Raw genomic sequence first — 57,671 nt, forward strand, 5'->3', positions numbered from 1 at the left:
TTCGCCCCGACGCTCGCCGACCTGGCCACGAACTTCGGACCCGCGGAGTACTTCGCCCTGGCGGTGTTCGCCTTCATCGCGACGTCCGCAGTGGTGTCCGACTCCGTCCTCAAGGGTCTGAGCGCACTGCTGATCGGCCTGACACTCGCCGTCATCGGTATCGACGGACCCTCCGGCGCATCACGGTTCACGTTCGAGGTACCCGCACTGTTCGACGGCATCTCCGTGGTGGTCATCACCGTCGCGATGCTCGCCCTCGGCGAGGTCATCTTCATCGCCTCGAAGATCGGCAAGCCCGACGACAACACGCTGATCCCGTCGAAGGGTCGACCCTTCCTGAGCAAGGCAGAGTTCCGCGAAGCGATGCCTGCATGGTTGCGCGGCACCGCATTCGGTGTCCCATTCGGCGTCATCCCCGCCGGCGGCGCCGAGGTGCCGAGCTTCCTGGCCTACGGCACCGAGCGCCGCTTGGACCGACGCAGCAAGAACCCGATGTTCGGCAAGGGCGCGATCCGCGGCGTCGCCGGACCGGAAGCCGCCGGCAACTCCACCGCCGGTACCGCGATGGGTGCACTTCTCGCCCTCGGGCTCCCCACGTCGGCGACGGCAGCGATCCTGCTCGCAGCGTTCCAGCAGTACGGGATCCAACCGGGACCGTTGCTGTTCGAGCGGAACGGTGAGGTCGTCTGGGCACTGCTCGCCAGCCTCTTCGTCGGCATGGTGGTCCTGCTGATCCTGAACCTGCCGTTCGCCCCACTGTGGGCGCAGCTGCTCAAGATCCCCAAGAACTACCTGTACGCCGGCATCACCGTGTTCGCCTCGCTCGGCGTCTACGCGGTGAGCGCCTCGATAGTGGACCTCATCGCCATGCTCGGACTCGGCATCATCGGATTCATGCTGCGCCGTTTCGGAATCCCGTTGGCGCCGGTGCTCATCGCCGTCATCCTGGGACCGCTCGCCGAGGATTCGCTGCGACGAGCCCTGGCCGTCAGTGAAGGGGACGTCTCCGTCCTCGTCGGCAGTGGCATCACTGTCGTCCTGTACACGCTGATGGTCATCGCGGTGGTCTTCTCCGTCGTGACGAAGGTGCGGTCGCGGGCGAAGGTGGACTTCTAGAGCACCCTGCTTCATCCCTCACCCCTCGCGAGTACGTCGACAGTGTCGTGATCCAGCTGCTGATCACGACAGTCAGGACGTACTCGCGGGGGGTTCGTGGGTGTTCACCCCCGTGTCACCCCACCGTGGCTGAATGACAGCATGGGATACGACGAGACCTTCCTGTCCACCACCCCGCTGCCGCTCCCCGCCCGGCCGGACCTGACCGTCCTGACCTACACGCACTTCTCCGTGTCGATGGACACCGAACGGCGCCTCGCCGCCGTGACCGCGGTGAACATCGACGGCGGCGCGTTGCAGGAGGTGGACCGCGGCGACGACTGGCGCCTCGATCCGCGACTGCCGGCGACCGCGCAGGCGGGCCCGGAGCTGTACGCGAACAACGACGTCGACCGTGGGCACCTCGTACGACGACGCGACCCGGTGTGGGGTTCGCGTGACGTCGCCGAGCAGGCCAACGAGGACACGTTCCACTACACGGTGTGCGGACCGCAGACGGCCACGCTGAACCAGTCCAAGACTCTCTGGCTCGGCCTCGAGGACTACGTACTCGAGCACGCGCGGACGTACGGGCAGACGATCTCCGTCTTCAGCGGTTGCGTGTTCGCCGAGGACGACCCCGTCTACCGCGGTGTCGCGATCCCGCGGCGCTTCTTCAAGATCGCGGCCTGGTGGCAGAACGACGTGCTCGCCGCGACCGGCTACGTGCTCGACCAGTCGGAGTCGCTGGCACCCATTCTCGAACGCGGCGTCCTGGCGAGCGACATCCCCCCGCTCGGGGCGTACCGCACGTATCAGGTGCCGATCACCGACATCGCCGCTGCGACCAGCCTGGCGATGGCCGAGCTGACGGCGGCCGATCGCCTCGCCCTGGTTCCCGGCGTCCGGCCCGTCGAATGGCGTGAGATCGAGGGAGCCGACGACCTGGTGTGGTGAGGTCGGTCGAGCTAGAGAACGATGTTCACCATTCTGCCCGGTACGACGATGACCTTCTTCGGATCCTTGCCGTCGAGAAGCGCGACGATCTTCTCGTCGGCCAGGGCCACCGCCTGCACGTCCTCACGGGACGCGTCGGCCGCCACCGTGATGCGACTGCGCACCTTGCCGTTGACCTGGATCGGGTAGTCCACCGTGTCGTCCACGAGCCACTTCTCGTCGACCGTGGGGAAGGGACCGTGAGCCAGTGACTCGCTGTGTCCCAACGTGTTCCACAGTTCCTCGGCGATGTGTGGTGCGAGAGGAGCCAGCATCAGCACCAACGGCTCGACGGCGTCCCGAGGTGCGCCCTGCGGGTACTCCTTCGTGAGGTGGTTGGTGTACTCGATGAGCTTCGCGCCGGCCGTGTTGTCGCGCAGCGCAGCGTAATCCGCGTCGACACCCTCGACGGTCCGGTTGAGAGCCTTCAGCGTGGCGTCGCTCGGCGTCGCGTCGGTGGTCCGGACGGCGCCGGTCTCCTCGTCGACCACCAGACGCCAGACGCGCTGCAGGAAACGGTGCGCGCCGACGACGTCCTTGGTCGCCCACGGCCGGGACGTGTCCAACGGACCCATCGACATCTCGTACATGCGCAGGGTGTCCGCGCCGTACTCGGTGAAGATCTCGTCGGGGGAGACGGAGTTCTTCAGGGACTTGCCCATCTTCCCGTACTCACGAGTGACGGGCTGCCCGTCGTGGAAGTACCCGCCGTCGCGCTCCTCCACCTCGTCGGCCGCGACGTAGACGCCGCGCGCGTCGGTGAACGCGTACGCCTGGATGTACCCCTGGTTGTACAGGCGGCGGTACGGCTCCTTCGAGCTGACGTGCCCCAGGTCAAACAGCACCTTGTGCCAGAACCGCGCGTACAGCAGGTGCAGCACAGCGTGTTCCACGCCGCCGACGTAGAGGTCGAGGCCGCCGGGGTCGTTCTCGCCGTGAACGTCGGGGCGCGGTCCCATCCAGTACGCCTCGTTCTCCGGAGCGCACATCTGCTCGGAGTTGGTCGGATCGATGTAGCGCAGCTGGTACCACGAGCTACCGGCCCACTGCGGCATTACATTGGTGTCGCGCGTGTACGTCTGCAGCCCGTCGCCCAGGTCGAGCTCGACGTTCACCCAGTCGGTCGCCTTCGCCAACGGGGGAGACGGCTCACTGTTCGCGTCGTCCGGGTCGAACGACACGGGTGCGTAGTCCTCCACCTCCGGAAGTTCCACCGGCAGAGCAGAATCCGGCAACGGGTGCGCCTTGCCCTCCGCGTCGTACACCACCGGGAAGGGCTCGCCCCAGTACCGCTGACGGGCGAACAGCCAGTCGCGCAGCTTGTACTGGATGGTGCCCCTGCCGCGGCCCTCGGACTCGAGGTGCTCGATGACACGCGCCTTGGCCGCGTCGACGGTGAGGCCGTCCAGGAAATCGGAGTTGATCAGCTCGCCGTCGCCGGTCCACGCGGACTCGTCGACCGCGCCACCCGAGATGACCTGCACCACAGGCAGTCCGAACTTCGTGGCGAACTCCCAGTCACGCTGGTCGTGACCCGGGACGGCCATGATGGCACCGGTGCCGTAGCCGGTCAGGACGTAGTCGGCGATGAAGACCGGCACCGACGCGCCGTTGACGGGGTTGACGGCGAAGGCGCCGGTGAACACACCGGTCTTCTCCTTGTTCTCCTGGCGCTCGAGGTCCGACTTGGCTGCGATCGCACGACGGTACGCACCGACCGCGAGCACGGGAGTTCCCTCACCGTGCGTCCAGCGCTCGTCGGTGTCCGTCGGCCATGCCGCCGCCGTGATGTCGTCCACCAGCGGGTGTTCGGGTGCCAGCACCACGTAGGTGGCGCCGAAGAGCGTGTCGGGGCGGGTGGTGAACACGTCGATGTCGGCGGTGCCGGACCCGTGCGGCAGACCGGCGACGAACGTCACCTCGGCGCCGCGGGAGCGCCCGATCCAGTTGCGCTGCATCGTCTTGACCTTGTCCGGCCAATCAAGCAGATCCAGGTCGTCGATCAACCGGTCGGAGTATGCGGTGATCCGCATCATCCACTGGCGCAGGTTCTTCCGGAACACCGGGAAGTTGCCGCGGTCGCTGCGACCGTCGGCGGTGACCTCCTCGTTGGCCAGCACGGTGCCCAGACCGGGGCACCAGTTGACCAGCGAGTTGGACTGGTAGACCAGACGATGACCGTCGATGACGTCGCGACGCTCGGAGACCGAGAGATCGGCCCATGCACGCCCGTCGTCCAGAGTCCGAGCACCGGAGGTGAACTCCTCCTCGAGCTCGACGATCCGTCGTGCTTTACCGGCCTCGGTGTCGTACCAGGAATCGAAGATCTGCAGGAAGATCCACTGCGTCCAGTGATAGAAGTCGACGTCCGTCGTGGCGAGCGAGCGGCGGGTGTCGTGACCGAGTCCCAGCCGCCCCAGCTGCCGGCGCATGTTGGCGATGTTCGCCTCGGTGGTGGTGCGCGGGTGCGTTCCCGTCTGCACCGCGTACTGCTCGGCGGGCAGGCCGAAGGCGTCGTAACCCAGCGTGTGCAGCACGTTGCGGCCCTGCATGCGGTGGTAGCGGGCGAACACGTCCGTCGCGATGTAACCGAGCGGGTGGCCGACGTGCAGACCGCTGCCGGACGGGTATGGGAACATGTCCTGCACGAACAACTTGTCGGTCGGAACCGGATCGCCGGTGCTGAGCTCGCCCACCGGATTGGGTGCGTCGAACGTCCCCTCGGCGGCCCACCGCTCCTGCCAGCGCGACTCGAGGGAACCCGCCAGATCCGCCGTGTAGCGGTGGCCGGGGGTCGTGTCGGGGGAGATGTCGCCGTGTTCACTCACCCGACCAGCGTAAAGCGTGACGATCCGCACGCGGACGCCCGGCCACGACGCCGTAAAGTGGCGCTCGTGATTGTCGTGTCCGTGATCCTTCTGCTCGTACTCCTCGTCGGCGCCGTGGCGCTGGGCGCGGTGGCGTTCCTCGGTCTGACCGGCCGCTTGAAGCGCAACTCCGTCGCCGGAGTCCGAACGGAAGCGAGCATGCGCTCGGACGAGACGTTCACCGTCGCCAACCGAGTCGCCGGCCCGACGACGGCCGCCGCCGCGGTCTTCCTGCTGGTCGGCGCAGTGGCGACCCTCGCGCCGGGCGGCATCTTCGGCGTGGTCGCCGCCGTGCTGACCACCGTCGCCGCGCTCGTCACCGCTGCGTACGGCGGTGCCATGGGCACCCGCGCCGCGGCCGCAGTGCCGGTCGAGGAGACCGGTGGATGCGGCCACAGCTGCATCTCGTGCAGCCTCAAGGACGCGTGCCAGCCGTCCTGACGTGGCGTTCTCCCTGACAGGTACCATCAGAGCGCTCGACGGCTTCGTCCTCGCGATCTTCGCTGCTGCCATCGCGGCCACCGTGTTCCCGGTCTCCGGCACCGCAGCGGACGTCCTGTCGTGGGTCACCACGATCGGCATCGCCCTGCTGTTCTTCCTGTACGGAATCAGACTGTCTCCGCGTGACGCCATGGACGGCGTCCGGCACTGGCGGCTGCACGGACTGGTTCTCGCCTGCACGTACCTGCTGTTCCCGCTCCTCGGGCTCGGCGTACGGGTGCTCGCGCCGGGACTGCTGACCGCCGATCTGTACACCGGGATGCTCTACCTCTGCCTCGTTCCGTCCACGATCCAGTCGTCGATCGCCTTCACCTCGATCGCCCGCGGCAACGTCGCCGGCGCCGTCGTCAGCGCGTCGCTGTCCAACATCATCGGAGTGTTCGCGACGCCGCTGCTGGTGGTCCTGCTGATGAGCACGACGGGCGGAGCGAGCATCGACGCCGGGTCGATCGTCGACATCATGCTGCAGCTCCTGCTGCCCTTCGTGGCCGGACAGTTCGCCAGGCGATGGCTCGCAGGACGGGTGGAGCGGCATCGGTCCACCACGCTGCTCGTCGACCGCGGATCGATCCTCCTGATCGTCTACGCCGCGTTCAGCGCGTCGCGCGTCGACGGAGTCTGGGCTGCCACCACGCCGTGGCAGATCGTGGCGGTGGTACTCCTGTGCAGCGCCCTGCTCGTTATCGTCCTCGCCGCGACTGCCGGGATCGCGCGCGCGCTCCGCATGACGCGTGACGACCGCATCGTCGTGGTGTTCTGTGGCTCGAAGAAGAGCCTGGCCAGCGGCATCGCGATCGCCTCCGTGCTCTTCGTCGGGCAACCCGTGGGAGTGATCGTGCTTCCCCTGCTGATCTTCCACCAGATCCAACTCGTGGTGTGCGCAGTCCTGGCGGGCCGCTACGAGCGCGAGGCGATCAGGGACGCTGCATCGACTTCCTGATCTCGTCGAGGCGCGCCTTGCCGGCCCGCTCCCGCTCGGCGAACTTCTCCGCCTCGGTACGTCCGACCGCGCTCTCGGCGTCCAGCTCGGTGGAACCCACCGCGCGCCCCGAACGCCCGTCGATGCGTTCACGCACCGAGTCGAAGGTGGGCACTCCGGCGTCGGTGAAACCCGGGTCCGTCGCAACCCCTCCAACGGGAATCTGAGGAATGTCCGTCACCGACGGGGTGCGCGGCACGACGTCGGGATCGACGGACGCTTCCGGGGTGAGGCCCAGCGCGGCGTCGTACACCGCCCGCAGCGCCGGGCGGGCACTCGTGAGCGCGACGACGAGATCGAGTACCTCCGCATCGGGCAACGACGCGGCCTGGTCGGACGAGAAGTCGGTCATGTCACCAGGGTAGGCCTGAGAGCTCCGGTGATCGTGGACTCCCGACCCCGGAATGCGGGGCCGGAAGTCCACGATCGGGCGACTACGGCGTCGGCATGCCGCCGTTGACGTTCAGCGTGTCGCCGGTGACGTACCCGGACTCGGCCGACGAGAGGTACACGTAGGCACCGGCCAACTCGGCGGGCTGACCCGCACGACCGAGCGGCGTCTCCTGGCCGAACTCGGGCAGCGCCGACGTGGGCTGTCCACCGGACGCCTGCAGGGGCGTCCAGAACGGGCCGGGAGCAACGACGTTGACGCGGATCCCACGAGGAGCGAGTTGCTGCGCCAGCGCCTTGCTCATCGTGTTGATCGCCATCTTGGTCGTCGCGTAGTCCACGAGCCCCGGTGACGGCGTGTAGGCCTGGATCGAGCTCGTGTTGACGATGGTCGAGCCTGCCGGCATGTGCGGAACCGCTTCCTGGATGATCCAGAACAGCGCGTACACGTTGGTCTTGAACGTCGCGTCGAACTGCTCCGGGCTCAGGTCCTCGAGCTTCTCGACGTACTGCTGCTTGCCGGCGACGTTCACGAGAAGGTCTATGCCACCGAGCTTCTCGACGGTGGTGCGCACGATGCCGCGAGCCGCGGACTCGTCCGTGAGGTCGGCGGGGGCGAGTACCGCCGTCCGCCCGGCGGTGCGCACCAGGTCGGCCACCTCCTGCGCGTCCTTCTCCTCCGACGGCAGGTAGTTGAGAACGACGTCGGCGCCCTCGCGGGCCAGCGCGATGGCGACGGCGCGGCCGATGCCGCTGTCCGCACCGGTGACCAATGCCTTGCGCCCGGTCAGCCGGCCGGTGCCGCGGTAGCTGCCCTCACCGTGGTCGGCCTTGGGCTCGAGTTCCGCGGCGAGGCCCGGCGGATCCTGGTGCTGCTCGGGGTACCCGTCCTGTCGGTACTGGGTGACGGGATCGGTGAACGTGTACTGGTCGGTCATCGCCGTGGCATGCCCCGGCCGTGGGGGGTGCCAAACAGGTGTCACCGGGTCCGTGGCGGGTACCACCGAAGACATGGCCCCGAAGTTTCCCGGCGCAGGCACCTTCGTGCCCGAGTCCGACGATCTCCGCGTTCTCGCCGACGCCGCCCGCAGTTGCCGGGGATGCGACCTGTGGGAGCCCGCGGAGAACACGGTGTTCGGGGCCGGCACCCCGTCCGCTCGCATGATGCTCATCGGCGAGCAACCGGGGGATCAGGAGGATCGACGGGCACAGCCCTTCGTCGGCCCGGCGGGTGCGCTCCTGAATCGTGCTCTGGCGCAGGCGGACATCGACCGGGAGCTGACCTTCGTCACCAACGCGGTCAAGCACTTCAAATTCACGCGTGCCGACCGCGGCCCGCGGCGCATCCACAAGAAGCCGCTGCGCTCGGAGGTCGTCGCGTGTCAACCATGGCTCGAGGCGGAGATCCGCGCCGTCGACCCGTCCGTCGTGGTCCTCCTCGGCGCGACGGCGGCGCAGGCGATGCTGGGGACCTCGTTCCGGATCGGTGTCGACCGGGGGCGCGTACTCGAGGTGGGCGAGGCGAGAGCTGTTGCCACCGCGCACCCGTCGGCCGTCCTCCGAGCGCCGGACGACGAACGCGATGCCGCGTTCGACGCACTCGTCGCCGATCTGCGAGTGGCCGCATCACTTCTGGAATGACACCGGAAGTTCACAGGCACCGCCCCGGTCACCGCAGTAGCGTGGCGTCGTGACGAGAATCCCGCGCGACGGAACGATCTCTCCTGCCTACACCGGGCGCTTGGCCAACGATCCCGTTCCGGCGCTGCGACTGCCGGACGACCGCATGGATCCCGACGTCACCTACCGCTTCATCCACGACGAGCTGATGCTCGACGGCAGTTCCCGCCTCAACCTCGCCACGTTCGTCACCACGTGGATGGAGCCCGAGGCCGAGAAGCTGATGGCCGAGACGTTCGACAAGAACATGATCGACAAGGACGAGTACCCGGCCACCGCGGCGATCGAGGAGCGGTGCGTCAACATGGTGGCGGATCTCTGGAACGCGCCCGGGCTCGACCCGACCGATCCGTCCAGCGCGACGGGCGTCTCGACGATCGGTTCGTCCGAGGCCGTCATGCTCGCCGGTCTGGCACTGAAATGGCGGTGGCGCGCACGTCGGACCGCGGCCGGTGCGGACACCGGTCGGCCCAACCTCGTGTTGGGGACGAACGTCCAGGTGGTCTGGGAGAAGTTCTGTCGCTACTTCGACGTCGAGCCGAAGTACCTCGACATGGAGCCGGGCCGCTACGTCGTCACGGCCGACCAGGTGCGCGACGCCGTCGACGAGAACACCATCGGCGTGCTCGCGATTCTCGGGACCACGTTCACCGGCGAACTCGAACCGGTCGAGGAGATCTCGGCCGTGCTCGACGAGATCGCCGCGGCCGGCGGGCCGGACGTCCCCATTCACGTGGACGGTGCCAGCGGCGGTTTCGTGGTCCCGTTCCTGAACCCGGATCTGGTGTGGGACTTCCGGTTGCCGCGCGTGAAGTCCGTCAACGCCAGTGGTCACAAGTACGGACTGACCTACCCCGGCCTGGGATTCGTCGTGTGGCGCGAGAAGGAGGACCTCCCCGAGGACCTCGTGTTCCGCGTCAACTACCTCGGCGGTGACATGCCGACGTTCACCCTGAACTTCTCACGCCCGGGCAATCAGGTGATCGGTCAGTACTACAACTTCCTCCGCCTCGGCCGCGCCGGCTACACGGATGTCATGACCTCGCTGCGCTCGACCGCGACCCGCGTCGCCGACCACCTGCGCGAGCACGGCGACGTCGACGTCATCTCCGACGGGTCCGACATCCCGGTGGTGGCATTCGCGCTGCGGGAGAACTGCGGCTTCACCGTCTTCGACGTCTCTCACGAACTCCGCGCCCGCGGATGGCAGGTTCCCGCGTACACCATGCCGGCCCGTGCCGAGTCGGTCTCGGTCCTGAGAATCGTTGTGCGAGAAGGATTCTCGGCAGACCTGGGTAGGATGCTGTGCGAAGCGATCGACGCCGTCCTGGCGTCGCTCTCCACCAACGGCGACGGGCACTCGCACGCTCGGCACTTCGCCCACTGACGAGAACTTCGGTCTCAGTTCCGGTCGACGTCGATCGGGTGGGTCGCCAGCATCGCCAGCGGCAGCGGCTGACGGCGCAACACCTGCGCCCACAGATCGACGCGCGGCGGGCCCACGACGTCGGACGGCAGCGCGGAGACCACCATCCAGTCGTCCCGCTCGAGTTCTCCCTCGAGCTGTCCGAGCGTCCATCCCGAGTAGCCGGCGAAGATGCGCATGCCCTCCACCAGCGGGGCGATCGCAGCCGGGTCGGAGTCCAGGTCGACCATCACGACACGGCCGTCCACTCGACGGATGCCCCGCACGTCGTCGACGTCCACGCCGGACCGCAGCGTGGCCAGACACAGTGCGGAGTCGCGTTTGACGGGTCCGCCCACGTAGAGCGCTTTCGGGGACGCCGCGAGATCCGACCACTGCGGGAGCACGTTGTGCACAGCGGTCTCGCTCGGCCGATTGATGACGACGCCCAGGCTGCCGGCGTCGTTGTGCTCGATGATGTAGACCACGGTGCGACGGAACGTCGGTTCGACGAGTTCCGTGGACGAGACCAGCAGCGATCCCGGCCGCACCACCTGATCGGCCGACGCGGTCCGGTCCTCCGGTTCTTCTGCGTGTGCCACCTCCTCATCATGGCACCGGCAGCCTCGACAGTGCGAGAGATGACGCGCCGAGGCGGCGGTTAGTGTCACCCGCGTGACCCGAACGGAGCGGACCGGCGCCGTCGACGCGCTGCGATCCGTCCGACACGAGCCCGGAGCACCTCGTCTGGTCGCGCTGCGTGTCGCCTCTCAGTTCGGCGACGGCATGTTCCAGGCCGCCCTCGGAGGCGCCATTCTCTTCGACCCACAGCGCGGCGGCGATCCCGCTGCGATCGCCGCCGGCTTCGCGGTGCTTTTGTTGCCGTACTCGCTGATCGGCCCGTTCGCCGCGCGGATCCTCGACCGCGTCGATCGAGCGACCGTGCTCGCCCGCGCAGGCATCGTGAAGTCGCTCCTCATCCTCTGCGCCACCGGGCAACTCGTCGCGGGCGCCTCGACGACGGCCGTCCTGATCACGGCCCTCGCCGTCGTCGGAGTGAGCCGGTTCGTCCTGGCGGGCCTGTCCGCGTCGCTACCGCACGTCGTTCCGGTGCGATCGCTCGTCGCGACCAACGCCGCCCTGGTCACCGTCGGCGCAGTCGTCTCCGCCGTCGGCGCGTCGGTGGCTGTCCTGGTGCTCGGACTCGTCGGGCCGTCGGATCGGGCCACGGCCCTCGCGACGGCCGTGTCCGCCGTCGGTGCCGTCGCGGCGACTCTCCTCGCGCGCGGCTTCGCTTCCGGACGGCTGGGTCCCGGCGCCGCCTCGGTGTCAGCCCCGACCCGCCGCGTTCTCGCCGACTGGGTGTCCGGCTTCGTCGCGGTGCGCCGTACCCCGTCCGTCGCCGCCGCGCTGGTGGGAGTGGGTGCCCACCGGGTTGCCTTCGGCATCGACACCCTCGTCATGGTGCTGGTGCTGCGCGAGGGCGCGCGCTCGTCCGTCCTGCCCGGCGGTGTGGCGGGCTTCGGGTTGACGGTGGGTGCCGCCGCGGCGGGCATGTTCCTCGCCGCACTCGGCACGCCCGTTCTCCTGCCGCGCCTCGGCCGCACGCGCACAGTGGTCGGTGCGCTGGTCCTGGCCACGCTCACCCAGGCCACCCTCGTCGTCGCACTGGTGCCGGACCTGCTGATCCTCGCGGCCTTCCTCCTGGGGTTCGCAGGTCAGACGGTCAAGCTGACCGCCGACGCGGCCATGCAGACGGACATCGACGACGACACTCGCGGACGCGTCTTCGGAGTGCAGGACACCGTGTTCAACGTGGCGTTCGTCGGCGCCGTGGCGGGCGCGGCCCTCGTGATCGGTCCGGGGTCGACCGCGGTCGACACGTCCGCAGCCATCGTCTGCGTGGTCGCCGGCGTCGTCGCCTACGCGGCGGCAGCGGCTATCGCGCTCCGGATCGGCGTCAGGACCTCGCGGCCCACCACGCCAGGAGCTCCTTCTCCGCATCCTCACGACTGAGCGGCCCGCGATCGAGGCGGAGCTCCTTCAGGAACTTCCACGCCTCTCCCACCTGCGGGCCGGCCGGAATGCCGAGCAGTTGCATGATGGCGTTGCCGTCCAGATCCGGACGCACCCTGGCCAGGTCCTCCTGCTCGGCGAGTGCCGCGATACGCCGCTCGAGATCGTCGTACGTCGCCTGCAGGGACGCTGCACGGCGCTTGTTACGGGTGGTGCAGTCGGCGCGGACCAGCTTGTGCAGCCGGGGCAGCAGATCGCCGGCGTCGGTGACGTAACGACGCACGGCCGAGTCGGTCCACTGCCCTTTGCCGTAGCCGTGGAAGCGCAGATGCAGGAAGACGAGCTGCGCGATGTCGTCGGTCAGCTTCTTCGGGAACTTCAGTGCGCGCAGGCGGCGACGCACCATCTTGGCGCCCACCACCTCGTGGTGGTGGAAGCTCACCCCGCCGCCGGGCTCGTTGCGTTTGGTGTCGGGCTTGCCGATGTCGTGGAGCAGCGCCGCCCATCGGAGCACCAGGTCCGGATCGCCGTCCTCGAGGTCGATCGCCTGCTGCAGAACCGTGAGGGAGTGCTGATAGACGTCCTTGTGCTGGTGATGCTCGTCGATCTCGAGCGTCATCGCCGGCACCTCCGGGAGGATGCGTGCCGCGATCCCCGTCTCGCACAGGGCGTCGATGCCGTCGACGGCGAACTCGCCGAGAATCAGCTTGTCCAGCTCGGCGGTGACGCGCTCGACCGTGATCCGGTCGATCTGCTCCGCCATGTTCTCGATCGCCGCGCGGACCCGCGGCAGCATCGTGAAGCCGAGCTGGGCGACGAACCGCGCAGCGCGCAGCATCCGGAGCGGATCGTCGTCGAAGGACGCCTCCGGGGTGGTCGGCGTGTCCAGGACTCCCTCGAGCAGCGCGTCCAGGCCACCCAGGGGATCGACGAACTCGCCGGCCCCGTCCGGCCCGATCCGCACCGCCATGGCGTTGAGCGTGAAATCGCGCCGGACCAGGTCGTCCTCGAGCGTCGAGCCGTACTGCACGATCGGATTCCGGGACACCCGGTCGTACCTGTCGCTCCGGAACGTCGTGATCTCGATCTGCCGACCGTGCTTGACCGCACTGACGGTGCCGAAGTCGATGCCGGTGTCCCACTGATGGTCGGCCCAGCCCGCCAGCAGCGCCTGCACGTGCTCGGGCAGAGCGTTCGTCGTGAAGTCGAGGTCACTGCTCAAGCGGCCCAGGAGAGCGTCCCGGACGCTCCCGCCGACGAGGTACAACTCGTGGCCCGCCGCAGCGAACAGCGACCCCAGTGGACCGAGGATGTCGTCGTGCGCGCGCAGGGCCACGGCACCCGACGCGAGGAGCCGTGCGCGGCGGTCCGGATCGGTGGCAGGCGGGGGAGGCACGACGTCACACCCTACCGAGGCGCGCACTTCGCGGTGCGTCCCACCGGGAGCAGGGCGGACGGAACTAGTATCGATCGGGTGTCCGGTGCCGAGCGAGCCAAGAGAACACGTCGCGGTGTGCGACGGCGTCCTCGTGCCGCCGCCGACCCCGGAACACGAGGGGCCGACAAACCCACACTGCGCACCGTTCGGGAGACCTCGGCCGGCGGCCTGGTCGTCGACGGACTCGACGGACCCCGCGACGGACTGTGCGCCGCCCTCATCGGTCGCACCGACCGACGCGGCCGCCTGCTGTGGTCGCTGCCCAAGGGTCACATCGAGCAGGGCGAGACGCCCGAGCAGACCGCCGAGCGGGAAGTGGAGGAGGAGACCGGCATCACCGGGTCCGTCCTCGCGCCCCTGGGAAGCATCGACTACTGGTTCGTGACCGAGGGACGACGCGTCCACAAGACCGTCCACCACTACCTGCTGCGATCCCTCGGCGGCGAACTGTCGGACGAGGACGTCGAGGTCACCGAGGTGGCTTGGGTGCCGCTCAGCGAACTGCACTCCCGGCTCGCGTACGCCGACGAGCGCAAGCTCGCCGAGCGAGCCGGCGAGATGATCGACTCGATGGCGCGCGAGAAGTCCGCCGACACGCAGAACCCCCGACCGGTCTCCGACCTTCCCGCACCATCCCGACCGGTCTCCGACCTTCCCGCCGCCGAATGACCCGGTCCGCACCGACGGCCCGGCGCCTCGCCGTGGTCATGGCGATCCTCGCCGTGCTCGCCTGGCTGACCGTCCCCGCGGGAGCGCAACCCTCCACCCCGCCCAGCGACACCACCACGACGCGGAGCACACCGTCGCCCTCGGCCACGCTGGCGCCACCGGACACCTCGATCGACGGCACGTTCCTGTCGATCTCCGTCGACGAGGTCACGCCGACCACCGTCTCCACCAGCAGTGCGCCGGTCGTCACCGTCACGGGAACGGTGACCAACGTCGGGGACCGCGCGGTCAGCGACATCTCGGTCCGGCTGCAGCGAGCACCCGCGGTACGCACGGCCGACGAACTCCGGACCTCGCTCACCGAGGATCAGGACCGCTTCGACACGGTCGGGCCCTTCGAGTCGCTCACCGGCGACGGATCGGACACCGCGCTGCAACGCGGCGACACGCTGCCGTTCGAGCTGACCCTGCCGCTGCGCTCGACCACCGGACCGTCGCTGCGTCTGGATCGGCCGGGTGTCTATCCGATGATGGTGAACGTCAACGGCAACCCCGAGTACGGGCAGGAGGCACGGCTCGACGACGCCGCGTTCCTACTTCCCGTCGCGGGTCTGCCGCGGGACACCACGGTGCTCGATCCGGCCGCTCCCGATGCCGTTCCGCTTCCACCGGACACGGGACGCCCCGTCGCCACGACGCTGCTCTGGCCGCTGGCCGACCGCCCACACCTGGCGGCGGGCCTGCCCGGCACCGTCGACGAGGAGGTGCGACTGAACGACGACGACCTCGCCGCCTCGCTCTCCGCCGGCGGTCGACTCGAAGGACTGGTGTCGGCACTGGAGTTCGCGACCGGACCGACCGTCGACACCGAGGGCGCACTCGCGTCCTCGACATGTCTCGCCGTCGATCCCGACCTGCTGGTCACCGTCTCGAGCATGGCGCGGGGCTACCTCGTGGTCGACGACCCGGCCGATCCCACCGGCCCTGCCTCCGAGGGCAGCGGCGCCGTCGCCGCCGCGTCGTGGCTCGATCGCGTCCGCACCCTCGCGTCCTCGATGTGTGTCACCGCGGTGCCGTTCGCCCAGACCGATCTCGCGGCCGTCGCCGCCGTGGCCGACCCGGTTCTGACCTCTGCCGCGATCACGACGCCGGCGGACGTCGCCGACTCGATCCTCGGAGTCACGTCCCGCCGCGACGTCCTGTGGCCGGACGCGGGTGCTCTCGACGATGCGGGGGCGGCCATGGTCGCGGCGTCGGGCCGGACGGTCGCACTGCTCGCACAGGACGCCGTGCAGACCGTCAGTACGCCCGACACGGTGACCCTCGCGACCGATGCGGGCACCCCTCCGCTGCGTGCCGCGCTCTACGACACCGAGGTCTCCACCGCGCTGTCCGCGGTGGGCGAGCACCCGACGACCCCGTCCGTGACACCGCGTGAGCAGGTGTACGACGTCGCCGAGGACTCGCGCACGGCCCGATTGCAGGACGCGCTCGGCGCGTTGCACTTCGACGCGCTGAACGCCGGCGCCCCGGACACGGTCGCTGCCACGGACGGCCCACGATCACTCACCGTCGCGCCGCCACAGACCTGGACTCCCGACCGCGACGAGGCCTCCGCGGTGCTCGGCACCATCGCGGGCCTGTTCCGTAGCGGACTCGCGACGCCGCGCTCCCTGTCCGACCTGCTGGCGGTCCCGCCTCCGCTGGAGGCGGCCGAGTCGGACTACCCGGACGCGGCCGTGGAGGACGGCGCACCGGCCGATGTCCGCGATGTCGTGGCTGCCCAGAACGCCCGCATCGGTGCGCTGGCGGCCGCGCTGATCGACGATTCGCGTGCCGCGATCTCGCCCGCGCTGTACGTCGCTCCGCTCCGGGAGGATCTCCTGCGGGCGATGACCACGTCGGACCGTCGAGGCGGGCAGCGCGGGGAGTCGGATCAGGCCGCGCGCCGCCGTGCCGCCGACGTCACCGCCGGCCTGGACCGGCTGTACGGATCCGTGACGATCCTCGCGCCCGGCGGTGTCTTCACCCTCGCCTCGGAGGCCAGCCCGCTGCTGTTGGTCGCGCGGAACGATCTGCCCATCGGCATCACCGTCGACCTGGCGGTCGACGCGCCCGACGCGATGCAGATCGAGAACATCGGCCCGCAGCAGCTGCCCCCACGGGGAAGTCGTTCTCTGCAGATCCCCGCTCGAGTGAGCGATTCGCGCAAGATGGTGGTGGAGTTCTCCCTGAGCACCACCGACGGGACGCGACTCGGGCAGGCTGCGACCGTCAATGTGCGGTCCAATGCGTACGGTCGTGCTTTGGCGATCATCACAGCAGGCGCCGGTGCGCTCCTGCTGCTGCTCGCGGGCCGACGGTTGTGGCACCGGTTCCGGGGCCAACCGGATCCCGCCGACGAACAGTAAGGATTCTCGATGACGGGGAGCATTCCTCACGGGCGACGGGACGCCGTACCGCGGGCGCCTCGCGCGCCCTGGGAGCGCAGCTCCGATGGGGCGCAGCAGCGCAGCTCCGACGCGGCTCAGGATCCGATGATGGTGCCCACGAGCGTCGCGCCCCCGGTCCGTCCTGCCGCCCCGACCCGCATCCCCCCGGCCGCGGCGTCACCGCAGCCGGCGTCCGGCTCCAGCTCCTCCCGCCTGCTCTCCGCGACGGGTGCGATCGCGTTCGCGACGTTGATCAGCCGCATCACCGGATTCGCCAAGCAACTGCTGCTGGTGACGGTGCTGGGCACCACCGTCGCCACGTCGTACACCGTCGCGAGTGTCATCCCCAACATGATCGCCGAGCTCGTCCTCGGTGCCGTGCTGACGGCCATCGTCGTGCCGGTGCTGGTGCGGGCGGAGAGCGAGGACGCCGACAACGGCCGTGCTTTCGTGCGCAGGCTCTTCACGGCTGCGCTGACCATGCTGATCCTCGCGGCGGTGCTGGCGACGGCCGCGGCGCCACTGCTCACGCGCTACGTCTTCCTGTCGGAGGACGGCCAGGTGAACACGGGCCTCACCACCGCACTCCTTCTCCTGCTGTTGCCCGCGATCCTGTTCTACGGCCTCTCCGCTCTGTTCACGGCGATCCTGAACACTCGGCAGAACTTCAAGCCCGGTGCCTGGGCACCCGTGCTCAACAACCTGGTGGTGCTCGCCGTCCTGGTGATCTACCTACTCGTACCGGGCGAGATCTCCCTCGATCCGGTGCGCATCAGCGACCCGAAGCTGCTGGTGCTGGGCGTCGGCATCACGCTCGGCGTCGTGGTCCAGGCCCTGAGCCTGGTGCCCGCGCTGCGGCGCAACAAGATCGATCTGCGCCCGCTGTGGGGGCTCGACGACAGGCTGCGTCAGTTCGGCGGCATGGCCGTCGCGATCGTGCTCTACGTCGTCATCAGTCAGGCCGGCATGGTGTTCGCGACGCGCATCTCCTCGCACGTCGACCCCGCCGGCCCGCTCATCTACAACCAGGCCTGGATCCTGCTGCAGCTGCCGTACGGCGTGCTCGGCGTGACGGTGCTGACGGCGATCATGCCCCGGCTCAGCCGCAACGCCGCCGCCAAGGACACCCCGGCCGTCGTCGACGACCTGTCGGTGGCCACCCGGATGACCATGCTCGCGCTCATCCCGGTCATCGGCTTCCTCACCGTGGCCGGCCCGCAGGTCGGCGAGGCTCTGTACGGCTACGGCAACTTCGGCGCAGCCGACGCCGAGCGACTCGGTGAAGCCGTCAGCTGGTCGGCCTTCACCCTCGTTCCCTACTCGCTCGTCCTGATCCACCTGCGGGTCTTCTACGCCCGCGAGCAGGCGTGGACGCCCACGTGGATCGTTCTCGGCATCACCGGCGTCAAGATCGCGCTGTCCGCCCTGACGCCGTTCCTGGCGACGTCGGATCGATCCGTGGTCCTGTTGCTCGGCGCGGCCAACGGTCTCGGTTACATCACCGGGGCGATCATCGGATGGATGCTGCTGCGTCGCAGCCTCGGCGAACTACGACTCGCGGGAGTCCGGCGCACGGTCGCGGCGACGCTGATCTCCACCGCGATCGGCATGCTCGCGGTGTTCGCGGCCGACACGGCCCTCGGGCTCGACCGTCTGACCGGACCGGGCGCGCTGCTCCGCGTCGCTTTCGACGGCGCAGTCATGCTGCTGATCACCGGTCTGTGCCTGTACCGGGCACGGATCCCGGAAATCGAATCCATCACCGTCGCGGTGGCGCGTCGCCTCGGCCGCGCCCCGGCCGTGACGTCCGGACCTGTGACGACAGCGCATGTCGGGACCGATCCGATGTACGCGGAGACCGAGTTGATCCCCGCGATCGGCGGCCCCGACATGCCCCCGGTGGGTCGGCCGACCGAGGGGTTCGGTCGGGCCACCGGCGCGGGTCGGCTCCCGTACCCTGACAGGCGAGTGGACCCGCGAGCACACGGCGGTTCCCGCACGCCGATGTACACCGGAGACGAGTCGGAGACGACGATCATCCCCGCGTACACCGGCGCGTTCACGACCAGTAGTGACGAAGGAGTGTCAGTGACCGACGACGAGGGTGCACGGGGGCGTACGCCGTCCGAGGCCGAGGACGCCGCTCAGCCCGGTGGCGTGTCCACCGACGACCGTCGCGTCGCCGACTCCGATGCCGCCACCGGGTCGTCCGAGGACACCGACCGGCAGCACGACGCGTCCACCACGGATCCGATCGAGTCGAGCCCCGACGTGTCCGGCCAGGGCGACGTCACCGAGACCGAGCGCACGGCCGACGAGACCGAGTCCGGACTCGTCGACACCGGCGTCATGCCGGTCGGATCGCCCACGCTGCCCCCGGCCGTCCCCGTCGCCGAGTCGCCCCGCACACCGTTGCGCGGACCGAAGCTCATCCCCGGCGCGTCGGTCGCCGGCGGGCGCTACCGCCTTCTCGCACCGCACGGCGGCGCACGCGGCCTCAAGTTCTGGCAGGCCCACGACGTCAAGCTCGACCGCGAGGTGGCCCTGACGTTCGTCGACGCCGACCAACGATCGACCGGCGACGCCCCCGAGCGCGCCGACGGCCCGCAGGCCGTGCTGTCCCGGACTCTGCGCCTGGGCCGGATCAACTCGCCCGGCCTCGCCCGCGTCCTCGACGTCGTCCGCGGCAGCTCGGGCGGCATCGTCGTCGCGGAGTGGACTCGCGGACGATCCCTGCGCGAGATGGCCGACACGGAACCGTCGCCCCTGGGCGCCGCCAACGCCATCAAGTCGCTGGCCGCTGCGGCCGAGGCCGCCCATCGCGGCGGCGGCGCACTGTCCATCGACCACCCGGACCGTGTGCGCATCAGCATCAAGGGTGACGCCGTTCTCGCGTTCCCGGCCACCTTCGGTGATGCCGATCCCGGCTCCGACGTACGCGGACTGGGCGCGATGCTCTACGCCCTGATCACCGCGCGGTGGCCCCTGTGCGACCCGTCGGGCCCCGCGACCGTCGGCGGGATGCGCATCGCCGATCGCACGGCGTCCGGTGCGGCCGTCGAGCCCCGCGACATCCGCCCCGACGTACCGTTCGAGATCTCCGCCGTCGCCGTGCGTGCCCTCGAGCAGAACAGCGGCATCCGGACCGCCGCCACCGTGCAGCACATCCTCGGCCAGGCCGCGGTGGTCAACGAGAAGACCGAGATGATCCCCGCACTGCGGCTGGGTCAACGGCCGCCCGGATCGACCGGTCACGCACTCGCCGACCCCGACGACGAGCCGCCCGCGGACCGCTCCAACGTCATGGTCGCCGCGTTGGTGGGCCTCGGAGTCCTCACTGTCGTGGTGCTCGGCCTCGTCGGCTGGTGGCTCGCCAACCTGTTCGCCGGCGGCGGTTCCGACGAACCTCTCACCGAGCAGAACTTCGGGCTCACGACGTCCGCGTCGGCTCCGGCCGCGCCCGGAGAGGCGGCACCCGCGCCGACCACCGTGCCCGTCGCTCTGTCGTCCGTCGACGTCTTCTCGCCGCAGGGCACCCCGGACAACCCGGGCACCGTCGACAACGTGGCCGACAACGACGCGGGGACGGTGTGGGAGACGGACTCGTACTTCAACCCGTTCCCGTCCCTCAAGTCCGGCGTCGGCATCATGGCGACGCTCGACCAGGAGACCACTCCCGCCAGCGTCTACGTGAACTCGCCGTCGCCCGGCACGGTCGTCGAGATCCGGTCGGCCACCAGCGCGACACCCAGCCTGGACGAGACCCAGGTGATCGGGTCCGCGACGCTCGGCAACGGCCTCACCGACATCGCCGTCACACCCGACGGACCCGTCCGGTACGTGCTGTTCTGGATCACGGATCTCAGCACAGCCGGTGGCGGCAACCAGAGCACCATCGCGGACATCGGGGTCTCCGCAGCATCCTGATCGCCGCGTGTCGTGCGCTGTCACAACAGATTTCGTGACCAGCTCGGACGGTTCGTTTCTGGGCTAGCCTCCGCGGGTGCGACAAATCGGGGGAGTCGCGGGTGGTGAGGCCACGGACGGCGAGCTGCTCGCGGCGCACATCGCGGGGGACGCGACGGCTTTCGCCGTGCTCGTACGGCGCCACCAGGACCATCTCTGGCTCACGGCACGGAGGGCCAGCTACTCCGCGGAGGACGCGGCGGACTCCCTCCAGGAGGCGCTGCTGTCCGCGCACCGCACCGCCGCCTCGTTCCGTGCGGACGCCGCCGTCCGCAGTTGGCTGCACCGGATCGTCGTCAACGCGTGCCTCGACCGCATCCGCCGCAATCGCGTCCGACCCACCGTGCCGCTCGGGGAGGAGACCCGCGAGCCACGCGATCCCTTCGACCGCTACGCCGACGTCGATCTCTCCCTCGTCGTCGAGAAGGCACTGTTCTCACTCCCTCCCGACCAGCGCGCCGCGATCGTCGCCGTCGACATGGAGGGGTACTCCGTCGCCGATGCCGCCGCGGCGCTCGGGGTTCCCGTCGGCACGATCAAGAGCCGTTGCGCCCGGGGCCGTCAGAAGCTCGCCGTCGTCCTCGCCTCCGTCCGTGTGCAGAACTCGGACGAGTGAGGGGAACCGGGGACCCGCCGCGGGCGTCCAATCTGTCATGGCGACAGACGAGGCGGTGACGTGTCCGTGACCGACCGCGCTCCCCTCACTCCCGACCTCCTCGCCGACCTGCACGCGGGCCTGCTCCCGGAGGACGAGGCCGCCCGCATCCGCCAGCGCGTCGAGACCGATCCCGAGGCAGCGGCCCGTCTGGCCGACCTGGACGCCGTCGTCGACATGGTGCGCGCACGGGGCACCGATCTCACCGCCGGTGTCACGATGCCGCCCGACGTCGCCGCGCGACTGCAGGGCGCGCTCACCGGAGTACCGCGGGACGAGTTGGCGGCACGACGCTCGGGCCGACGCACTCGGATCCCGATCATCGCGGCGGCCGCGGCGATCGTCGCGCTGGTGGGGGCCGGTGCGGGCCTGGCACTCGCGTCCATCGAGACGGTCGGGGGCGGTGATCAGGTGATCGCCTCGGCCCGGCCACTCGACGACCGCACGGTGTTGTCCGTCGTCGGGTCGGTCGATCGAGGCCGCTTCGTCGATGCCGCCGTGCTGGCCGGTTGCCTCGAGGCCAACGGCATCCCGGCGTCGGCCACGGTGGTCGGATCCGGCCCGGTCACCTTGGACGGCATCGAGGCGACCCTTCTCGTCACGGCCGGGACCACGCCCGGTTCGCTCGTCGCGGTCGCTGTGGGCGACTCCTGCGGTCCGGACGATCCGGACACGGTCTCGCGCGCGGAGATCGGCTGACACGCCCGGTGCCGTCGCCTCGGGCCGCCTGCCTCGAGTGAGGGAACAACGTCTCCTGACCTAGTGTTGAGGGCATCAGAGGGCGAGCGCTGGAGCGCCGACCCTGGTTCCACACACGATCTCGGAAGGCGAAGATGACTACTTCGGACATCCACGACCTGATCATCGTCGGGTCCGGTCCCGCCGGCTACACCGCTGCGGTGTACGCCGCTCGCGCGGAGCTGAAGCCCCTGGTGTTCGAGGGCACCCAGTTCGGCGGCGCGCTGATGACCACGACCGAGGTGGAGAACTTCCCCGGCTTCCGTGACGGCATCATGGGCCCCGACCTCATGGAGCAGATGCGCGAGCAGGCCATGCGATTCGGCGCCGACATCCGCACCGAGGACGTCGAGGAGCTGTCACTGACCGGTGACGTCAAGACCGTGACCGTCGACGGCACCGAGTACCGTGCCCGCGCGATCATCCTGGCCATGGGTGCCGCCGCACGCTACCTCGGTGTTCCCGGAGAGCAGACGCTGCTCGGCCGCGGCGTCTCCGCGTGTGCGACATGCGACGGCTTCTTCTTCCGCGACCAGGACATCGCCGTCATCGGTGGTGGCGACTCCGCCATGGAGGAGGCCACCTTCCTCACCCGTTTCGCGCGCTCGGTCACCATCGTGCACCGCCGCGAGGAGTTCCGTGCGTCGCGCATCATGCTCGAGCGCGCCAAGGAGAACGAGAAGATCACGTTCGTCACCAACGCCGATGTGGTCGAGGTACAGGGTGAGTCCGGCGTGACGGGTCTGAAGATCCGCGACACCCGCTCCGGTGAGGAGCGCGTCCTCGATGTCACCGGCGTGTTCGTCGCCATCGGCCACGACCCCCGCTCCGAGCTCGTCCGCGGACAGGTCGAGCTCGACGAGGCGGGCTACGTGGTGGTTCAGGCGCCCACCACGTCCACCTCCATCGACGGTGTCTTCGCGGCCGGCGACCTGGTGGATCACGTCTACCAGCAGGCCATCACCGCGGCCGGTACCGGCTGCGCCGCGTCCATCGACGCCGAGCGCTGGCTCGCCGACCAGGGCGACATCACCGAGAACACGCTCGAGAACGCCGACCGCGACGTCGACGTCGTGAGTGTCTGAGCACCGTCCATCCCGCTACGTCCGGCACACGAGAGGCACGAGAACATGACCGACAAGAACACCGTCACCATCAGTGACGACACCTTCGCCACCGAGGTCCTGCAGAGCGAGAAGCCCGTCCTGGTCGACTTCTGGGCGACGTGGTGCGGACCGTGCAAGATGGTCGCACCGGTGCTCGAGGAGATCGCCGGAGAGCACGCGGACAAGATCACCGTCGCCAAGCTCGACATCGACGCGAATCCGCAGGCAGCGCGTGACTTCAAGGTGATGTCCATCCCCACCATGATCCTGTTCCAGAACGGTGAGCCCGTGAAGACCATCGTCGGAGCCAAGGGCAAGGCCGCGCTGCTGCGCGACCTGGACGGCGTCCTCGCCTGACCTGACATTCCCGCACCACCGCACGCCCGGCCTGTCCATGACACGCCGGGCGTGTGTGCGTTCTGCGGCCGGGACGATTGTGGGAGGAGCATGATCTTCTGAGACAATCGTCCATCAGGAACACCCACCGGGGACGTGTACCGCCGGTCGCCGTTGCGACCGGTCACGAAGAAGGGTCGACGACAGTATGAAGCCACTCCGCCACGGCGATCGAGGTCCAGCCGTCGCGGAGGTCCGGGACATCCTCTCGGGTCTCGGCTTCCTGCCTCCCTCGGCCGCGGTGGACGGCGACACTGCCTGGGCGGAGCCGGACGTCCTGTTCGACGCCGCTCTCGACGAAGCCGTCCGCGCGTTCCAACAGCAGCGCGGTCTCCTGGTCACCGGCGAGGTCGACACCGCCACGTACCGCTCGGTGAAGGAGGCATCCTTCCGACTCGGCGCCCGCACCCTGATCTACCAGCTCTCCGCTCCGCTGTACGGCGACGACGTCGCCACCCTGCAGCGTCGCCTGCAGGACCTGGGGTTCTACAACGGACGGGTCGACGGCTACTTCGGTGGCGAGACGCACGAGGGTCTGTCGTCCTTCCAGAGCGAGATCGGACTGTCGCCCGACGGCATCTGTGGACCCGCCACCCTGCGTGCCCTCGACCTGCTCGGCACCAGGGTCACCGGCGGATCGCCGCACGCGATCTCCGAGGAGGAGCTCGTCCGTCGGTCGGGACCGCAGCTGACGGGCAAGCGCATCGTGATCGACCCGGGACTGGGTGGCGTGAACTCCGGCATGGTCGTCCAGACCCCCGACGGTCCGCTGACCGAGGAGGCGATCCTGTGGGATCTCGCCGGGCGGCTCGAGGGGCGCATGGCGGCGACCGGTATGGAGACGTACCTGTCGCGTGCCCGGTCCGCGGATCCCAGCACGGCTGAGCGTGCCGAGACCGCCAACGGTATCGGCGCCGACCTCATGATCTCGCTGCGCTGCAGCAGCTACCCGTCGCCGGTGGCGCACGGTGTGGCCAGCTTCCACTTCGGCAATTCACACGGCTCCGCGTCGCTCATCGGTCAGGTGCTCACCAGCTACATCCAGCGTGAGATCGTGGCACGGACCTCGTTGCAGGACTGCCGGAGTCACGGTCGCACGTGGGACCTGCTGCGTCTGACCAACATGCCGACCGTGCAGCTCGAGCTGGGTTACCTCACCAGCCACGAGGACGTCGAGGTGCTCGCCGATCCGCGGATGCGCGACATCATCGCGGAGGCCGTCCTCGTCGCGGTGAAGCGCCTGTATCTCCTCGGCCAGGACGATCAGCCGACGGGAACGTTCACCTTCGCCGAGCTGCTCGCCTACGAGCTGTCTGTCGCCGAGGGCGCCTGACACTCCTCCGTCCGGCCGGCCGGACGTCGCTCAGCGAGCCCCGACGGGCACGCGAGCATCGGCTTCCACCACGGTGAGTGCTGCAGCCTCCAGCAACCGCTCGAGCGCAGCCTCCACGTCTTCCTTCCACCCGTGGTCCCGATCGAGCTCCAACCGGAGCCGCGGGAACCGGTGATGCGGAGCCACGACCTCGAAGCCGTACTTCTCGAGGAAGTCGGCGTCGATCATGCAGGTCGCCTCCCCGCACGGCGGGGTGTCGATGAGGGACCGGCGTTCGTCGACCTCGGAATCCTCGAGCCGGACTCCGAACGCCTCGAGAGCTCGCACACCACGGTTGACGAGATCGCGCACCACTGCGTGCAGGAGCGTGTCCCGAATTCCGTCACCGTCCTCCGCGGACAGCGGTGAGTAGAGCGACGTCAACAGGACTGCATCCGGGCTGACCGGTGCGGTGGGGAAGTGCGCGACTCGGGGCACGGCGCCGGGAGGTGCGTACAGAGCGCACCCCACCGAGTCGGAGGATGCCGGTACATCGGCGCCCGCGACATCGGTGGCGACCTGTCCGCACGGACCCCACTCGAGCATGACCATCGACAGCCACGCTTCCTTCTCGAATTCGGTGTCGACGAGAGTTGCCGTGGAGGGGGCCGCGGGATCCATGGTCCAGAAGACGCACTGGCGGTCGTGTGCCGGCAGCGCATCGAATCCGCCGAGGGTGAGTGTGGAGACGACGATCGACACGCGTTGACTCAGCCTCCGTACCCCGACTCGCGGCGGCGACGAGCCTCCGCGACTGTGTGTGCCCCTTCAGGATAAGCGATAGGCCTCTCCCGAGGACACCACGTCGCCTGCCAGACGAAAGTCGAAGCAGTGCACTGACTTTCGGTTTCGATGCCGAAGTTACGTCACAGTGACGAAAAGAGCATGGGTGGCCGTACCCGCGATCGACGCGGTCACGACGACTTCTGGCGTTCCATCATCTCCACGATGCGCTGAAGGTCGTCCACGGAGCCGAACTCGACCACGATCTTGCCTTTACGCTTGCCGAGGCTCACGGTGACACGGGTGTCGAACGATTCGGAGAGCCGCTCCGCGACGTCCTGCAGACCCGGCATCTGGATCGGCTTGCGTTTCGGAGCCGGGGCCGGCGCAGCCGGGTCCTCCCGATTCGCGAGAGTCACCGCCTCTTCGGTGGCTCGCACCGACATGCCCTCGGCCACGATGCGTGCCGCCAACTCCTCCTGTGCCGCGGCGCCCGCCTCGAGCGACAACAGTGCTCGAGCGTGACCGGCGGACAGAACGCCCGCCGCCACGCGTCTCTGTACGGGAATGGGGAGCCGTAGAAGCCTGATCATGTTCGTGATGACGGGGCGTGATCGACCCAGCCGCGCAGCGAGCTGATCGTGCGTCACGTCGAACTCCTCGAGGAGCTGCTGGTACGCAGCCGCCTCTTCGAGTGGGTTCAGCTGGACCCGATGAATGTTCTCGAGGAGCGCGTCGCGGAGGAGCGTGTCGTCGGCTGTCTCGCGCACGATCGCCGGAATCGCGTCGAGTCCGGCTTCCTGGCTCGCCCGCCATCGGCGCTCACCCATGACCAACTGGTAGCGCTCGTCGCCGATCTGGCGGACCACGATCGGCTGCATGAGGCCGAACTCGCGGATCGAGTGCACCAGTTCGTCGAGCGCTTCCTGCTCGAACACCGAGCGCGGCTGCTTCGGATTCGGTTCGATCTTGCTGGGTGCGATCTCCCGATAGACCGCGCCGGCGGGCGAGAGGTCGTCCTCCACGATGGACGGCGGAGTGGGGGACGGAGCCGTCGCCGTGCGGGACTCGCCACCGATGACGACGTCCGCGGCCGCCGATCCCAGGCCGGAACTCTGACCGGGGGATGTCGGTATGAGAGCCGCCAGACCGCGGCCGAGACCGCCCTTCTTGGTCGAACTCATGCCGTTCCCTCCGTTGCTGCGTTCATGCTCGCGCTCCGCGCTGCCATCTCACGCCCCGCGTCGAGATAGGACATGGCGCCACGTGAACCCGGGTCGTAGTCCAAGACGGTCATTCCGTATCCGGGAGCTTCGGAGACCTTCACGCTGCGAGGAATCACCGACTTGAGTACGGCATCACCGAAGTGCTTGCGCACCTCGTCGGCCACCTGGTCGGCGAGCTTGGTTCGGCCGTCGTACATCGTGAGGATCACGGTGGACACGTGCAGACGCGGATTGAGGTGCGCCTGGACCAACTCGATGTTGCGCAGCAGCTGACCGACGCCTTCCAGTGCGTAGTACTCGCACTGGATGGGGATGAGCACCTCCGTTGCCGCGACCATCGCGTTGACGGTCAGGAGTCCGAGCGACGGCGGGCAGTCGATGAGGACGAAGTCGATCTGCAGATCGTCGAGCGCCGCGCTGGACAACGCGGTCTTGAGTCGACCTTCGCGAGCCACCATGGAGACCAGCTCGATCTCGGCGCCTGCCAGATCGATCGTCGCCGGGATGCACATCAGGCGATCGTTCCTCGGGCTGCGTTGAATGGCCTCCACGGCGGTGATCTCACCGAGGAGCAGCTCGTAGCTGGACGGGGTGCCCGACGTGTGGACGGCGCCGAGAGCCGTGGACGCATTGCCCTGGGGATCCAGATCGACGACCAGAACAGACAGTCCTTGCACAGCGAGTGCCGCGGCGATGTTCACCGCCGTCGTCGTCTTGCCGACGCCGCCCTTCTGGTTGGCGATCGTCAGCACTCTCCGAACCGGAGGTCGCGGCAGAGCGACGCCGCTCTTGTGCAGAACCTGGCTCGCGCGCTGCGCCGCCGCACCGATGGGGGTGTCGTCCGACGTGATGGGGGAGTAGCCGTAGGACTCCGATGCCGATCGTGTTTCACGTGAAACGTCGACGGCGGGTGTTTCACGTGAAACAGCGGCTTCGGATTCACCCGACATGACTTGCTCCTTCGACAACGATCGATCCACGCAGACGTCAGCGTGAGCCGGCGGAGAACTTGGGGACGCGGTTACCACGCACAGCGCGCTCCGCGCGTACAACGATAGTCGGTGTGGGAACGACGCCCTCACCACACTGCAACACCTGGAAGTTCTTCGCGCCTATCCGCGTGAGCGTCCCGGAGTCGCGATCGATCTCCTCCTGCGCCGTGCTGCCCTTCAAGGCGAGCATCACGCCGCCCTCGTGCACGAGGGGCAGGGACCAGCGCGCCAACTTCTCCAACGGGGCAACCGCACGCGACGTGACGATGTCACAACCGCCGGCTTCTTTGATGACGCCCGGCTGCTCGGCCCGTCCGCGCACCACCGTCACGTCGAGACCGAGTTGCTCCACGATCTCTGCGAGATACACCGTGCGGCGTAGGAGCGGCTCGACGAGGAACACGGACAGATCCGGTCGGGCGATCGCGAGCGGGATCCCTGGCAGCCCGGCGCCACTGCCGACGTCGACCACGCTGGCGCCCTCGGGGATGAGTTCTCCGACCACAGCGCAATTCAGGAGATGGCGCTCCCACAGCCGAGGGACCTCGCGCGGACCGATCAATCCTCTGACGACACCGTCACCCTTCAGGGAGTCGTAGTACGCCCGAGCCGTGTCGGCACGGTCACCGAACACTCGAACGATGGCATCGTCGACCCACGCTGGAGTCGCGGACTCTTCCTCATGTTCCACGTGAAACATCCTCTCGCGTCGTCCTGAGTGGTCGTGAACCACACTCGTGTAATTCTGCTGACGCCGGGCGCCACGCGCTGGAGGCAGTCTAGTGACGACCGCAGACATTCCTCACCCGCCGAGACGTCGTCCGACCCCGGGCACGAGAAAGGGGCGCGGTCCGTGGACCGCGCCCCTTGTCGACTCCGTCGTCAGATCACTCCTTGACGACGACCACGTGTCGATTCGGCTCGACGCCGTCACTCTCACTCGTCACACCGGCGATCGTCGCCACAGCGTCGTGCACGATCTTGCGCTCGAACGGGGTCATCGGCTCCAGAGGTTCGCTGTCACCGGACGCCGCGACGCGCTCAGCGGCCTCGGTTCCCAGTCGCGTCAACTCCTCGCGGCGGCCCGCACGCCATCCGGCCACATCGAGCATCAGCTTGCTGCGGTCGCCCGTCGACTGCTGCACAGCGAGACGCGTCAGTTCCTGCAGTGCGTCGAGTACCTCACCCTTGCGACCGACCAGCTTGTTGAGATCCTTGCCGCCGTCGATGCTGACGACTGCACGGTCACCCTCCACGTCGAGGTCGATGTCGCCGTCGAAGTCGAGGACGTCGAGCAACTGCTCCAGGTAGTCGCCCGCGATCTCGCCCTCTTCGACGAGGTAGTCCTCGGCGTCACCCTCGGGCTCGTCCGCCTCTGTGTCTGATTCCGGGGTCACGGGAGCAGCGGCCACCACGGTGTCGTCTGCCGAGGCCTCGACCTCGGGTGTGCTCTGCTCGTCCGTCTTCGAATCGATGGTCACGTTGTCGTCCATTTCCGTTCGCACTCGTATCACTTCACGTGGTTCTGGTCCGCGGGCGGACCGGCAGGGTCACGACGGCCGGATCAGCGGCGCTTCTGCTGCTTGGGTCGCACCTTGCCGGGAGGAGTCTTCTTCTTCCGAGGAGTGGTGGCGCCGTTGGTGGCCGCGGTGCCCGGTGTGGGGTTCGACTCCGATGACGCCGTGTCACTACCGGTGTCCGTGGTCGATTCTGCCGCGACGGCGCGGGTGGGCTTGGCTCCCGGTGCCGGCTTCTTCTTCAGAGCGTCAGGGCGCGCACCGGGCTTCGGAGCGTTCTCGTTCCGGCGCTCCAGAGCGGCTTCCTTCTTCGCCGCCTCTTCCTTGTCGATGCGACCGAAGACGAGGTGCTGCTGCGCGTAGGTCCACACGTTGTTGCTCACCCAGTACAGGAGGATGGCCACGGGGAGGAACGGGCCACCGACGAGCACGCCGAGCGGGAACACGTACAGAGCGAGCTTGTTCATGATCGCGGACTGCGGGTTGGCCGCAGCTGCCTCGCTCTGACGCGCCACCGACGCGCGCGAGTTCAGGTGGGTCGCGATGCTGGCGATGATCATCAGCGGGATCGAGACGGCGAGGATCGGACCGATCGACGGGATGCCGCCGAACGGCTCGAACGCGCGCAGCTGCGACTCGGGTGACGTGATGGCCGCCGAGATGGGCGCACCGAACAGCCGTGCCGACAGGAAGGACTGGACGTCCTCGACGCTGAAGAAGTAGTTCGGAGTCTCGGCGTTGACCTCCGGGCTCAGACCCAGCTGCCCGATTCCGGTGCCGGTGCGGTTGAACGACCGGAGCACGTGGAACAGGCCGATGAACACCGGCGCCTGTGCGAGCACGGGGAGGCAACCCATGATCGGGTTGAAGCCGTGCTCCTTCTGGAGCTTCTGCATCTCCACGGCCAGCTTCTGACGGTCCTTGCCGTACTTCTTCTGCAGAGCCTTGATCTGCGGCTGAAGTTCCTGCATCTGGCGCGTCGTCCGCACCTGCTTGACGAAGGGCTTGTAGAGGATCAGACGCAGTGTGAACACGAGGAACACCACGGACAGCGCCCAGGCGAAACCGCTGTCCGCGCCGAGCACGGCGCCGAACACTTTGTGCCAGACCCAGAGAATTCCGGATACCGGGTAGTAGATGAAGTCGAGCACGGCTCTATGTACTCCTCTGTTGGTTCACCCTCACGGGGTCACGAGACTGCGGGCAAGCGTGGTCGGTGTCGGTGGGCACCGCGTCGGCACCACCCCGGAGACGACGCGGGGGTGGAACGGGATCCCACCCACCAGGGTGCCAGGGCGCGCACTTCAGGAGGCGGACGACCGCCAGAACGGCACCGACGACGAACCCACGGGTGCGGAGCGCCTCCACGGAGTACTCACTGCACGTCGGCGTGAATCGGCACGTCGGAAGGCGAAGAGGGGAGATGTAGGACCGGTACCCCTCGATGAGGAGGATGACCGATCGGGCCGGGAGAGACATCAGCCGACGCAGGAGGCTCCGGTCGGACGCAGGCTCGACCGGGACCGGATTCGCGGACTCCGTCATCACGTCTCGGACCGGCCGAGGGCGCGGGGGCGCTCGGCGGGAACCGGGTGAGAGGAGTTCATCGCGCGCATCGCTCCGAGTCGTCGCAGACCCGACGCCAGCTGGCGTTCGAGTTCGGAGGACGCCGCGGTCGCTGCGCCGGGCAGTGCCCGCACGACCACGTCGACATCCGACTCGACGAGAGGAAGCATCGAGCTGCAGATATGACGAAGCCGGCGTGCGACTCTGTGTCGAGTCGCCGCCGGCCCCACTGCTTTACTGACCACGAGCCCGAAACGCGGGTGTCCGGAAGAGACGAGAGCGTTCTCGTCCCCCCGGAACCTCAGGTGCACGACGATGTCGTGGCGTCCTGTACGGCGGCCGCGGCGCACCGTCGCCTGGAAATCCGACGACTGGTGCAGCCGATGCTGCTCAGGTAACACCCGAGCGTTCCGGTTACCGGGAAATCAGGCGGTCAGCGACGCGCGGCCCTTGCCGCGACGAGCCGACACGATCGCGCGACCGGCACGCGTGCGCATGCGCAGACGGAAACCGTGCACGCGTGCACGACGACGGTTGTTCGGCTGGAACGTCCGCTTGCCCTTGGCCACGGTGGTACTCCTCGAGATATCGGCAGTCCCGAGGACTGCCGGTGGTGTGCTGATGGTCGCGAGTTCGGCGAACTCGAGTTCGGTGGCCACTCGCGCAGGAGAACGGCAGGACCGATCCACGCATGTCGCGGGTGACCGTTCGAGGGTACTGACGGCGTCGAACGAGGTCAAACCGCGCTACCCCGGGGACGGTGCTCCTGTCACGATGACACGCCTCGAGCACGACGACGACCTCGCGGCGGCAGGAGAGGACCGTTCGTCTTGTTGTGCGCCGACGAGCCTGCTAACTTCGCTGTGCGGGTGACGACGTCTCGCCCCGTCGGTGGGGATCTCTCACCAAGGCTCTGCATCGCCGCAGGTCAGAACGCCGCTGCTCCGGGCCGTCTCCGTGCGAGATGCCGTCGAGCTACACCGGTGTCGTTTGTCCACAGCTGTGGATAATTATGTGGAAACACAGGTCGGGTGGCATATTCGTGTCGTCGGCGGGGCCCTCGAGGCACCGCAGCATCATCGACGGCCGCGGTCACGCCACGGCCCTGGGGAGGCACCGTGGAGGACGATCCGGACGTCTTGGCCGCTGTATGGCCGAGCGTCGTCGCCGAGCTCACGGCGGAGTCGAATTCGGGGTCCTCCCTGTCTCGCGCCCAGAAGGCGTGGCTCGCTCTCGTCCGCCCCATCACTCTGGCGCAAGGTTTCGCTCTGCTCTCGGTTCCGTCGCCGATCGCGCAGGAGGCGGTCGAGCGCGGTCTGCGTGAACCCATCCTCGCGGCCCTCGGTCGCCACCTCGACCGCCCGGTCGAGGGACTCGGTGTCCGGCTGGCGCCCGGAGCCGACGCCGACCTCTCGGACGTTCCCACGCCCGTCGACACCGAACGTCGCCCCGACACCGCACACAGTGCACCCGTGTATCGCCGGCGCCTGCTCACCGAGTCCACCGCGGGCGAGCCGTCCGACTCCGAGAGCAGTGACTACGGCGATCACGAGGAGGTCGACGACGATCGGGACGCTCTGACCAGCGTCCAGAACTCGTGGCCCACCTCGTACACGGTGCCGCCGCGCTCGACGTCCACTCCGACGGGCAGCACCAGCCTCAACGCGAAGTACACGTTCGACACCTTCGTCATCGGCGCCTCCAACCGGTTCGCCCACGCGGCCGCCGTCGCCATCGCGGAGGCTCCGGCGCGGGCGTACAACCCGCTGTTCGTCTGGGGTGCGTCCGGACTGGGGAAGACGCACCTGCTGCACGCCGCCGGCCACTACGCCCAACGTCTGTTTCCCGGCATGCGTGTGAAGTACGTGTCCACCGAGGAGTTCACCAACGACTTCATCAACAGCCTTCGAGACGACCGCAAGGTGGCGTTCAAGCGCCGCTACCGCGAGACGGACGTCCTGCTGGTCGACGACATCCAGTTCATCGAGGGCAAGGAAGGTATCCAGGAGGAGTTCTTCCACACCTTCAACACGCTGCACAACGCGAACAAACAGATCGTGGTCTCCTCCGATCGGCCGCCCAAGCAGCTCGCGACCCTCGAGGAACGACTGCGCACCCGCTTCGAGTGGGGCCTCATCACCGACGTGCAACCGCCCGAGCTCGAGACGCGTATCGCGATCCTGAGCAAGAAGGCGCAGATGGACCGCCTCGACGTGCCCCACGAGGTGCTCGAACTCATCGCGAGCCGGATCGAGCGGAACATCCGTGAGCTCGAGGGCGCGCTCATCCGAGTCACGGCCTTCGCGTCGCTCAACGGGCACAACCTGGACACCGCGCTCGCCGAGGCCGTTCTCCGAGATCTGATGCCGGACTCGACGGGACTGGAGATCACGGCGGCGACGATCATGGCCGTCACCGCGGAGTACTTCGACACCTCGATCGAGGAACTGTGCGGCCCCGGCAAGGCCCGCGCGCTGGCGCAGGCGCGACAGATCGCGATGTATCTGTGCCGCGAGCTGACCGATCTGTCGCTGCCCAAGATCGGTCAGACGTTCGGCCGTGACCACACCACCGTCATGTACGCCGACAAGAAGATCCGCAAGGAGATGGCCGAGCGGCACCGTACGTACAACCAGGTGCAGGAGCTCACCGCTCGCGTGAAGCAGCGCTCCAAGCGCTGACCCCTCCGAGTGTCCACGGCCGTTCGACTCGCCCCCGCGGCGATGCGGGCGGCCGTTCTCGTCGGTACGGAGCCCCGAAGGGAGACGAGTTCGGCCGGTATCCGGGCCGATTCTGCTCGATACACACCTGTGGACAACTGTGTGAATAACGTGGATACCCCGGGGATGAAATCTGTAGTTCGCACCGAGTCCACCGTCCGTCCACATGTGACCCGCACCGAGCCCGTCGTGATGCCCGGGTTCATCCTCGAGCCGCCACGCCGTGCCACCAGCACCGGACAGGGTCGGTCCACAGATTCCACAGGACCTATGACTACTGCTTGTATTTCTTCCTAGGAACTTCTCTTTGAAAACAGGGTGGGGACGGATCCATTCACAACCGCCTCTGAGGCCTCGGATCGAGACCAACCCCGACTTTTCAGCACGCGCTCGAGGGCATACGGTGTGGTTTGCCCACCGACTCGTGTGGAGCAGGTCAGCGAGAGGATCAACCGGGCGATGGAGCTTGGCAGTGTGAAGTTTCGAGTTGCTCGAGAAGATTTCTCCGATTCGGTGGCCTGGGTGGCGCGATCACTCCCGTCCCGTCCCGCGGTTCCCGTCCTCGGCGGTGTGCTGCTGTCGGTCGACGACTCCGGACTGACGGTCTCCGGCTTCGACTACGAGGTGTCGGCCCAGGTACGCGTTCCCGTGGAGGTCGCCGGCGGAGGCCAGGTGCTCGTGTCGGGCAAGCTGCTCGCTGACATCACGCGCTCGCTGCCGAACAAGCCGGTCGACGTCTCGGTCGACGGGACCAAGGTGCTCATCACGTGCGGCAGTGCCAAGTTCTCGCTTCCCACGATGCCGGTGGAGGACTACCCGCAACTCCCCGAACTGCCGTCGCAGACGGGCACCGTCCCGGTCGACGTGTTCGCCGAGGCCATCAGCCAGGTGGCCATCGCCGCGGGCCGTGACGACACGCTCCCGATGCTCACCGGTATCCGCATGGAGATCGACGGCGACTCCGTGGTGCTCGCCGCTACCGACCGGTTCCGTCTCGCCGTGCGCGAACTCGACTGGACTCCGGCCGCACCCGGCACGGCCGCCGCGGTGCTCATCCCCGCCAAGACCCTGTCCGAGTCCGCGAAAAGCATTGGTGGCGGCGCGGAGTCGGGCGTCGAGCTCGCTCTGGGCTCCGCATCGCACATCGGCAACGACGGCCTCCTGGGCATCGTCAGCGACGGCCGCCGCACCACCACCCGTCTGCTCGACGCAGAGTTCCCGAAGTTCCGGCAGTTGCTGCCGTCCGAGCACACCGCGGTCGCCAGCGTGCCCATCGCTCCCCTCCTCGAGGCCATCAAGCGTGTCGCTCTGCTCGCCGAGCGTGGGGCGCAGGTCCGCCTCGAGTTCTCGGCCGACACGGTCACTCTGTCCGCCGGCGGCGACGATGCAGGCCGGGCCGAGGAGTCGATCGAGGCGAACTTCCAGGGCGAGCCCCTGGTGATCGCGTTCAATCCCGGGTATCTCATCGACGGTCTCAACTCGCTGCACTCCGAGCGGGTGTCCTTCGGGTTCACCACACCGAGCCGGCCCGCAGTGCTGCGCCCGGCGGGTGAGGACGAGCTCGAGCCGGACGAGACCGGAACGTTCAGCGCACCGAAGAGTGCGTACACGTACCTGCTCATGCCGGTACGCCTTCCGGGCTGAGTCGCTCGCGAGGCACCGGCGCAGGTCCATCGAAAGGAAGCCACGCATGAACATCGGGTTGGTCGGTCTCGGCAAGATGGGCTTCAACATGCGTGAGCGCCTGCGGCGCCACGACATCGAGGTCACCGGTTACGATCCGCGGCCGGAGGTCACCGACGTCGAGTCGCTCGAGGCCCTCGCCGCCGCGCTCCCCGCTCCCCGCATCGTCTGGGTGATGGTGCCGTCCGGCCCCGTCACACGCGACACCGTCACCACTCTGGCCGGCGTGCTGTCCGAGGGCGACCTCGTGATCGACGGCGGCAACTCGCGCTTCACCGATGACGCGGTGCACGCGGAACTGTTGTCCGCGAAGGGCATCGGCTATGTCGACGCCGGCGTCTCGGGCGGCGTCTGGGGCCTGGAGAACGGGTACGGCCTCATGGTCGGCGGTGCTGCTGCGGACGTCGAGCGCGCCATGCCCGTGTTCGATGCGTTGCGTCCCGAGGGCGAGCGGGCGGACGGCTTCGTCCACGCCGGCCCGGTGGGCGCGGGTCACTACGCGAAGATGGTGCACAACGGTATCGAGTACGGCCTCATGCACGCCTACGCCGAGGGGTACGAGCTCCTCGCCGCGGAGGATCTCATCGAGGACGTCACCGGTGTGGTGCGTGCGTGGACCAAGGGCACCGTCGTACGGTCGTGGTTGCTCGATCTCCTGGTGAAGGCTCTGCAGGAAGATCCGGGATTCACCGACATCTCCGGCTACACACAGGATTCCGGTGAAGGACGCTGGACCGTCGAGGAGGCGATCCGACACTCGGTGCCGGCTCCCGTCATCTCCGCCGCACTGTTCGCGAGATTCGCGTCGCGACAGGTGGATTCGCCCGCCATGAAGGCGGTGTCCGCGCTGCGCAACCAGTTCGGTGGACACGCGGTGCAGCGTGCCCCCAACACGGAGAGCACCGGCGCCTAAGTGTTCGTCCGCTCGGCGACCCTGGTCGATTTTCGTTCCTGGCAACAACTCTCGGTGGATCTCGCGCCGGGGGTGACGGTGTTCGTCGGTCCCAACGGCCACGGGAAGACCAACATTCTCGAGGCACTGGGGTACGTCGCGACGCTGTCGTCGCACCGGGTGTCGGCCGATGCTCCGCTCATCCGGGCGGGTGCGGAACGCGCTCTCGTGCGGGCGTCCGTCGTCAACCTCGGTCGCGAGCTCACCGTCGACGTGGAGATCAACGACGGGCGGGCGAATCGCGCTCGCATCAACACTTCTCCGGTGCGGCGGACACGGGAGGTGCTGGGCATCCTGAACACGGTGCTGTTCGCACCCGAGGATCTGGCGATGGTGCGCGGCGATCCGAGCGAGCGGCGCCGCTACCTCGATGAGCTGATCGTCGCGCGGTCTCCTCGAATGGCCGCTGTCCGTGCGGATTACGACCGCGTTCTCCGGCAGAGGTCCGCGCTACTCAAGAGCGCGAGCGGGGTTCTGCGACGCGGATCGTCGTCGAGCGACGGCGCGAACGCGTTGGCCACGCTCGACGTGTGGGACGGGCAGCTCGCCGGCTTCGGTGCCGAGATCGTGGAGCACCGGCTGCGCGCGGTACGCGATGTCGGTCCCTTCGTCGTCGACGCCTACCGCCGGATCGCACCGTCGTCGCGGCCTGCGGCCATCGCGTACCGGAGCAGTCTCGCCGACGCCATGCCCCCCGAGATGCTCGCGCTGGATCGAACGGAGGAACCGGACGACGTCGAGGTGCTCGAAGCAGCCTTCCTGCAACAGCTCTCGGTGATGCGGACACGGGAGATCGAACGCGGTGTCACCCTCGTCGGCCCGCATCGTGACGATCTCGACCTCGTACTCGGAACCGATCCTGCCAAGGGGTTCGCGAGTCACGGCGAGTCGTGGTCCTTCGCACTGTCCCTGCGGCTCGGCGCTTTCGAGTTGCTGCGTTCCGAGGGTTCGGATCCCGTGCTCCTCCTCGACGACGTCTTCGCCGAACTCGATCGTGCGCGGCGGACCGCCCTGGCGGGGGTCGCGGTGACGGCGGAGCAGGTGTTGGTGACCGCGGCAGTGCCCGAGGACGTGCCGCCCGAGTTGCGAGCGCGCCGCATGGACGTGCGTGCCCACGAGACCGAGGGTGCACGCAGATCGGAACTGACCGAGGTGTCCGGGTCGGATTCTGTCGGAGGCACGTCCGATACTGATGTCGACACGAGCCCCGTGGAGGAGGAGTCATGACGGACGAGACGCCGTCCGGCAGCGATCCGGCCGAGCCCCCGCTGCGCGGAGCGGACATCGCGCGGCGTGCGCTCGAGAACGCGCGTGCGGCGGCCAAGGCCAACGGCAAGGCCGTGGGGCAGGGTCGCGCGTCGACGCAACGCCGGCCGCGACGGTCGCGCACCTGGTCCGGCTCGAGGCCCGACGACCGTGATCCGCAGGCACTCGGGTCGCTTGCGAAGACGCTCGCCGCGTCGCGTGGCTGGTCGGCGAAGGTGGACGAGGGCACGGTGCTCGGCCGGTGGCCCCAGGTGGTGGGTGAGGACATCGCGGCACACGCGGAGCCGGTGTCCGTCCGGGACGGCGTGCTGGCGGTGTCGGCGGAGTCCACGGCGTGGGCGACCCAGTTGCGGTTGATGCAGTCGCAGATCCTCGCGAAGATCGCCGCGTCCGTGGGCCACGGTGTGGTCACGTCGCTCCGTATCACCGGCCCGGCTGCGCCCAGTTGGAAGAAGGGCGACCGTCACGTGTCGGGTCGCGGACCTCGTGACACCTACGGGTGAACCCCCGGGCCCATTGATCGATGTCACGAGGGTGCGTAGCGTTTCACGGGGAAACGACCGGACGTGGTGATCGGGGACAGCGTCACGGTGGATCCGATCCGAACTCGCGCTCTGCGGCGAATGATCGAATGATCAGCCACGAAAGGACCCGATGATGAACGACGATCCAGGACCCGTCGTCCTGCAGGCGCGCAACGTCTCGTTCGACTGGGAGTCCATGCGCATGCACTACATGGACGGTGACCCCCTGGCCACACACCTCATGAACGTGATGCACCTGTTCCTCCCCGAGGGCGAGGAGTGGTTCGTGCGCGTGTTCAAGGAGGCGCTGCCGTTGATCCACGACGAGAAGCTGCGCGCCGACGTGATCGGCTTCATCGGCCAGGAGGCCATGCACGCGCAGGCGCACTCCGGCATCCACACGTTCCTGGCCGACCAGGGCCTGGACCCGGCGCCGTACGTGAAGCAGATGGAGTACGTCTTCCGGGTCGCTCTCGACAAGAGGTCGACGAACACCAAGAACAGCCTCGTCGAGCGCCTGGCCCTGATCGCCGCCATCGAGCACCTCACGTCGTTCCTCGGCATGTGGGTGCTGACGGAGAAAGGCCTGGACGAGGCGGACGTGGATCCCCGCATGCTGGACCTCGTGCGCTGGCACGGGGCCGAGGAGGTGGAGCACCGCGCCGTGGCCTACGACGTGTTGCAGTACTTCGACACGCGTCGGTTCCGCCGCACGCGTACCTACCTTCTCGTCGCACCGACCGTCGTGGTCATGTGGGGCCGCGGTCTCCGCTTCCTCATGAAGAACGATCCGACGCTGACGGACGATCAGCGCAGCTACACGCTGAAGCAGATCAGGGCCGTCACGCAGCGCGGGTTGTTCCCCACCGCCAAGGCCGTCGGCAAGGCGTCCGTGCGGTACCTGCGGAAGGACTACCACCCGTCCAAGGAGGGATCCACCTCGTTGGCAGTCGCGTACCTCGCCACCTCCCCGGCGGCGAGGGCCGCCACGGTCTGATGGGCGATCGCACGTTCGCACGAGCCATGGCGGCCGTGCGCGAGTACCGCGCGTCCCGGACGATTCCCGAGGATCTGCTCGGCAAGGGCGGCATGGACGAGTCGCTGGCGCAGATCACGGACGGGCTGGACAAACTGTTCGCCATCCTGGATCACTCGAAGTACAAGGCGCGTGCGGCGCCGGTCCAGACGCGGACGCACACGATGGCGGTCTCCGAGCGTTTCACGCTGTGCCGGGACGAGAACGTGGTCGGGCTGACGCTTCGCCGAGTCGACGGCGGGGACGTCCCGCCGTGGCATCCGGGCAGCCACCTCGACCTCGTGCTCCCTTCGGGGCGTCGCCGGCAGTACTCGCTGTGCGGTGACCCGCTCGAGAAGGACGCGTACTCGATCGCGGTGCGACTGGTACCGGACGGCGGCGGCGGTTCGGCCGAGATGCACACCCTCGAGGTGGGAGACAGACTCTCGGTCACCGGCCCGCGCAACGCTTTTCCGTTCTACGCGTCCGGATCCGCGTTGTTCGTGGCCGGCGGTATCGGCATCACCGCGATCATCCCGATGGTGCGGCGGGCCCGTGCCCTCGGCATGGACTGGCATCTGGTCTACAGCGGACGCTCACGGCAGTCGATGCCGTTCCTCGACGAGGTGTCGACGTGGGACCAGGAGCGTGTGACCGTCCGGACCGACGACGTCGACGGGTTGCCCACCGCAGCGGATCTTCTCCGCCACGCGCCGGACGGCGGATCCGTCTACTGCTGTGGTCCGCCGCCGATGCTGGCTCTGGTGCGTGAAGGTGTCCCGGCGACGGGGGCGACGCGTCTGCACTACGAGCGGTTCTCGCCGCCGCCCGTCGTAGCGGGATCCCCGTTCAGTGTCGAACTCGCGTCGTCCGGGACGGTGCTCGACGTCGCGGCGGACCGGACGGCACTCGACGTGATCCGCGAGGTCGTCCCGGGTGTGCCGTACTCGTGCCGCCAGGGCTTCTGCGGAACGTGCAAGGTGAAGGTTCTGGCCGGCGCTCCCGAGCACCGGGACCGACGCCTCGCCGACGACGAGCGCGAGGATCACATGCTGATCTGTGTGTCGCGCTCCGCGGGCGAGCGGCTGACGCTCGATCTCTGACGCGCGGAGCCCTCGTACCCACGAAATGAGCCGCGGAACACGAGAAAAGTCCGTCTCCGACGCAATGAGGGGCCGTTTCGGGTGTCGACGTGAGCCGCGACCCACGCTTTACCGGTACGATGGACCGGTAAAGACCACCGAGCGCGAGGGGCATGCGTCCCCGAGCGCATTTTTTCGGGTCGAGGTCCTCTGCCGTCCTCACCGAGCGAGGTGAGTGTCGGGGGAGCGTAGTCGAGAAGGAGAACAGCTGACCGTGGCTGACCCCAAGGCAGGCAAGAGCGACAAGCCGAAGGAATACGACGCGTCGTCGATCACCGTCCTCGAAGGACTCGAGGCGGTACGCAAGCGACCCGGTATGTACATCGGTTCCACCGGAGAGCGCGGCCTGCACCACCTGATCTGGGAGGTCGTCGACAACTCCGTCGACGAGGCGATGGCAGGTCATGCCACCACGGTGGAGGTCACCCTTCTCGCCGACGGCGGCGTGCGGGTCGTCGACGACGGTCGCGGTATCCCCGTCGGCATGCACTCCTCGGGCATCCCGACCATCGAGGTCGTCATGACTCAGCTGCACGCCGGCGGCAAGTTCGACTCCGACTCCTACGCGGTGTCCGGCGGCCTGCACGGCGTGGGTATCTCCGTGGTCAACGCTCTGTCGACGACCCTGCTCGCGCAGGTCGACAACGACGGCTTCCACTGGGAGCAGACCTACACGCGATCCGTCCCCGGCGAGCTGATCAAGGGCGAGCCGACGAAGCGCACGGGTACGGCGATCTCGTTCTGGCCGGACGCGGACATCTTCGAGGAGACCGTCTTCAAGTTCGACACGGTCGCGCGTCGCCTGCAGGAGATGGCGTTCCTGAACAAGGGACTCACCATCGTCCTCACCGACGAGCGCGCCTCGGACATCGAGCGCATCGCCGACGAGGCCTCCGAGAGCGAGCTGGCGGAGACGCCCAAGGCGGACGCCGAGGAGCCGTCGGGAGCACCGGCCAAGATCAAGACCCGGACTTACCACTACCCCGGTGGTCTCGAGGACTACGTCCGCTACATCAACCGTGCGAAGACGCCGCAGCATCCGTCGGTCATCGGTTTCTCGGCCAAGGGCCCGGGCCACGAACTCGAGATCGCGATGCAGTGGAACTCGACGTACGCGGAGTCCGTGCACACGTTCGCCAACACGATCAACACGCACGAGGGCGGTACGCACGAAGAGGGGTTCCGCTCCGCGCTGACCAACGTCGTGAAGAAGTACGCCAACGAGAAGAAGCTCGTCAAGGAGAAGGACGGCATCCTCACCGGAGACGACATCCGCGAGGGTCTCGCCGCCATCATCTCCGTCAAGGTCGGTGAGCCGCAGTTCGAGGGCCAGACGAAGACCAAGCTCGGCAACACCGAGGTGAAGTCCTTCGTGCAGAAGGCCGCCGGCGAACACCTCACGCACTGGTTCGAGGCGAATCCCGCCGAGGCCAAGCTCATCATCTCCAAGGCCGTCGCCTCGATGCAGGCGCGCACGGCTGCTCGTCGTGCGCGAGATCTGGTGCGGCGCAAGAGCGCCACCGACATCGGTGGACTGCCGGGCAAGCTCGCGGACTGCCGTTCCAACGATCCGTCGAAGTGCGAGATCTACATCGTGGAGGGCGACTCGGCCGGCGGCTCCGCCAAGTCCGGTCGCGACTCGATGTATCAGGCCATTCTTCCGTTGCGCGGCAAGATCATCAACGTCGAGAAGGCCCGCATCGACCGTGTCCTCAAGAACACCGAGGTCCAGTCGATCATCACGGCGTTCGGCACCGGCATCCACGACGAGTTCGACATCGCGAAGCTGCGCTATCACAAGATCGTGCTGATGGCCGACGCCGACGTCGACGGCCAGCACATCTCGACTCTGTTGCTCACCTTGCTGTTCCGCTTCATGCGGCCTCTCGTGGAGCACGGCTACGTCTACCTGGCCATGCCGCCGCTGTACAAGCTCAAGTGGCAGCGAGGTGCGGATCCCGAGTTCGCCTACTCCGATCGGGAGCGCGACGGACTGATCGAGGCCGGCCTGGCGTCGGGCAAGAAGATCAACAAGGACGACGGCATCCAGCGCTACAAAGGCCTGGGCGAGATGAATGCGAAGGAACTGTGGGAGACCACGATGGATCCGAGCGTGCGCGTGCTGCGTCAGGTGACTCTGGACGACGCTGCCGCCGCCGACGAACTCTTCTCCATCCTCATGGGTGAGGACGTCGAGGCCCGCCGCAGCTTCATCACCCGTAATGCCAAGGACGTTCGTTTCCTCGACGTATAGGCGCTCCGCGCCCCGAGCGCCGCGCTAGGAGAATGCAATGACAGACACCACCCTGCCCCCCACCGGCGGCGACGGACCCACGTCCGACCGCATCGAGCTGGTCGACATCCAGCAGGAGATGCAGAACAGCTACATCGACTACGCGATGAGCGTCATCGTCGGTCGAGCACTCCCGGAGGTGCGCGACGGTCTCAAGCCCGTGCACCGCCGCGTGCTGTACGCCATGTTCGACAACGGATATCGACCCGATCGCGGATACGTGAAGTCGGCTCGACCGGTGGCCGAGACCATGGGCAACTACCACCCCCACGGCGACAGCTCGATCTACGACACCCTCGTGCGCATGGCGCAGCCGTGGTCCATGCGGTACCCGCTCGTCGACGGTCAGGGCAACTTCGGTTCCCGCGGCAACGACGGCCCGGCGGCCATGCGGTACACCGAGTGTCGGCTCACTCCTCTCGCGATGCAGATGCTCGCGGACATCGAGGAGGAGACCGTCGACTTCATCGCGAACTACGACGGCCGCACCCTCGAGCCGACCGTGCTGCCCGCCCGCTTCCCCAATCTGCTCGCCAACGGTAGTGGCGGCATCGCGGTCGGCATGGCGACCAACGTTCCGCCGCACAACCTTCGGGAACTCGCCGAGGGTGTGTACTGGATGTTGGACAACTACGAGGCCAGTGAAGAGATCGCCCTCGAGGCGATGATCGAGCGGATCAAGGGACCGGACTTCCCCACTCACGGTCTCATCGTCGGATCGCAGGGCATCGAGGACGCGTACCGCACAGGTCGCGGATCGATCCGCATGCGCGGCGTGGTCGACATCGAGGAGGGGGAGCGCGGCGGCACGCAGATCGTCGTCACCGAGCTGCCGTTCCAGGTGAACCCGGACAACATGATCGCCTCGATCGCCGAGCAGCTCAAGGACGGCCGCATCGCCGGCATCTCCGACATCGAGGACCAGTCCTCCGACCGCGTCGGTATGCGCATCGTCATCAAGCTACGTCGCGACGCGGTCGCGAAGGTGGTGCTGAACAACCTCTACAAGCACAGCCAGTTGCAGACGAGCTTCGGCGCCAACATGCTCTCGATCGTCGACGGCGTTCCGCGCACCCTGCGGATCGACCAGATGATCAAGCTGTACGTGACCCACCAGCTCGACGTGATCGTCCGTCGTACGCGGTACCGGTTGCGGAAGGCCGAGGAGCGGGCCCACATCCTGCGCGGACTGGTGAAGGCGCTCGACGCCCTCGACGAGGTCATCGCGTTGATCCGCCGGTCCGCCGACGCCGATGTCGCACGCCAGGGCCTGATGGACCTGCTCGACGTCGACCAGATCCAGGCGGACGCCATCCTCGCGATGCAGCTGCGTCGCCTCGCTGCCCTCGAACGGCAGCGCATCGTCGACGAGCTCGCCGCGATCGAGATCGAGATCGCGGACCTGCAGGACATCCTGGACCGTCCGGAGCGTCAGCGGGAGATCGTGCGCTCGGAGCTGAAGGAGATCGTCGACAAGTTCGGCGACGATCGTCGTACCCGGATCATCGCGGCCGACGGCGACGTCAGCGACGAGGACCTGATCGCGCGTGAGAACGTCGTGGTCACCATCACGGAGACGGGGTATGCCAAGCGCACGCGGACCGACCTCTACCGATCGCAGAAGCGCGGCGGCAAGGGTGTGCAGGGCGCGGGTCTCAAGCAGGACGACATCGTCAGCAAGTTCTTCGTCTGCTCGACGCACGACTGGATCCTGTTCTTCACCACGAAGGGCCGGGTCTACCGGGCCAAGGCGTACGAGCTCCCCGAGGCCAACCGCACGGCCCGCGGACAGCACGTCGCCAACCTGTTGGCGTTCCAGCCGGACGAGCGCATCGCGCAGATCATCCAGATCAAGACCTACGACGACGCGCCGTACCTGGTGCTCGCGACGAAGGCCGGTTTGGTGAAGAAGTCCAAGTTGGCCGACTTCGACTCCAACCGTTCCGGTGGCATCGTGGCCGTCAACCTGCGTGGCGACGACGAGCTGGTCGGAGCCGTGCTGTGCACCAATTCGGACGACCTGCTGCTCGTGTCCGCTCAGGGCCAGTCGATCCGCTTCTCGGCCACCGACGAGGTGCTGCGCCCGATGGGCCGCGCCACTTCGGGTGTCCAGGGAATGCGCTTCAACGGCGAGGACGCACTGCTCTCCCTGAACGTGGTGAAGGACGGCACGTACCTGCTGGTCGCCACGTCCGGTGGCTACGCGAAGCGCACCGCGATGGAGGACTACCCCCCGCAGGGCCGCGGTGGCAAGGGCGTGCTGACCATTCAGTACGACCCGCGTCGTGGCACCCTGGTGGGAGCGCTCATCGTCGAGGACGACGACGAGCTCTACGCCATCACCTCGAGCGGCGGTGTCATCCGCACCGCGGCTCGTCAGGTTCGCAAGGCAGGACGCCAGACCAAGGGCGTTCGGCTGATGAACCTCGGCGACGGCGACAACCTGCTGGCCATCGCACGCAACGCGGACGAGCCGGAGGACCTCGCGATCGCCGAGGCCGACGGATCCAAGGAGTCATGAGCGCAGTGAGTACTCCCGAACAGCCCGGGTCCACCGGAAACGGACGCCCCGCGCCGAGCACCACGTCCGACCGTCAGGCCCCACGGCCTGCCGGCGGACCCCCGGCACCTCGCCCGCCCGCGGCGTGGCCGCCTGCCCAGCAGGACGGCGCACGCCAGGACGGGGTGCAGCAGGACTCCGCTCGACAGGACCCTGCTCGGCAGGACCCCGGCCATCAGGGTCCCCGTCCGGCTCGGACACCGGACTCCCAGCAGGCTCCCGTGCGGGAGCAGCAGCCACCTCAGCGGCAGCCGCAGACGAACCTGCAGAGCCGTCCCTCTCCGACGGGCCGCGCTCCCGAGCAGGCTCGTCCGGACCAGGGTCAGGCCCGGACGACCGTGCAGCCCGCTGCACGTCCGACGGACGGTCAGGACCGTCCCCGCCAGGGGCGTCCCGCCGAGGCGACGGCCAAGGCTGCGGTGATCGACGGGCCGACGCGCAACATCGCGCGGAACGACCTGCCCACCGACATGCCGGACCTCTCGACGGTCCGTCACCCGCAGCAGGAGGAGCAGCGCACCGAGCGCGCCACCCCGATGATGACGGCGCGACCGTCGGAGTCCGGTGAGCCGCTGCGCGCGACCGTCCAGGTGCGCAAGATCGATCCGTGGTCGATGTTGAAGCTGTCGCTCGTGATCTCCGTGTCGCTGTTCTTCGTCTGGATGGTGGCCGTCGGGCTGCTGTACATGGTGCTCGACGGCATGGGCGTGTGGGATCGACTGAACAATGCGTTCTCCGACATCGTCGCCACGTCCGGCGAGTCCGGGTTGGTGTCGGCCGGCCAGATCTTCGGCTACGCCGCCGTCATCGGTCTCATCAACGTGGTGCTGTTCACAGCACTGACGACGATCGGCACGTTCATCTACAACCTGTGCTCCGACCTCGTCGGCGGCCTCGAAGTGACGCTGGCGGACCGGGACTGACCCACCGCACACCGGCGTTTTGGTCTCGCGCCGTGTGTGCGGTAATCTCGTTCCTCGGTCAGCACAGCACGTTCCACCGTGCTCTGCGGGCCGAGTGCGGGCCTATAGCTCAGGCGGTTAGAGCGCTTCCCTGATAAGGAAGAGGTCGGAGGTTCAAGTCCTCCTAGGCCCACGAACGAGAGCGAGAAAGGATGTCCGTGAGGATTCTTCTCCCCGCCCTCGTGACGTCGGTCGTCGTTGCCGTCACTGTTCGCGCGATCCGCGTGGAGAGTACGCGGTGGCATCGACTGCCGGATGTCGATCCGGGGCCTTAGCTCAGTTGGTAGAGCGCTGCCTTTGCAAGGCAGATGTCAGGAGTTCGAATCTCCTAGGCTCCACAGTCACGACCACACCCTGTTCCGCATGCCGGAGCAGGGTGTTCTCGTCTCTGGACATGTCACCATGCCCACTGGCGATGCTTCGTCCACCACTGCGCGCCTCATCGTCGATACTTGACGCGTGAACCCCGGACGAGGAACAGAAGCGAGCACCGCGATGGTGGTCTATCTGTGTCCCACCGCCGTTCTCTTCATCGCCGGTGCCGTCGCGTTCTCGGGCACGACCACCGGAACCGTGGTCATGGTCCTCGCGGCGGGTCTCCAACTCCTCGGTGCGGCCGTCCTGCACTTCGGCCCGCGTCCGACCTCGCCTCGCACGCTGGGCATCGTGACGGGCGGCGCCGTCGCGTCGCTGTGCGCGATGTTCCTCACGTCGGACGGACCGGTGGCGTACCTGCTGCTGAGCCAGGCGGCGATGTTCCTGGGCATGCAGCTCGCGGGGTACTGGAGCGAGCGCGGCGGCTGGGTGTGGGTGAGCGTGCTGACGGTGGGATCGGTCGTGGCGGCCGCGCTGTCGCCGTCGACCATGCCGATGGTGGGTTACGTCCTCACCGCGCTGGGCATCGTGGCCGCCGCCGAGTTCTTCGGCTCGCACTCGCGGCGCATGCGGCACTCGGCGTCGCGGGACGCCCTGACCGGACTCCTCAACCGCCAGGGCCTCGAGGACCGCGTCGAGAAACTGCTCCCGGTCTTCGCCTCCCGTGGTCTGCCGGTGAGCATGGCGGTTCTCGATCTCGACAACTTCAAGACCGTGAACGACATCTACGGGCACATCGCCGGCGACGTACTGCTCGAGCGGGTCTCGGCAGCGTGGCGCGGTCAGCTGCGCAAGGGCGACGTCCTCGGCCGTCTCGGCGGCGACGAGTTCGTGCTGTTCATGCCGGGAACCGGTGAGGGCGAGGCGGCGAGCCTTCTGGAGCGGCTGCGGGCAGCGCACTCGGCCGAGTGGAGCGTCGGACTGGTCTGCATGCCCACCGTGCGCAAGTGGTCGGAGATCTACCGGGCCGCCGACGCCGAGCTCTACAAGGCCAAGCGCAGCCGAGGTGCCCAGCAGATGTCCACGCCGGTGCCCAGGGCCGTCATCGAGGACACCGGAGTGCCTGCCGAGCGGCGCTGACGGCTCGTTCCCCGGGCTGTGGACGACGCAGCCAGGCCCGCCGTCTCCATCTGGTCCACTGTCCGCTCGAGGCGGCCGTCACGTGCCGTCCGGGAACGACGGGGGTCGGCGTGAGCGAGTCGGTGGTCTGGACAGCACCGGACATGTGGAGCATGCACACGAGGGTGGTGTCCGCGGGGACTCGGCTGCGCGTGCTGGTCGATCGCACGACCGCGATCGGGCGGCTGCCCGGGTGGGAGGGAGCGGCGGCCGACGCCGCTCGGTCGGCCGTCGTGGGTACGGCGGCGGAGCTGTCGACGCGAGCGGACGTGTTGGGTCGGATCGCGGACGTCCTCGCCCGCGCGGGTGACGACCGTGCAGCCCTGTCGCGATGGGATCCCGCGGATCGGACGGGCGCCTTCGCCGAACTGGATCGCACGGTCGCGGAGGACCTGACCAGGGCAGGCGGAGACGCGACGCCGGAGCCGGCGCCCACGAGGGCCGCGGCGGTGCTCGACACCGCCAACCGGGCGCGGATGGCCGAGGACCGTGAGCGCCTCGTCGTCGCCGAACGGGACCTGTCCGCGCGACTCGACGACGACGCGTTCGGGGGCGCGTTCTCGAACGTGGACGCGGGACTCGCCGAGACGCGGCAGCGCCTGGCGGCCATCGACGCGCTGATCGAGGTGCTCGCGCGACCCGAGCGCCGTCTCGTGCACTACGAGGCGGGTGCGCGCCGCACCCTGGCGGCGGTGTCCGTCGGCAACCTCGACGGTGCGGATCGGGTGGCGGTGGTGGTTCCGGGCGCCGGGACCACGGTGGCGGGGTCGATCGCGCGACACGACGGCGAGACGGCGGCACTCGTCACCGAGGCGGGTGCGCTGTCACCCGGCTCCGTCACCGCAGGTGTGTCGTGGCTCGGATACGAAGCGCCGCAATGGAACACGGAGCTCGTCGAGCCCGGGCGCAGCGTGGCCTCGACCGCACCGGCCGCGGCCGGCGCGCCGGCACTCGTCGGCGTTCTCGAGGCGCTCGGCGATCGTCGACACGGTGGTGACGCTCCGGAGGTGACGCTGGTGGCGCACTCCTACGGCACCGTCGTCGCGGCGCAGGCCATCGAGGCCGGTGCCCCCGTCGACGCCGTGGTGGTGATGGGCTCGCCCGGATGGAGCGACCGCGCCGCCGCAGCCGCGCCGGGCCCGGTGCACGTCGCCGAGGCGGCGTGGGACCCCGTCGCCGACCTGGGACGGTTCGGGCCCGATCCCAGCGAGCGACCCGAGACCGAGGCGCTGGACACGGCGGGCACCGTGGGCCATGCCGACTACCTGGAACCGGGAAGCGTGTCGGCACGGGCCGTGGCCGAGGTGGTGGCCGGAGTGCCGAGCCCACCCGCCCCACGAACCATGGACCTGGCCGACGTGGCGCGGTTCGTGCTCGGGATGCTCTGACCGGCGGAGCAGTGTCAGGGCGCCTGGTGACCGTTGGTCGTCGGCGTGCCCAGGCTCGGCGGCTCGGCGGCGGGAGGGGGCAGCTCGGTGCGGCGCGAGCGGGAGAACGCGACAGCGCCGGCGCCGAGGAGGACGAGCAGTCCGATCACGCCGGCGCGGCGGCCGGGCACGAACCGACCGCGTCGAACGGGCGCCGCCGCACGCACGGGTGCGGGACGAGCGGCACGCTGCTGGGCGCGTCGTGACCGGAGGACCGACACCCCCTTGCGAGTGACGACGAAACCTGTTGCTGCGGGGCCCTTCGCGAGCGTGAGGGCGGTGTCACGGGCGATGCCGAGCGCCTTCTTGGCGGTGGCACTGTCGGGTGTTGACGTCATCCGTTCACCCTTGCACATTCCCCGGGTGGCACGATGGTGTTGTGACCTCACCTCTACAGACTCAGACCGCGACCCTGCACACGAATCACGGCGACATCGTGATCGCCCTCTTCGGCAACCACGCGCCGAAGACGGTCGAGAACTTCGTCGGTCTCGCGCAGGGCACCAAGGACTACAGCACGAAGAACGCGTCGGGCTCCTCCGAGGGACCTTTCTACGACGGCGCGATCTTCCACCGCGTCATCGCGGGCTTCATGCTCCAGGGTGGTGACCCCACCGGCACCGGCACGGGTGGTCCCGGATACAAGTTCGGTGACGAGTTCCACCCCGAGCTGTCGTTCGACCGTCCGTACCTGCTTGCCATGGCGAACGCGGGCCCCGGCACCAACGGTTCGCAGTTCTTCATCACCGTCGGCCCGACGCCGCATCTCAACCGTCGCCACACCATCTTCGGCGAGGTCATCGATCCCGCGTCGCAGAAGGTCGTCGACGAGATCGGCTCGACCGCGACCGGCCGCGGCGATCGCCCCGTGAACGACGTCGTCATCGAATCCGTCACCATTGCCTGATTCGACCGACACGGTCCCCCGTCGCGAGATCGGTGTGACATGACAGGACCAGGATGGGGCGGCGCTCCGGTGCCGCCCCTCCCTGCCTGCGTGCGCCACCCCGATCGGCCCACCGGCCTGTCCTGCACCCGGTGCGACCGACCGGCCTGCCCGGAATGCCTGCGGCCGGCCGCGGTGGGTCAGCACTGTGTCGAGTGCGTGGCACAGGCTGCGGGGTCGATCCCGCGTGCCCGCACGATGGCCGGCGGTGTCAGCAGGACCGTCTCCACCCCCGTCGTCACCTACGCGCTGATGGCACTGAACATCCTCGTGTTCGCCCTCACGGCCGCTCAGTCCGGCGGCCTGGCGAACCAGTCGAGCTCGCTGTTCCGCAGCTGGCAGCTCGTTCCGCTCCTGGTGGCCGACGGCGATGTCGTCCGCATCCTGGGCAGTGGTTTCCTGCACTCCGGCATCGTGCACCTCGCCGTGAACATGTTCGCCCTGTACGTCATCGGGCGCGATTGCGAACTGGTGCTCGGACGCTCGCGATACCTCGCCGTGTACGTCGTCGCGCTGCTGGGCGGCGCCGCGGCGGTGATGTGGCTGTCCAGCCCCCTGGTGGCGACGGTCGGAGCATCCGGCGCCGTGTTCGGCCTCCTCGGTGCACAGGCCGTGATCCTCGTCCGACTGCGCCGCAGCCCCACCCCGGTGCTCGTCGTGATCGGGCTCAACGTGGTGCTGAGCATCGCGATCCCCGGTATCTCTCTGTGGGGACACCTCGGCGGGCTCGCCGCCGGTGCCGCCGCCACGGCCGCGGTGCTGTTCGTCACCGGTTCGGACGCTCGTCGGTCACGCCGACTGGGATGGTTCGGCATCGCCGGCGTCGGGCTGCTCGCCCTGGCGCTGATCGGTCTGCGTGCCGCGACGCTCGCCCCGACTCTCGTGGTGGGCTAGTTCCGCTGCGACCAGCCCGCGTCGACCCACCCGTGCAGCTCGAGGGTGTCGAACACGGCGCGCGGATCGGCCCCGAGGTCCCAGCGGCCGAAGATGACGAGTCGCTCGTCGTCGCCGTCGGTCACGTCCATCTCCAGCATCGGAACCCGTCGACCGAGCCGCGGGTACGGGACCAGACGCAGTGAGAGCACGTCGTCGCGCCCGTAGTCGCGGGTTCCGCGCAGAGTTCTGATGCGCAGGACGTCGCCGTCGACACTCAACTTCGGACGTTGGACCGCGGCCAGCACAGCCAGCGCCAGGGCTGCCAGTGCGGCGAGTCCGATGAGCGCGCGGCCGGCCGGATCACCCGTCGTGGCGACGGCAGCGGCGGCGAGTGCAGCGGCTCCCACCCCCAGCGCGGCCACGGCGGCGAGGGGTGTGGACCAGGACTGCGGCGCCTCGCGGCCACCTGTGGACAAGTTATCCACAGAAGTTATCCACAGTGTGGATGAACAACACGCGTGTAATTTCGGCGCGCATGGCAGAGGAAGCCCCGGTCAGCGCCATTTCATCGTCATGACGAGACCGACAATCCAGAAACCGAAGCCGATCAGCAGGTTGTAGGCCCCCAGATCCGACATCCAGCCGATGCTGTCCTGGGCGAGGTAGTACACGATGAGATACACCAGACCGAGCACCATGAAACCGAACATGACCGACAGATACAGCGTGCTCGACGGCGCGGCCTTGACCTTGACGGGCGTCCGCGACGCCGGATCGATCGTGTAGTCGGGCTTCTTGCGGACCTTCGACTTGGGCATGGATGACCTCGAACTCTCGTACCGGACTGCAGGCGGGCGGGTGTGAGCCACGGTGGGGACGCTCACTGCTCACGTCCACGATAACCTGCAGCCGAGCTCCCACCCGTGCGGCATTAGTCTTGTGACATGCGCATCCTCGTCGTCGACAACTACGACAGCTTCGTGTTCAACCTGGTCCAGTACCTCGGCCAGCTGGGGACACGGGCCCGAGTGCTGCGGAACGACGACCCCGGGGTGCTCGATGTCGAGGCCGCCGTGGCGGAGGTGGACGGAGTGCTGCTCAGTCCCGGACCCGGCACGCCGCAGCGCGCCGGCGTCACCATGGACATGGTGCAGGCCTGCGCCTCGTCGGGAACGCCCCTGCTGGGCGTGTGCCTCGGACACCAGGCCATCGGTGCCTCCTTCGGCGGCGTGGTCGAACGCGCGCCGGAACTTCTGCACGGTAAGACCAGCGTCGTCCACCACTCCGGAGACGGCGTGCTGGCAGGGTTGCCGGATCCGTTCACCGCGACGCGCTACCACTCGTTGACGGTGCGGGAGGACACGATCCCGGACGACCTCGAGGTGACCGCGCGCACCGAGAGCGGCATCGTCATGGCGATGCGCCACCGGGAGCTGCCGATCCACGGCGTGCAGTTCCACCCCGAGTCGGTCATGACGCAGGGTGGTCACCGCATGCTGGCGAACTGGCTCGCCGTGTGCGGCGAGGCTCCCGAACCGGGCCTGGTGGCCGAGCTCGAGAGCGCCGCCCGCGTCTGAGCACGGCGCCGCGTCGGGTCAGAGCCCGAACTTGCCGACGGTCACGTTGACGCGCGCCGTCTTGGCGATGGCCGTCCCCGGCGCGACCGCCTGCTGCTGAACGCGGTTGACCTGCGTGAGGTCCGACGTCTGGACGTCGACCTGGTCGATCTCGGCGATGGTGCCCTCCCAGCCGGCGGCGCGGAGGAGGTCGACGGCCTGGACCGGGGTCTGGCCTGCCAGGTCCGGGATCTCGAACTGCGATCCGTTGGACACCCGCACCACCACGGTGTCGCCGTCGGTGGCGTTGCTGCCGCCCGCGGGCGTCGTGGCGACCACCTGACCGGCCGGGAGCGTCGAGTCGACGTTCTGGCGGTCGACGAGGAAACCGGCACCCGCGATGTTGGGCTGAGCGACCTCGATGTTCTGACCGACCACGTCGGGTACCCGCACCTGACGCGGTCCCGATCCGAGCGTGATGCGTACCGACGAGCCCTGAGCCATCGACGATCCGCGAGCCGGCTCCTGACCGATGACCTTGTCGACGTCCGCGCGAGACGACGCGGCCCGGCCGATCGACGGGTCGAGAGCGAGACCGGCCTGCACCAGTGCCTGTTCCGCAGCGCTCTGCGTCAGTCCTGCCAACTGGGGGACCTGGATCTGCTCCGGACCGGTGGACACCTCGAGAACGAGGGTGCTGTTCTCGTCGACCGTCGTGCCGGACACGGGTCGCGTGCCGATGACGGACCCCTCGGGCACCGTCGCGTCGGAGCGTTGCTGGACGTCGACGCGGAAGCCCGCGTTCTCGAGGGTGGTGCGGGCGGCGTCGGCGGTCTGCGCGGACACGTCCGGGACGGTCACCGAACGGGCCTCCGCACCGGGGCCGAGATTCCACAGGAAGACGCCGACGATGCCGACGACCACGAGGGCGGCGAGCGCCATGACGGCGACGCGAACGCCCTTGCGGCGCGGTCGGTCCCCGTCGTCGTCCGCGTCGGGATGCGCGTGGCGGGCGATCCGGCGAGGCTCGCCGGAGTTGTCGGACGCCGGCCGAGCGCCGGGCCGCGGCGCGTCCATCGAGCCGAGGATGGTGGTGCGATCCTCGTCGTTCATGACCATCGGCGCACTGGGTCGCTGGCCACCGAGGACGCGGATGAGATCGGTGCGCATGTCCGCGGCGCTCTGGTACCGATTGGCCGGATTCTTGCTCATCGCCTTGAGAATGATCGAGTCCAGCTCCCGCGGGATGTCCGGATTCACCGACGACGGCAGTCGCGGATCCTCCCGGACGTGCTGGTACGCGACCGCGACCGGAGAGTCACCCGTGAACGGCGGCTCGCCCGTCAGGATCTCGAACAGCACGCAGCCCAGCGAGTAGACGTCGGATCGCGCATCGACCTGTTCGCCGCGAGCCTGCTCGGGCGACAGGTACTGGGCGGTACCGATGACGGCAGCGGTCTGCGTCATCGGAGACGAACTGTCGGCGATGGCCCGCGCGATGCCGAAGTCCATGACCTTGACCGCACCGGCGCGGTTGATCATCACGTTGGCCGGTTTGACGTCGCGGTGCACGATGCCGTTGCGGTGGCTGAAGTCGAGGGCGGCGCAGACGTCGGCGATGACCTCCATCGCACGCTTGGGAGCCATCGGCCCCTCGGCGCGGACGATGTCGCGCAGCGTGTCGCCGTCGACGTACTCCATGACGATGTAGGGCAGCGGACCCGTCTCGGTCTCCGCCTCACCCGTGTCGTACACCGCCACGATCGCCGGATGGTTCAGTGCCGCAGCGTTCTGCGCCTCGCGGCGGAACCGCAGGTAGAACGTGGGATCGCGTGCCAGATCCTGACGCAGCACCTTGATGGCCACGTCGCGATCGAGACGGCCGTCCTTCGCGAGGTGGACCTCCGACATGCCACCGAAACCGAGGATCTCCCCGAGGTCGTACCGGGACGAGAGCTTGCGCGGTGTGGTCATCGCGATCCTCCCGGTGCGTAGTTGAAGGGGTTGCCGTCCCCGTTGCCGTTGCCGTTCCCGCCGCCGAGACCGGGGATGGTGAACAGTCCCCCGTCGGTCGTGGTCGTGGTGGTGGTCGTCGGCTCGGTGGTCGTGGGCTCGGTGGTGGTCGTCGTCGGTTCCGTCGTCGTCGTGGTGGTCGTGGTGGTGGTGGTCGTCGTCGTGGGCTCGGTGGTGGTGGTCGTCGGCCGCGTCGTGGTGGTGGTCGGCTCCGTGGTGGTCGCCGCCGTGGTGGTCGAGGTGACGACGGGCGTCGAACCGTTGCTCTCGGTGAAGACGAAGAGCCCGAACGCGACGACGGCGGCGAGCAGGAGCAGTCCACCGGCAGCCCAGGCCAGGGCCTTCTGCCCGGGGGTCATACCCGATTCGCGGTCACGATCGGGTTCCGGTGATCGTGGTGTGGCCGCTGCCGCGGCGGCGTAGCCGGTGGCGGACGTGGTCATCATGCGGGTGCTGGACGGCCCACCGACGGCGCCGACGGGCGGGGCGACCCGACCGGTACCGGACGCCGTGCCCGGGGCGGGCGGGCGCCGGCCGGCGCGCACGGCAGCGACCGCGTCGGCGAACTCCCCGCCGTTCTCGTACCGTGCGGCCGGGTCCTTGGTCATGGTGATCTCGATGAGCTCCCGCACCGGCTGCGGCAGATCGCCGGGAAGCGGCGGCGCGGCGTCCCGCACGTGCTTCATCGCGACCGTCAGCGCGCCGTCGCCGACGAACGGACGGGTCCCGCTGATGGCCTCGTAGCCCACGACGCCGAGCGAGTACACGTCGGACGCGGACGTCGCGTCCTGACCCAGCGCCTGTTCGGGGGCGATGTACTGCGCGGTGCCCATGACCATGCCGGTGCGCGTGACGGGCGAGGCGTCCACGGCCTTCGCGATGCCGAAGTCGGTGATCTTCACCGTCCCGTCGGGCGTGATCATGATGTTGCCCGGCTTCACGTCACGGTGGACGATGCCTGCGCGGTGCGCGGCCTGCAGGGCGCGGCCGGTCTGCTCGAGCATGTCCAGTGCGTGGACCAGCGGAAGCCGACCCATGCGCGTGAGCACCGTGTTGAGGGGCTCGCCGATGACGAGCTCCATGACGAGATACGCGAGCGACTGCCCGTTGGCGTCCCGCACCTCGCCGTAGTCGTAGATGTTGGCGATGCCGGGATGGTTCAACAGCGCGGTCGTGCGCGCCTCGACACGGAACCGTTCGACGAACTCGGGGTCGTCCGAGAACTCCGGCTTGAGGATCTTGACGGCGACGCGGCGATCGAGCCGGTTGTCCGTCGCTTCCCAGACCTGTCCCATTCCACCGGTCGCGATCAGTCGGAGCAGTCGATAGCGGTCGGCGACCACTGCTCCATTACCCAGGCCTCCACTCATGCGGGGCTCACCTCCCCTGCAATCCGGCGCCGAGCACTGCTCTCGCCACTGGTGCCGCGACGGACCCACCGGTGGCGGCGAGTGCGCGGTCACCACCGTTCTCGACGATGACCGCGATGGCGATCTTCGGGTCCTGTGCCGGCGCGAACGCGATGTACCAGGCGTGCGGAGGGGTGTTGCGCGGATCGCTGCCATGCTCGGCGGTGCCGGTCTTGGATGCGATCTGCACCCCCGCGATCTTGCCCTCGCCGCCGGAATTGTTCTCCGAGCCGACCATCAGATCGGTGAGCGTGGACGCGACCTCGGGAGAGATCGACTGGCCCAGTGACGTGGGCTCGGTGGTGTCGAGGGTCGACAGATCCGGACCCTGCAGCTGGGCCACCATGTGCGGCGCCATGCGCACGCCACCGTTCGCGATGGTGGCCGCGATCTCGGCGTTCTGCAGCGGTGTCAGTGCGACGTCGCGCTGGCCGATGCTGCTCTGACCGAGGGCGGCGTCGTCCGGGATCTCCCCGACGGTGCTGTCGGCGACCGGGATCGGCACGGCCTGGTTCGCCTCGCCGATGCCGAACGCGGACGCGGCGTCCTTGACGTTCTGGGTGCCGGCGTCGATACCGAGTTCCACGAAGGCGGTGTTGCACGAGCGCGCGAACGCCTCGCGCAACGACGCGGTGGCGCCGCCGCCGCACGTGGAGCCGTTGTAGTTCTCGAGCGTCGTCGACGTGTCGGGCAGCGTGATGGTCGGCGCCGCCGTGAGCTGGGTGTCCGGGGTGGAGCCGGCCGCCAGCGCGGCCGCGGTGACGACCACCTTGAACGTCGAACCGGGCGGGTAGGTCTGGGAGACCGCGCGGTTGACCAGGGGCTCGCCCGGATCGCTGCTCAGTCGCTCCCACGCCTGCGTCGACGTCTCGCCGTCGTGCGTCGCGAGCTCGTTGGGGTCGTAGCTCGGCGTGCTCACCATCGTCAGGATCTTGCCGGTGGACGGCTCGATGGCCACGACGGAGCCGGTGTAGCCCTTCGAGGTCAACTGGTCGTAGGCGACCTGCTGCATCACCGGATCGATCGTGGTGACGACGTTGCCGCCGCGGGGGTCGCGACCGGAGAGCAGGTCGAAGAACCGCTTGCCGAACAGTCGGTTGTCCGAGCCGTTCAACACTGCGTCCTCGGACCGTTCGAGAGCGGTGCTCGAGTACAGCATCGAGTAGAAGCCGGTGACCGGTGCGTTGGCGGCCGGGCTGGACGGTGCCGCGGGGTTGGCGGGGTACGTCCGCAGGTACTTGTAGCGATCGTCCGTCGCGACGGAGGCCGCGAGCACCTGGCCGCCGCTCGAGATCTGCCCACGCTGGCGTGCGTACTCGTCGAGCAGCACCCGCGAGTTCCGCGGATCCGTTCGGAGGTCGTCCGCCTTGATGACCTGGACGTACGTCGCGTTCGCGAGCAGGACGACGATCATCGCCATGACGCCGATGGCGACTCTGCGCAGAGGTGTGTTCACGGGCGCTTCACCACCTCGGTGGGAGCGTCACCGATCGGAGCCGCCGGTCCGCGTCTCTGCGGCACGACGGGCGCCCGCGCGGCGTCCGAAATCTTGATGAGCAGGGCGACCAGAGCGTAGTTCGCGAGCAGCGAGGATCCTCCGTAGGACATGAACGGTGTGGTGAGACCGGTGAGCGGGATGAGCTTGGTGACGCCGCCGACGACGACGAACAGCTGCACCGCGATGGTGACGGACAGTCCGGCGGCGAGCAGCTTGCCGAAGCTGTCGCGCACCGCGAGGGCGGTGCGCAGCCCGCGCAGCACGAAGACCAGATAGAGCATCAACACGGCGGCCAGGCCGATCAGGCCGAGCTCCTCGCCGATGGTCGCGATGATGAAGTCGGTGCTCGCGAACGGCACCTGCGACGGCCGGCCACTGCCGAGCCCGGTACCGCCCATGCCGCCGGTCGCCAGACCGAAGAGCGACTGCGAGATCTGATAGCCGGTGTCGTTGTAGTCCGCGAACGGATCCAGCCATGTGTCGGTGCGGATCTTCACGTGCCCGAAGAACTGATACGCGAGCAGGAAGCCGAGCAGGAGCAGCGCCACACCCACGACGATCCAGCCGACGCGCTCGGTGGCGACGTAGATCATCACCAGGACCGTGCAGT

51 protein-coding genes and 2 tRNA genes (2 of these 53 cut by a window edge) are annotated in these 57,671 nt (G+C 68.4%); 32 read left to right on the forward strand and 21 right to left on the reverse strand.

The features are described 5' to 3' along the window. Together HQ314_RS10535 and HQ314_RS10540 are read left to right on the forward strand one after the other, a co-directional pair. Positions 1-1,116: the 3' portion of a tripartite tricarboxylate transporter permease gene (locus HQ314_RS10535; protein ID WP_222649977.1), read on the forward strand. Its footprint begins 390 nt before the window's first position; 1,116 of the gene's 1,506 nt are visible here — the last part of the coding sequence; its start codon lies beyond the left edge, outside the window; its stop codon occupies positions 1,114-1,116. A 141-nt stretch (positions 1,117-1,257) separates the two neighbouring features. Further along, positions 1,258-2,052: a DNA/RNA non-specific endonuclease gene (locus HQ314_RS10540; protein WP_222649978.1), complete on the forward strand. Its 795-nt coding sequence runs from the start codon at positions 1,258-1,260 to the stop codon at positions 2,050-2,052. Positions 2,053-2,063: 11 nt separating this feature from the next. Here the strand turns inward: HQ314_RS10540 and leuS are convergent, their stop codons facing one another. After that, on the reverse strand, positions 2,064-4,919 hold the full coding sequence (leuS, locus tag HQ314_RS10545; protein WP_222649979.1) for a leucine--tRNA ligase: 2,856 nt from the start codon (positions 4,917-4,919) through the stop codon (positions 2,064-2,066). A 66-nt stretch (positions 4,920-4,985) separates the two neighbouring features. Here leuS and HQ314_RS10550 point away from each other — a divergent pair, with 66 nt between their 5' ends. Further along, positions 4,986-5,399, forward strand: coding sequence for an SdpI family protein (locus HQ314_RS10550; RefSeq protein ID WP_027505979.1), 414 nt, complete (start codon positions 4,986-4,988; stop codon positions 5,397-5,399). Position 5,400: 1 nt separating this feature from the next. Continuing rightward, positions 5,401-6,399 carry a bile acid:sodium symporter family protein gene (locus HQ314_RS10555; RefSeq protein WP_308119345.1) on the forward strand — a complete coding sequence of 333 codons (999 nt, stop codon included), beginning with the start codon at positions 5,401-5,403 and terminating at the stop codon, positions 6,397-6,399. Here the strand turns inward: HQ314_RS10555 and HQ314_RS10560 are convergent. After that, positions 6,374-6,790 (reverse strand): hypothetical protein, encoded by a 417-nt coding sequence (locus tag HQ314_RS10560; protein WP_222649980.1) that lies wholly within the window; start codon positions 6,788-6,790, stop codon positions 6,374-6,376. The two genes, HQ314_RS10555 and HQ314_RS10560, sit on opposite strands and share 26 nt — an antisense overlap. An 82-nt stretch (positions 6,791-6,872) precedes the next feature. After that, positions 6,873-7,766: an SDR family oxidoreductase gene (locus HQ314_RS10565; protein WP_222649981.1), complete on the reverse strand. Its 894-nt coding sequence runs from the start codon at positions 7,764-7,766 to the stop codon at positions 6,873-6,875. Between the two features lie 73 nt (positions 7,767-7,839). Here HQ314_RS10565 and HQ314_RS10570 point away from each other — a divergent pair, with 73 nt between their 5' ends. Both HQ314_RS10570 and HQ314_RS10575 read left to right on the forward strand, forming a co-directional pair. Then, positions 7,840-8,469 carry a UdgX family uracil-DNA binding protein gene (locus HQ314_RS10570; RefSeq protein ID WP_222649982.1) on the forward strand — a complete coding sequence of 210 codons (630 nt, stop codon included), beginning with the start codon at positions 7,840-7,842 and terminating at the stop codon, positions 8,467-8,469. Between the two features lie 49 nt (positions 8,470-8,518). Next, positions 8,519-9,895 (forward strand): glutamate decarboxylase, encoded by a 1,377-nt coding sequence (locus HQ314_RS10575; RefSeq protein ID WP_222649983.1) that lies wholly within the window; start codon positions 8,519-8,521, stop codon positions 9,893-9,895. Positions 9,896-9,909: 14 nt separating this feature from the next. Here the strand turns inward: HQ314_RS10575 and HQ314_RS10580 are convergent, their stop codons facing one another. Then, complete coding sequence (locus HQ314_RS10580) at positions 9,910-10,515, reverse strand: YqgE/AlgH family protein (RefSeq protein ID WP_027505973.1); 606 nt, start codon at positions 10,513-10,515, stop codon at positions 9,910-9,912. 73 nt (positions 10,516-10,588) lie between these two features. Between HQ314_RS10580 and HQ314_RS10585 the strand changes: the two genes are divergently transcribed. Beyond that, on the forward strand, positions 10,589-11,929 hold the full coding sequence (locus HQ314_RS10585; protein WP_308119346.1) for an MFS transporter: 1,341 nt from the start codon (positions 10,589-10,591) through the stop codon (positions 11,927-11,929). Here the strand turns inward: HQ314_RS10585 and HQ314_RS10590 are convergent. Then, positions 11,874-13,325, reverse strand: coding sequence for a CCA tRNA nucleotidyltransferase (locus HQ314_RS10590; RefSeq protein WP_222649984.1), 1,452 nt, complete (start codon positions 13,323-13,325; stop codon positions 11,874-11,876). The two genes, HQ314_RS10585 and HQ314_RS10590, sit on opposite strands and share 56 nt — an antisense overlap. A gap of 78 nt (positions 13,326-13,403) precedes the next feature. On the opposite strand from HQ314_RS10590, the gene HQ314_RS10595 reads away from it, so the two are divergent. From HQ314_RS10595 to HQ314_RS10630, 8 genes are all read left to right on the forward strand, one after another. After that, positions 13,404-14,036: an NUDIX hydrolase gene (locus tag HQ314_RS10595; protein ID WP_222649985.1), complete on the forward strand. Its 633-nt coding sequence runs from the start codon at positions 13,404-13,406 to the stop codon at positions 14,034-14,036. Then, the gene (locus HQ314_RS10600; RefSeq protein WP_261781505.1) at positions 14,033-16,447 is read left to right on the forward strand and encodes a DUF6049 family protein; all 2,415 of its coding nucleotides are present in this window, start codon (positions 14,033-14,035) and stop codon (positions 16,445-16,447) included. Before HQ314_RS10595 ends, HQ314_RS10600 begins: the two co-directional genes overlap by 4 nt. Positions 16,448-16,573: 126 nt before the next feature. Then, positions 16,574-20,395: a murein biosynthesis integral membrane protein MurJ gene (murJ, locus tag HQ314_RS10605; RefSeq protein WP_374197834.1), complete on the forward strand. Its 3,822-nt coding sequence runs from the start codon at positions 16,574-16,576 to the stop codon at positions 20,393-20,395. A gap of 76 nt (positions 20,396-20,471) precedes the next feature. Next, the gene (gene sigM, locus HQ314_RS10610) at positions 20,472-21,050 is read left to right on the forward strand and encodes an RNA polymerase sigma factor SigM (protein ID WP_056440861.1); all 579 of its coding nucleotides are present in this window, start codon (positions 20,472-20,474) and stop codon (positions 21,048-21,050) included. A gap of 60 nt (positions 21,051-21,110) precedes the next feature. Next, positions 21,111-21,788 (forward strand): hypothetical protein, encoded by a 678-nt coding sequence (locus HQ314_RS10615; protein WP_222649987.1) that lies wholly within the window; start codon positions 21,111-21,113, stop codon positions 21,786-21,788. 134 nt (positions 21,789-21,922) lie between these two features. Continuing rightward, complete coding sequence (gene trxB, locus HQ314_RS10620; RefSeq protein WP_222649988.1) at positions 21,923-22,912, forward strand: thioredoxin-disulfide reductase; 990 nt, start codon at positions 21,923-21,925, stop codon at positions 22,910-22,912. A 45-nt stretch (positions 22,913-22,957) separates the two neighbouring features. Then, positions 22,958-23,290: a thioredoxin gene (gene trxA, locus HQ314_RS10625; RefSeq protein WP_027505953.1), complete on the forward strand. Its 333-nt coding sequence runs from the start codon at positions 22,958-22,960 to the stop codon at positions 23,288-23,290. A gap of 187 nt (positions 23,291-23,477) precedes the next feature. Next, the gene (locus HQ314_RS10630) at positions 23,478-24,662 is read left to right on the forward strand and encodes an N-acetylmuramoyl-L-alanine amidase (protein WP_027505952.1); all 1,185 of its coding nucleotides are present in this window, start codon (positions 23,478-23,480) and stop codon (positions 24,660-24,662) included. Between the two features lie 30 nt (positions 24,663-24,692). Here HQ314_RS10630 and HQ314_RS10635 read toward each other — a convergent pair whose 3' ends face one another. The 9 genes from HQ314_RS10635 to rpmH form a co-directional block, all read right to left on the reverse strand. Further along, positions 24,693-25,403, reverse strand: a complete 711-nt coding sequence (locus tag HQ314_RS10635; RefSeq protein ID WP_056440849.1) for a hypothetical protein — start codon at positions 25,401-25,403, stop codon at positions 24,693-24,695. 212 nt (positions 25,404-25,615) lie between these two features. Next, the gene (locus tag HQ314_RS10640) at positions 25,616-26,608 is read right to left on the reverse strand and encodes a ParB/RepB/Spo0J family partition protein (RefSeq protein ID WP_027505950.1); all 993 of its coding nucleotides are present in this window, start codon (positions 26,606-26,608) and stop codon (positions 25,616-25,618) included. After that, positions 26,605-27,600 carry a ParA family protein gene (locus HQ314_RS10645; RefSeq protein ID WP_222649989.1) on the reverse strand — a complete coding sequence of 332 codons (996 nt, stop codon included), beginning with the start codon at positions 27,598-27,600 and terminating at the stop codon, positions 26,605-26,607. Before HQ314_RS10645 ends, HQ314_RS10640 begins: the two co-directional genes overlap by 4 nt. Before the next feature lie 37 nt (positions 27,601-27,637). Continuing rightward, positions 27,638-28,342, reverse strand: a complete 705-nt coding sequence (rsmG, locus tag HQ314_RS10650; RefSeq protein ID WP_222629407.1) for a 16S rRNA (guanine(527)-N(7))-methyltransferase RsmG — start codon at positions 28,340-28,342, stop codon at positions 27,638-27,640. A gap of 187 nt (positions 28,343-28,529) precedes the next feature. Then, a complete protein-coding gene (locus tag HQ314_RS10655; RefSeq protein WP_081821301.1) occupies positions 28,530-29,135 on the reverse strand; it encodes a protein jag in 606 nt (201 codons plus the stop codon). Positions 29,136-29,206: 71 nt separating this feature from the next. Beyond that, entirely contained in the window at positions 29,207-30,310 is a 1,104-nt protein-coding gene (gene yidC / locus HQ314_RS10660) for a membrane protein insertase YidC (protein ID WP_027505946.1), read from the reverse strand. 4 nt (positions 30,311-30,314) lie between these two features. Next, positions 30,315-30,638, reverse strand: coding sequence for a membrane protein insertion efficiency factor YidD (gene yidD / locus HQ314_RS10665; RefSeq protein ID WP_374197835.1), 324 nt, complete (start codon positions 30,636-30,638; stop codon positions 30,315-30,317). A 65-nt stretch (positions 30,639-30,703) separates the two neighbouring features. After that, entirely contained in the window at positions 30,704-31,126 is a 423-nt protein-coding gene (rnpA, locus tag HQ314_RS10670; protein ID WP_222649990.1) for a ribonuclease P protein component, read from the reverse strand. Between the two features lie 24 nt (positions 31,127-31,150). Then, a complete protein-coding gene (gene rpmH, locus HQ314_RS10675) occupies positions 31,151-31,294 on the reverse strand; it encodes a 50S ribosomal protein L34 (RefSeq protein WP_027505944.1) in 144 nt (47 codons plus the stop codon). 549 nt (positions 31,295-31,843) lie between these two features. Between rpmH and dnaA the strand changes: the two genes are divergently transcribed. The 14 genes from dnaA to HQ314_RS10745 all read left to right on the forward strand — a co-directional run bounded on the left by dnaA (position 31,844) and on the right by HQ314_RS10745 (position 48,724). Continuing rightward, positions 31,844-33,406 carry a chromosomal replication initiator protein DnaA gene (gene dnaA, locus HQ314_RS10680; protein ID WP_027505943.1) on the forward strand — a complete coding sequence of 521 codons (1,563 nt, stop codon included), beginning with the start codon at positions 31,844-31,846 and terminating at the stop codon, positions 33,404-33,406. A gap of 498 nt (positions 33,407-33,904) precedes the next feature. Next, complete coding sequence (gene dnaN, locus HQ314_RS10685) at positions 33,905-35,089, forward strand: DNA polymerase III subunit beta (protein WP_027505942.1); 1,185 nt, start codon at positions 33,905-33,907, stop codon at positions 35,087-35,089. A 46-nt stretch (positions 35,090-35,135) separates the two neighbouring features. Next, positions 35,136-36,041: a phosphogluconate dehydrogenase (NAD(+)-dependent, decarboxylating) gene (gene gnd, locus HQ314_RS10690; protein WP_027505941.1), complete on the forward strand. Its 906-nt coding sequence runs from the start codon at positions 35,136-35,138 to the stop codon at positions 36,039-36,041. Further along, entirely contained in the window at positions 36,042-37,307 is a 1,266-nt protein-coding gene (gene recF, locus HQ314_RS10695) for a DNA replication/repair protein RecF (RefSeq protein WP_222649991.1), read from the forward strand. Beyond that, positions 37,304-37,849 (forward strand): DUF721 family protein, encoded by a 546-nt coding sequence (locus tag HQ314_RS10700; RefSeq protein WP_027505939.1) that lies wholly within the window; start codon positions 37,304-37,306, stop codon positions 37,847-37,849. The genes recF and HQ314_RS10700 overlap by 4 nt, the downstream gene beginning before the upstream one ends. A 154-nt stretch (positions 37,850-38,003) precedes the next feature. After that, positions 38,004-38,867 carry a metal-dependent hydrolase gene (locus HQ314_RS10705; protein ID WP_231476351.1) on the forward strand — a complete coding sequence of 288 codons (864 nt, stop codon included), beginning with the start codon at positions 38,004-38,006 and terminating at the stop codon, positions 38,865-38,867. Between the two features lie 26 nt (positions 38,868-38,893). Continuing rightward, positions 38,894-39,988 carry a PDR/VanB family oxidoreductase gene (locus HQ314_RS10710; protein WP_222632697.1) on the forward strand — a complete coding sequence of 365 codons (1,095 nt, stop codon included), beginning with the start codon at positions 38,894-38,896 and terminating at the stop codon, positions 39,986-39,988. Positions 39,989-40,241: 253 nt separating this feature from the next. After that, positions 40,242-42,281, forward strand: coding sequence for a DNA topoisomerase (ATP-hydrolyzing) subunit B (gene gyrB / locus HQ314_RS10715; protein WP_027505936.1), 2,040 nt, complete (start codon positions 40,242-40,244; stop codon positions 42,279-42,281). Positions 42,282-42,318: 37 nt separating this feature from the next. Further along, positions 42,319-44,841, forward strand: a complete 2,523-nt coding sequence (gene gyrA, locus HQ314_RS10720; protein ID WP_222649992.1) for a DNA gyrase subunit A — start codon at positions 42,319-42,321, stop codon at positions 44,839-44,841. Further along, positions 44,838-45,803, forward strand: coding sequence for a DUF3566 domain-containing protein (locus HQ314_RS10725; protein ID WP_222632471.1), 966 nt, complete (start codon positions 44,838-44,840; stop codon positions 45,801-45,803). The genes gyrA and HQ314_RS10725 overlap by 4 nt, the downstream gene beginning before the upstream one ends. A gap of 98 nt (positions 45,804-45,901) precedes the next feature. Further along, positions 45,902-45,975 (forward strand) — tRNA-Ile (locus HQ314_RS10730). Positions 45,976-46,107: 132 nt separating this feature from the next. After that, positions 46,108-46,180: transfer RNA gene (locus tag HQ314_RS10735), tRNA-Ala, on the forward strand. 121 nt (positions 46,181-46,301) lie between these two features. Continuing rightward, positions 46,302-47,297, forward strand: coding sequence for a GGDEF domain-containing protein (locus HQ314_RS10740; RefSeq protein WP_308119348.1), 996 nt, complete (start codon positions 46,302-46,304; stop codon positions 47,295-47,297). A gap of 110 nt (positions 47,298-47,407) precedes the next feature. Beyond that, positions 47,408-48,724 carry an alpha/beta hydrolase gene (locus tag HQ314_RS10745; RefSeq protein WP_222649993.1) on the forward strand — a complete coding sequence of 439 codons (1,317 nt, stop codon included), beginning with the start codon at positions 47,408-47,410 and terminating at the stop codon, positions 48,722-48,724. A 14-nt stretch (positions 48,725-48,738) separates the two neighbouring features. Here HQ314_RS10745 and HQ314_RS10750 read toward each other — a convergent pair whose 3' ends face one another. Next, positions 48,739-49,101: a hypothetical protein gene (locus tag HQ314_RS10750; RefSeq protein WP_056695686.1), complete on the reverse strand. Its 363-nt coding sequence runs from the start codon at positions 49,099-49,101 to the stop codon at positions 48,739-48,741. A gap of 41 nt (positions 49,102-49,142) precedes the next feature. Between HQ314_RS10750 and HQ314_RS10755 the strand changes: the two genes are divergently transcribed. Beyond that, the gene (locus HQ314_RS10755) at positions 49,143-49,670 is read left to right on the forward strand and encodes a peptidylprolyl isomerase (protein ID WP_027505933.1); all 528 of its coding nucleotides are present in this window, start codon (positions 49,143-49,145) and stop codon (positions 49,668-49,670) included. Between the two features lie 39 nt (positions 49,671-49,709). Further along, positions 49,710-50,603: a rhomboid family intramembrane serine protease gene (locus HQ314_RS10760; RefSeq protein ID WP_222649994.1), complete on the forward strand. Its 894-nt coding sequence runs from the start codon at positions 49,710-49,712 to the stop codon at positions 50,601-50,603. On the opposite strand, the gene HQ314_RS10765 is transcribed toward HQ314_RS10760, so the two are convergent. Together HQ314_RS10765 and crgA are read right to left on the reverse strand one after the other, a co-directional pair. Beyond that, the gene (locus HQ314_RS10765; RefSeq protein ID WP_222649995.1) at positions 50,600-51,061 is read right to left on the reverse strand and encodes a PH domain-containing protein; all 462 of its coding nucleotides are present in this window, start codon (positions 51,059-51,061) and stop codon (positions 50,600-50,602) included. The two genes, HQ314_RS10760 and HQ314_RS10765, sit on opposite strands and share 4 nt — an antisense overlap. Before the next feature lie 78 nt (positions 51,062-51,139). Then, positions 51,140-51,403, reverse strand: a complete 264-nt coding sequence (crgA, locus tag HQ314_RS10770; RefSeq protein ID WP_027505930.1) for a cell division protein CrgA — start codon at positions 51,401-51,403, stop codon at positions 51,140-51,142. 126 nt (positions 51,404-51,529) lie between these two features. Between crgA and HQ314_RS10775 the strand changes: the two genes are divergently transcribed. Further along, entirely contained in the window at positions 51,530-52,162 is a 633-nt protein-coding gene (locus tag HQ314_RS10775; protein WP_222632479.1) for an aminodeoxychorismate/anthranilate synthase component II, read from the forward strand. Between the two features lie 18 nt (positions 52,163-52,180). Here the strand turns inward: HQ314_RS10775 and pknB are convergent, their stop codons facing one another. The 4 genes in view from pknB to HQ314_RS10795 are tightly spaced (at most 7 nt apart) and all read right to left on the reverse strand, a layout consistent with a single transcriptional unit that may run on beyond the window. Further along, positions 52,181-54,115 carry a Stk1 family PASTA domain-containing Ser/Thr kinase gene (gene pknB / locus HQ314_RS10780; RefSeq protein WP_222632481.1) on the reverse strand — a complete coding sequence of 645 codons (1,935 nt, stop codon included), beginning with the start codon at positions 54,113-54,115 and terminating at the stop codon, positions 52,181-52,183. After that, entirely contained in the window at positions 54,112-55,524 is a 1,413-nt protein-coding gene (locus HQ314_RS10785; protein ID WP_222632483.1) for a serine/threonine-protein kinase, read from the reverse strand. The genes pknB and HQ314_RS10785 overlap by 4 nt, the downstream gene beginning before the upstream one ends. A 7-nt stretch (positions 55,525-55,531) precedes the next feature. Continuing rightward, complete coding sequence (locus tag HQ314_RS10790) at positions 55,532-57,019, reverse strand: penicillin-binding transpeptidase domain-containing protein (protein ID WP_027505927.1); 1,488 nt, start codon at positions 57,017-57,019, stop codon at positions 55,532-55,534. Then, positions 57,016-57,671: the end of an FtsW/RodA/SpoVE family cell cycle protein gene (locus HQ314_RS10795; protein WP_222650098.1), read on the reverse strand. It continues 829 nt past the right edge of the window; only the last 656 of its 1,485 coding nucleotides appear in the window; the start codon falls outside the window, past its right edge — the gene reads right to left on this strand; it ends in the stop codon at positions 57,016-57,018. Before HQ314_RS10795 ends, HQ314_RS10790 begins: the two co-directional genes overlap by 4 nt.

Origin of the sequence: Rhodococcus sp. BP-332 (assembly GCF_019836065.1) — a bacterium.
In the GTDB taxonomy this organism is placed as follows: domain Bacteria; phylum Actinomycetota; class Actinomycetes; order Mycobacteriales; family Mycobacteriaceae; genus Rhodococcoides.

Bases quoted from the DNA above. Each gene is read 5' to 3' on its own strand.
- HQ314_RS10540 (WP_222649978.1), top strand. From the start codon at position 1,258: ATGGGATACGACGAGACCTTCCTGTCCACCACCCCGCTGCCGCTCCCC.
- HQ314_RS10560 (WP_222649980.1), bottom strand. From the start codon at position 6,790: ATGACCGACTTCTCGTCCGACCAGGCCGCGTCGTTGCCCGATGCGGAG.
- HQ314_RS10565 (WP_222649981.1), bottom strand. From the start codon at position 7,766: ATGACCGACCAGTACACGTTCACCGATCCCGTCACCCAGTACCGACAG.
- HQ314_RS10570 (WP_222649982.1), top strand. From the start codon at position 7,840: ATGGCCCCGAAGTTTCCCGGCGCAGGCACCTTCGTGCCCGAGTCCGAC.
- HQ314_RS10600 (WP_261781505.1), top strand. From the start codon at position 14,033: ATGACCCGGTCCGCACCGACGGCCCGGCGCCTCGCCGTGGTCATGGCG.
- murJ (WP_374197834.1), top strand. From the start codon at position 16,574: ATGATGGTGCCCACGAGCGTCGCGCCCCCGGTCCGTCCTGCCGCCCCG.
- trxB (WP_222649988.1), top strand. From the start codon at position 21,923: ATGACTACTTCGGACATCCACGACCTGATCATCGTCGGGTCCGGTCCC.
- trxA (WP_027505953.1), top strand. From the start codon at position 22,958: ATGACCGACAAGAACACCGTCACCATCAGTGACGACACCTTCGCCACC.
- HQ314_RS10630 (WP_027505952.1), top strand. From the start codon at position 23,478: ATGAAGCCACTCCGCCACGGCGATCGAGGTCCAGCCGTCGCGGAGGTC.
- HQ314_RS10640 (WP_027505950.1), bottom strand. From the start codon at position 26,608: ATGAGTTCGACCAAGAAGGGCGGTCTCGGCCGCGGTCTGGCGGCTCTC.
- HQ314_RS10645 (WP_222649989.1), bottom strand. From the start codon at position 27,600: ATGTCGGGTGAATCCGAAGCCGCTGTTTCACGTGAAACACCCGCCGTC.
- rsmG (WP_222629407.1), bottom strand. From the start codon at position 28,342: ATGTTTCACGTGGAACATGAGGAAGAGTCCGCGACTCCAGCGTGGGTC.
- HQ314_RS10655 (WP_081821301.1), bottom strand. From the start codon at position 29,135: ATGGACGACAACGTGACCATCGATTCGAAGACGGACGAGCAGAGCACA.
- yidD (WP_374197835.1), bottom strand. From the start codon at position 30,638: ATGTCTCTCCCGGCCCGATCGGTCATCCTCCTCATCGAGGGGTACCGG.
- dnaN (WP_027505942.1), top strand. From the start codon at position 33,905: ATGGAGCTTGGCAGTGTGAAGTTTCGAGTTGCTCGAGAAGATTTCTCC.
- gnd (WP_027505941.1), top strand. From the start codon at position 35,136: ATGAACATCGGGTTGGTCGGTCTCGGCAAGATGGGCTTCAACATGCGT.
- HQ314_RS10700 (WP_027505939.1), top strand. From the start codon at position 37,304: ATGACGGACGAGACGCCGTCCGGCAGCGATCCGGCCGAGCCCCCGCTG.
- HQ314_RS10705 (WP_231476351.1), top strand. From the start codon at position 38,004: ATGAACGACGATCCAGGACCCGTCGTCCTGCAGGCGCGCAACGTCTCG.
- HQ314_RS10710 (WP_222632697.1), top strand. From the start codon at position 38,894: ATGGCGGCCGTGCGCGAGTACCGCGCGTCCCGGACGATTCCCGAGGAT.
- gyrA (WP_222649992.1), top strand. From the start codon at position 42,319: ATGACAGACACCACCCTGCCCCCCACCGGCGGCGACGGACCCACGTCC.
- HQ314_RS10725 (WP_222632471.1), top strand. From the start codon at position 44,838: ATGAGCGCAGTGAGTACTCCCGAACAGCCCGGGTCCACCGGAAACGGA.
- HQ314_RS10750 (WP_056695686.1), bottom strand. From the start codon at position 49,101: ATGACGTCAACACCCGACAGTGCCACCGCCAAGAAGGCGCTCGGCATC.
- HQ314_RS10760 (WP_222649994.1), top strand. From the start codon at position 49,710: ATGACAGGACCAGGATGGGGCGGCGCTCCGGTGCCGCCCCTCCCTGCC.
- crgA (WP_027505930.1), bottom strand. From the start codon at position 51,403: ATGCCCAAGTCGAAGGTCCGCAAGAAGCCCGACTACACGATCGATCCG.
- HQ314_RS10775 (WP_222632479.1), top strand. From the start codon at position 51,530: ATGCGCATCCTCGTCGTCGACAACTACGACAGCTTCGTGTTCAACCTG.
- pknB (WP_222632481.1), bottom strand. From the start codon at position 54,115: ATGACCACACCGCGCAAGCTCTCGTCCCGGTACGACCTCGGGGAGATC.
- HQ314_RS10785 (WP_222632483.1), bottom strand. From the start codon at position 55,524: ATGAGTGGAGGCCTGGGTAATGGAGCAGTGGTCGCCGACCGCTATCGA.